Source organism: Leptothoe spongobia TAU-MAC 1115 (assembly GCF_018739885.1).
GTDB classification, from domain to species: domain Bacteria; phylum Cyanobacteriota; class Cyanobacteriia; order Phormidesmidales; family Phormidesmidaceae; genus Leptothoe; species Leptothoe spongobia.
On the sequence record NZ_JADOES010000003.1, the window covers coordinates 1 to 57,072 of the forward strand.

Sequence of the window (57,072 nt, forward strand, 5' to 3'; positions counted from 1 at the left end):
AGTTTATTCTGGACCATGCAACAGAAGCTACCTTTGCCTGATACTATTGATGGACTTTTGTCAATGCGTAACTCCTAATATCAACGAAATTTGGTTCCTGGTGCGGGTTAGCCCTCTTGAAAGGATGTAGATAGTGGACATGCAAATTCTATCTATTCAAATGAATCAGGCTATTTAGGAGGCATCATGAGCGTCACTGATCAAATTACAGCTCTAGCTCAAACAATCCCGTCAATTATTGAGCATATCCAAACTGAAGCTGCAACTAGATCGGCATTAGTAGATCCGTTTATCCGAGCACTTGGCTATAATCCCAGCAATCCTTTAGAAGTGGTACCTGAATTTGGTGCAAACCTAGACGTTCCAGGAGTACCAAAGGATAAGCGCGTTGATTATGCAATCCTGAGTGACGGTAAGCCAATTATTCTCATTGAATGCAAGCATCATGACGTCAAGCTGGAATCTGGCTTGTCCCAACTATTCAATTACTACACACCGACTGAAGCCCGCATCGGTCTGCTCACAAACGGCTTGGTCTACAAGTTCTACGCAGATCTTGAGAAGCCTGGGGTCATGGACAAGAAGCCATATATGGTTCTTGACCTGCGAAACTTGCAAGAACCTTTATTGAAAGAACTGGGAGCACTTAGCAAAGCTTCCATAAACATAGATTTAGTAATTGATTCAGCAGTTCAGCTCAAATATTCCAATGGCATTAAAGCACTACTCAGACAACAGCTAGATGAGCCCCATGATAAGTTCATTCACTTTTTCTTCAAGGAGCTGTGTCCAGACAATCAATTTGTGGGCAAGCTCAAAAAAGATTTTCAGGAATATGTGCCCAGCGCTCTAAATTCATTCATTCGGGAAGAAATCGATAAACGCCTTGATCAGGTGTCTAGCCGAAGTGCTGCAACCGTTCCGACAGACATAGATGACAGCCCAGAACCCGAAGAAGACTACGAGCCTAAGTCCCATACTGTAGAAATTGAGACTACCCCAGAAGAGCTAGAGGGATACTATCTTGTTAAAGCAATCCTCCATGAAACAGTTGAGCCCGACCGGGTTATTTATCGAGATAAAAAAAGTTTCTTCAATATCCTTCTAGACAATGCTAATAAACCCTTGTGTCGTCTGTATTTCAACGACTTAAATAGGATGCGAATCGGGCTTTTCGACGCGGATGGTAGCTACTCCTGCGAAGAAAAGATCAACATCGATAACATTGATGAGATCTACCAATATGCATCTCGCATTAAGGCAACGGTACAGCATTGGTCAGAAAATCAAGACTAAGTGGTGGTACTGCAATTGCAGGGGTTGCCGTTCTTTCAGTTGGAACTGTTGGAGTTGCTATGGCTGGTACTTATGGTGGCTATCGTTTAGCGAAAGCAATGATGAACGATAAGGACAACAATTGAGGTCATTAAATCTTGATGTCAGACGATAAAACACCTGAGATTTTAGAAGCTGGTGCGGCCTGTGGAGCTGGAGCAGTTGGAGGAGCAATTGCAGCTAACACCATTGGCGGTATGGGGCTTGCCATTGGTGGTGGAGCCGTAGCGATCGGTGCTGCTCCCGTTATTGCGTTAGGGGGTGTAGTGGGTTTGGCTGGTTGGGCTGTGGCTCACCTGTTCTCTGGTGGAAGCCAGCAATATGGAATGCCCGGATTATACAAAGCGATTAAAGATGCTACCCCTGAGCAATTAGCAGAGTTGGCAAAGCTGCTAAATTCTCCGTCCAGTCATCCTGAACATATCTGGCATCACATAGCGAACTTGAGAAGTCCTCATAGAGGATGGAAGCAAACCGTTACGGATGTAGCCGATCACATTGGCCTGGATTGGGGCCAGCTCTCAAACGGTCGTCAATGGGCCGATATTCCTACATTTGAGATAGAGAAGGCGGTCACTCATCACCTGTTTGGCGATAGCGCAACCATGCCATCGCATCACGTCAGTACACCGATTATTGATGGTCTGTCGCTCAAATGGCGTCAGTTGGCTCTAGCGGTTGTTGGGGTGTCCCTGATTCGCTAGCTGTAATCTTCTCGTCACTATCGCTTTATGAATGATCTCCTAAGGAAACACTTTGCAGCGATGCCTCTGGAGTAGTTGACGTGGGACAGTGGATTGATGAGTTAAAAATGTATTGCTGATTGGTTGGGTTGGAGTGATAAGGACAGGACATGAAAGCCGCTGAGGTGCTGCGACTAATCGTATTTGTACTGTGCCGCCTGAACTGTGTGATGGACTCGACGCAGTACGCGGTAGAACACAAAGAAAAGCTTGGCAATAAAGGGCTTAAAGAGGTGACTCTAGAGAAAGTAATGTCTAAGATCTCAGTGAGGGTAGATCGCACTGCCCTCATTACCAACGCTGTCACTGGCAAAAACGATATGCGTGGCATCAAACGCCCACAGTTCAATCAATTGGAGGCAGTTTGATGTACGTAGAAGAATTTAACTCCGGTCGATGGATTCAGCAGTATCAATACAAAAGTTTCGCTCCCACCTTAATCAACCAAGAATGGCAGTGGCGCGATCCGCAAGTTAACACATTGCTAGAGCAAGCCTCGCGCGCCCTTGCAGAATTGAGCGCTTTTTCCCAAATCGTACCAGATGTCGATTACTCATAACACTGTATCTGGTTGACAAAGGCTTACTCAACAAACCAGCTCTTTACTTGTCCGATTTCTTTGAGCGTCATAGAGGTGCGTATTACGATGCTTTAACTGTAGTTCGTAGTTCAAACGATCTGATGCACTGGGTCAAATTTTTCTTAACCGCTGTGGTAGAAACTGCAACCAAGGGGAAGCGAACCTTTATCGAGATCATGCAACTCCGCAATGAAGTCGAAAATACAATTTTGACCTTTGGGAAGCGTGCTGAAAACGCGAAGAAGCTACTGCTACACCTTTATCAGCGTCCAGTTATTAGCGTGAATGAAACGGCTGAGATGCTTGACCTGAGCCATCAAAGCGCCTCAATCCTGATCAGAAAACTAGAGGAGAATAATATTCTGAGCGAAACGACAGGCTATCAACGAAACCGCCTTTATGTTTTCTTGCGTTACTTCAACTTATTCATGGAATAGCCACGTTGCCTTACATGTAGAAAGCCATATGTAACTTTGAGTGCAATTAAAGTTACATATGGCTATTTTGAAGCACTGAAAATTGACTCCCTTACATATGGAAAGTGTATGTAAGTTTACGAGCCTTAAGTTTACATATGAGCAATGCCCAGTCATTTCAGTAACTAAGAAGGAACCTCGGGGGACTCAATGTCCCCTTTTTTATTGGATGGTTTAGAGGTTACTGAAGAATTTACGGATTCAGCATACATTTGCACTACTCGACAGGCGTCAAGTTGCGGGTCGGGGTTTAAGAGGTAGCAGTGCTCAATAAAAGGCATGAAGTTATAACGTTAGTCATACTTAGCTCAGACAATTCGTATCGATTGAAAGCGTTAAGCTACAGCACCAATGTGACGAGCAAATGTCCTAATGCATCAGGACGTTTGCTATAAAAGTGACAAGCAAGGTTAGGCACAAAATGCGGGGTGATCGATGATGCAGGTATCTGAAACCCAATTGAGCCATCCACAGATGAGCAATCAGTTTTTTAGCCACCAACCCTTTAGTCCGTTAGAGAATAGTCTATTTGTTGGACTAATTGGGCTATTCTTGCTGCCGATCTGGCTATTTAAGTACTTACCATTGCAAGATGGCCCCATTCACGTCCACACTGCCAATGTTTTACACGGGTTTTTAACAAGTACCCCATCCATTTTTCAAGACTATTACATTACCAATTTACAACTGGCCCCTAACTGGACCACCCAGATCATATTGACGGGGCTGATGTTTATCACCTCCCCCATCATCGCCGAAAAACTGCTGTTATCACTGTATGTGCTGCTGCTGCCGGTTGCCGTTCGTTATGCCCTTAATGGGGTTAGAGCTAACGCATTTGCCCCTGCTTTTCTGGCGTTTTTGTCATTCCCTTTTTGTTACAACTTGATGTTTCACATGGGGTTTTATAACTTTGCCTACAGTCTGGTTATCTTTTTGTTTGTTATCGGTTACTGGCTAAGGCATCGGCGTCATTTTCGTCTGGCGCAAATGGGGATATTACTACTCTTGATTTTAGGGCTTTATTTTACCCACCTGTTTTCGTTTATTGTATTTGGCATTGTCGTGGGCGTGCTTAATCTCTTTCAGGGTATACATATTTTACTGACACCCCGCCGAGATACCCTGATTCTCCTAAAGCAGCTGGTTGTAAAAACAACGTTACCTACCCTGGTCGCCCTGTTGCCTGCTGGCGTGATTTGTCTTCAGTTTCTCGGCCAAACCTCTGTGGGGTCTAGGGGGCCTAGATGGACGGCCTCAATGTTCGACAACCTGCGCTTGGGGAGTATACTCACCCTGAGTTCTCTGGTGTCTTACAACTGGCTTGAGCTGGTTTTTGCGATCGCAATCATTAGCCTGCTATTGGCCTTAGCTAGCTACCAGCTCCTGCAAAAATTCCCCCATTTTCACCTTAATGATAGGGATGGGTTACTAGTAGTCACCATTGTTTTGGTAGGGGTCTATCTGCTAGCCCCCAAAACCCTCTCTGGCAGCGTCACCATTAAAGATAGACTCCTGCTCTACCCAGTTTTAACCGGAATGCTGTGGCTAGCCGCAGGGAATTACCCAGGGTTTGTTCGTCAAGGGATGAAGTGGCTGCTAGTCGCCATATCCTCAGCGATGTTAATCCTTCAGACCCACACCTATGCCTATTTCAATGACTACTTAACCGAATATATCTCTACAGCCCCTTTGATTGAGCAAAACGCCACCCTACTAGCAATTAATTTCCCCACACCTAAAGACGCCTTGAGCAGGACAGCAGATGAGCCTGCCCTGTGGCGACCGCCAACGTTTGTGCGCCCCTGGCAAATTAATCTCTTTATCAATGCTTCTGGATATACAGCGGTAGAAAGACAAGCCGTATTAATCAACAACTATCAGGCCAATGAAGACTATTTCCCCGTCAATTTTCGACCTGAGCTGAATCCATTTGAAATTTTGGCAGCAGATGATTGGGAGCTGGGCCGTCAGACCTCTGTTGATATCCTAGGATATTCAGATATAACAGGTCGTCCCATCGATTATGTTTCGATTTGGCGCACCTCTGATTTGCCGCTTCAAGAAGAAGGGGCACAGGCAATTTTTCAGCAGCTTTTTAGCGCATACGATCTGATTTATACCTCGCCTCAGCGGGGATATGCCCAGCTCTATCGTCGTAAGGGTTTTCAGATATCTGCCCCATAGTGCTTTCTAGGCATAACTTTTTTGGGCGGCAGAGCCGCTGGGGATACTCCCAGCCGAAGTCTGGGAGCTAGGTGTCAAAAGAGGCCGAGCTGCTGGGGTGGTGCTTCAATCAATGACCAGGGTAGAGGCGGAACATTAATGCCAGCTTTTTCTAGCTGCTCTTGAAAATAACGGGCAATGGTAGGTGACTTTGCCTCTGTGGGACAGTGCACAAAAAAGTACACCGATACCCCCTGGGCTAACCATTCACCCACACGGTCTACCCAACCGGCTAAAAAATCACGATTGCGGTCCAGCTCAGGATGGCTAATATACCGTACCAGCACAAAGTTCGTTGTCGCCATTGGCAACAGAGGAACCCGAGGTTTCTTCCGTTCTGATCGCAATTGCGGATCCTCTGCCGGATTGCTCCAGATGAAAATGGGTCGCGTATCCAACAACACCCGCCCCACACCAAAGTTCGTCAACAGCGCATCCAATCGGTCTGCATAAGGAGGCTTAAACCAATCTAAATGGCGTACCTCTAACGCCAATGGACTTGACTCATGGGGCCAGCCTGCAACAAACTTTTCCAAGTCAGCAAACGACGCAGGACTGTATCGAGGGGGCAACTGAGCAAAAATCGGTCCTAGGCTTGGTCCCAGCCTCTGCATTAGTTTTAGAAAATCCAACGCCTGCGGCAACTGCGGCATCAGCGCCCCCTCATGGGTCACCATGCGCGGTAGTTTGGGACAAAAGCGAAATGTATCAGGGGTATTCTCAGACCAGCGCTGCACTATCTCCAGTGAGGGAATGGAATAAAAGGTGGTGTTGCCCTCCACGCAAGTCATGCGCTGACCATATAAACGCAAAAAATCGGTGGCACGACTGCCCTGCGGATAAAAATCTCCGAGCCATTCTTTATAGGCCCATACGGCACAGCCGATGCGAAACTCTGACAATTTTTTTATCCCCAAAGGCGTTTAATCCCAAATGGTGGGCCGTACCCACCCTACGAAGCGGTTTGGATTAAAAGAGGATCGAGCTGGCCCTTACTGTCAAGAGCATAGAGGTCATCACAACCACCCACATGACGATTATTGATAAAAATCTGAGGCACGCTACGCCGCTGATTTGATCGGGCTGCCATCGTGGCACGAGCAGCCTCATCGCCATCAATTTTATATTCCGTAAAATTAACTCCTTTCCACCACAGCAGCAGTTTGGCACGAATACAGTAGGGGCAAATCTGCCATGTGTAAATCTCTACATTCGCTTTGACTGAGTCAGGCTTACGACCTAGCAAACGGTTAAGAAATTGCATGGATATATGTAGGGTTTAGCGTAGGGGGTCAGTGCCGGGTTCACAGCACCCGTTCTTTCATGGTAATTCTTTTTTTACAGGACTTAGATCGCTATCAAGCTAAACAAAAAATTGATACAGAATAGATCAGTACTGGGATATGAACTTAAACACGACTTGGGCATGATCATCATCACAACCCAGATCCAATACCCCTGGCACAATTAGGTCATTAAGGAATAACGCTTACTGCGGCTCCCATTTCGATGGGAGCCCTTTTTGTATTTGTATCTTATGAACTTAAACACAACTCGGGCATGATCATCATCACAACCCAGATTCAATACCCCTGGCACAATTAGGTCATTAAGGAATAACGCTTACTGCGGCTCCCATTTCGGTGGGAGCCCTTTTTGTATATGCCGTTTATTTTGCCCAGCATTTTCCATCGAGCAGCACTTCAATATCCCCACTGATGGCATCAGTTCAGGACTTTTTTCTCCATACGTCAAATTCTTGACAAGCAGGTTGACCAATCTTCGATAGGCTAAGGGCTGCCCTGATTGGAATCAGCCTATGCTCAATAGCAGCCACAGTGTTGCGGCAGCGCTGGCCCAGCGCGATCCTCAAATCATCGCATCGCTCATGCCTAAGTGGGAGTGGGCGTACGATCATTATTTCCAAACTCGCACAGATGGTTGGCACCATGTGCCCAAGCAGGCGCTTTTTGTGGGGTCTCATAATGGCGGATTGGCCGCCCCCGACCTAGTCATGCTGATGGTGGACTGGTTTCGCCGATTTGGCTATGAACGCCCGATATACGGTCTGATGCATGCCAAAATCTGGCAGGTCAATACGGACTTAGCCAAGCTAGCAAGTCAGTGTGGTGCGGTGCCTGCTCAACCAAAGTTTGCGATCGCAGCTCTCCAGCGCGGAGCCAGCGTCCTCGTCTTTCCCGGTGGAGCCCAAGACGTCTTCCGTCCCTATCACCAGCGTCACAAAATCCAGCTGATGGAACGCACTGGCTTTATCAAATTGGCCCTCAGAGAGAATGTCCCCATTGTCCCTATCATCTCCCGAGGAGCCCACGAAAGCTTTATCGTCCTGGACAACTGTTACGAACACGCCAAATGGCTAAACCAACAAGGGTTACTACCTTGGTTTAAAGGCATCGATCCAGAAGTATTTCCCATCTATCTAGGTCTACCTTGGGGACTAGCCATTGGCCCCTTACCCCATATCCCATGGCCACAGAAAATTTATACACGGGTATGCGCTCCTATCAGGTTTGAACACATGGGCCGTGATGCAGCCAAGGATAATGCCTATGTAAAACAGTGCTACAAGCAGGTTGTTGATCAAATGCAAACAGCCCTCGATCAGCTGGTAGCCTCTACATAAGCCTAAAGAATCCAGTCCATACTACTCACAACTACTCGGCGGTAGCACCGACCCCGCATTAATTTTCGAGAAATCATTCAGCTCCAGGGTAGCACTGCTGTAGTAGCGTTCGCCCTCATCACCACGGGTACGACGCACCCGCAAAAATTTAGCAGGTCCCCAAGCCATAAAGTCTTCGGCCAGGTCGCGGGCCACTCCATTATCGGGGTAAGCTTGACCACTAACCGTGTTGCCACTAACGCGACCGATGACGCATATCGCCTCTCCATCGATATAGCTATAGGAGCCGATAATCTCATCCCCCGTCTTACGAAAGATAAACAGGACCCCACCGCGATTGAGCAATTCTTGATCCGAATAAACCCGATCAACAGCAGCAGGACCTGACACATAACGATAGTTACCATCAGCCAGCCCCGCAATCGTGTCATAGAACGTCGGCGTTGTAGAGCTCCCCGTCGAACCACGAGGACCATCATCCCCCAGTACCGGTAAGTCTGAACTAGGACTACGACTGCTGGGATTACCACTCAGGTCCGGTAGCTCTGCTGACGCCGCCGGACGCTGCGGAGAACGTTCCGAGCCAACGCGAGCAGGTTTAGGACGGGTCGATCCAGGCCTAGCTGCAACAGCCTCAGCCCGACAAATCAAGGTTGCATTAACTGGGGCAAATCCATCTGGGTCATTAAATCCCACCAGCCGCTGGTAATAATTGGGGCTATTGAGCAGTAGCTGACGCACAGCATCAATAGAGCGATTTGGAAAAACCAGCGATCGCTCCGTAGTTAATACAGCCTCCGCTGGTCCAGGTACCACAGCACCAAACTGCTCATACCCCACTTCGGTCGACCCATCGGTTTCTGTCAGAGTGATAAAGGTCCTCATCCCTAAAGGATTGGGAATCCCAGTACTTGGGTCATAGCTACAAACAATCGGAGGACTAGCCTGAGCCCATACAGGTTGCTTGACAGCATCTTTGCCTGTAATGATGACAGCGACTGCAGCCAATACGAACGGGAATACATGCTGATAGCGACCAACCATGGACAATAGCTCGTTATATAACAACTAATTAGATTAAACCCTGTTCACATCCAGAGATACTGCTTTTTTCAAAGGAAAACCCTAACTTACACGTAGATAGGATTGAGAGCTTAAAAGAATTCTATGGGTTAGAGGACTCCTACCAACCTTCAACAGACAATATGAGTGCATCAGGTGTGCAGCGTTCAATGTGCAGCGTTCAGTGTAGAAACCCTGGGAACCAGACCCGAAAATCTAGCGCTCACTGAGAAGTATGCCCCTGTTGTCTGAACGCTAGGCTGTCCAGCCATCACATTTTCTAAATCACTCCAGCCCCGGCCATCAACCATGAAGCTTGCTAACCGTTTTGAAGTACTGGCTATTTTAGATCAGGGTGGTTACGGAATTACCTACCGGGCAATCGATCATCACCAGCCCAGTAAGCCCGCTTGCGTGATTAAGGAACTCATTCATACAAGCCCCAAAATTCTAAAAAGGTTTCGGCAGGAAGCTAGCATCCTAGAGAAAATTGGGCTACACTCCCACATTCCTCAGTTACTGGCCTACTTCGATGAAGGCAACAAGTTTTACATTGCTCAGGAGCTGATTCATGGCCATGACCTGAGTCAAGAAATCAAAGCGGGCAAACCCCTGGATGAAGGCTATGTCATCAAATTACTTAAAGATGTTCTCAAGGTCCTCGCCTTTGTCCATCAGCACCGCATGATTCATCGCGATATTAAGCCTGCCAATCTGATCCGACAGACGAGTAACGGTGACATTTTTTTGATCGACTTTGGCGTAGTCAAGGAACTCAGCCATAGCCAGATAGATAGAAATGGTCAGATGACAGCCACAGTCAATGTCGGTACCGTTGGCTATATCGCCCCTGAACAAGCACGGGGCAAGCCTTGTTATGCCAGCGACTTATACTCCGTTGGCATGGTTGCGATCGCAGCACTGATGGATATGTCTCCACAGCGTTTAGCAAGTCAGCCCTTGCCCCAAAACATGAAGTGGTCCAGTGCGAATCTGAGTCCCCCTCTGGAAACATTTATCAAAAGACTGATCAATCCCAATCCCGACAAACGCTACCCAACTGCGACAGAAGCCTTCATCGCCCTTGAGCGCATCATCAATAGCATCCAAGTCGGACAAGACAGCTCCCTACCCACCCATGTCGCCGCCAAAGGCCCAAGGCCCGTCGACATAACCCGCACCAATACCCAAACTGCCACCCTGATCCCAACCAGCCTAATCTTGAAAGTGATCGGCTACATCACAGTCGCTTTAATGATGCTGGGGTTTGGCGTCAAGGGCTATCAATGGACAGCCCGTGCGCTCAGTGATCGCTGGGATGCCGTCAAAGCTGCCACTGCCCCCCAAGGCTATCAAGCTGCCAAATCAAGAGAATTAGTAGGCCTATTAGACGACGGTAGTATCCAAGCTAGGCCTGAAACTGTAGACGCCTTTTGGGATATGGTTGCCGCCGCCAAAAACGAAGGGGTCGAGTTATTACCCCTGGCAGGATACATTTCTCTAGCCGATCAACGGAGAGATCTCACGGGAGAAACCGATGTCAATATCCAACAATGGTTAAAACGAAGTGATTATCACACAGGCTATGCTATTGCCATCGGTGACAAAAATGCTGACGAGAGTACCGACTGGGATCCAAGCTTTGCGCAAACAGATGGCTATCGATGGCTCAGGCGATATGCCAAAAATCACGGTTTTGAGCTGTCATACCCCCAAGGCAATCCTGCTGGAAATCAGGAACCCTGGCATTGGCGCTATAGCGAAGGGATAAGAAATTAAGGACGCTGTATCAAGGAGATAGGAGTCTATCTCCTCAGTAGGATCTAACCTTAAGAGTATTGCTTTTAGGCCAGCAACACTCTTAGGGCATAATGCTCAACATTAAAAGCTTCTCATAAAACAAGATTCAACATATAGTTTGTTGCGGGTATAGTTTGTTACAGCGGCAAAACGATTAGACTACAAAGCCCTTTCCAGACTTACGTTACACGCAGAGATAAAACACAAAGATCGCATAAAGATTACGTGGCTAAAGCGCTTTAAATTATGACATCTCGCTTTAATAAAGAAGAATCAAGCATCTAAATGAGAGCTACATTACCAAAGGTTTATATACGCCTTAGCTGCTCTATATAATTTCATATACTTCAAAGGTTATGAGAGACTTTTCTCGACGACAAAGTTATTGGAACACTAATATCACGACTATTCAATTATTATTGACAGTTTGGGCAACAGTATCCTTAGTCTGCAGCATTCTGATTGTAGACCTGCTGAATCAGATTCAGTTTTTTGGTCTTCCCCTAGGGTTTTGGATAGCTCAGCAAGGGTCAATCCTCACATTTGTGGGATTAACTTTTTTATATGCCTCTGAAATGGATACCCTCGATCAGCGCTATCGCTCCCGTCAAGGTGAGTCAGAGCCCAAAGCTGTTTCTAAACAGGAAATAGGAGAATAGCAATATGCCAACTGAGGTTTGGACCGGACTATTTGTTGGCGCTTCAATCCTAATGTATCTCTACATTGGATGGAGTTCTCGTGTTTCCGACAGTAAAGGTTTTTTTGTAGCTGGTCAGGGGATATCTGCCATCGCTAACGGGGCTGCTACTGCAGCAGACTGGATGTCAGCGGCATCATTTCTTTCCATGGCGGGTTTGATCTCGTTTCTAGGCTATGATGGCTCGATCTATTTAATTGGTTGGACCGGAGGATATGTTCTCCTCGCGTTGTTTCTAGTCCCATATTTACGCAAGTTCGGCAAGTATACAGTGCCCGACTTTATTGGTGAGCGCTACTATTCCAATTGGGCAAGACTAGTGGCTGTAGTCGCAGCTATTTTTATATCTCTCACCTACATTGCTGGCCAGATGAGAGGGGTGGGCATTGTTTTTAGCCGATTTTTACAAGTCGATGTCAATACTGGTGTGATTATTGGCATGATTATTGTGGGCTTTTTTGCTGTCTTGGGAGGGATGAAGGGCATCACCTGGACACAAGTGGTTCAATATTACGTGCTGATCATGGCTTACCTGATTCCGGCTATTGCCATGGCCATGCTGCTCACTGGTAATCCAATTCCCCAATTCGCCATGACCTTTGGCGATATCAGTACTAAGTTGAATCAAATTCAGGTGGATTTAGGATTTGCAGAGTATACCCAAGCCTTTGCGAACAAATCCATGCTAGATGTTCTAGCTATTACCACTGCACTCATGGTGGGCACAGCAGGGCTACCCCACGTTATCGTACGATTTTATACAGTGAAGGATGTGCGTTCAGCAAGGTTCTCAGCGGGTTGGGCGCTGTTATTTATCGCGTTGCTTTACACCACCGCTCCAGCCCTGTCGATGTTTGCTCGTTACAATCTGGTGAATACACTGCACAATGCAACGATCGAAGAAGTACAACAACTTAACTGGGTACAGAAGTGGGAGAAGACTGGCCTGCTAGCCTTTGAAGATAAAAATCAGGATAATCGCCTACAGCTAACTCCCGACGAAACGAGTAATGAAATTAGTATTGATAGTGACATTATCGTACTCTCCACTCCAGAAATTGCAAACTTAGATCCTTGGGTGGTGGCATTAGTGGCAGCTGGGGGAATAGCGGCGGCTTTATCAACGGCATCGGGCCTACTACTGGTCATTTCCAGCTCAATCGCCCATGATGTCTATTACCGGATCATCGATCCAGGTGCCTCTGAACGTAAACGAGTGTTTGTGGGTCGGGTGATGATTGCCTTTGCCCTGGCGATCTCCAGCTACTTTGGCATGAACCCACCAGGATTTGTCGGTCAGGTGGTGGCCTTTGCATTTGGTTTGGCTGCAGCCAGCTTTTTCCCGATAATTATGTTGGGCATTTTTGATCAGCGCACCAATCGTGAAGGTGCCATTTCAGGCATGCTCGTCGGTCTAGTTTTCACATCTTTCTATATCATTGGCGTGAAATTCTTTGACATGCCTACCTGGTGCTTCGACATTTCAGCTGAAGGTATCGGCACTTTGGGCATGATATTAAACTTTGTGGTCACCCTAGTAGTATCGAGGGTAACGCCACCCCCACCGCCTGAAATCCAAGAATTGGTAGAGGATTTAAGAGTCCCTGAAGACATTGTTACTGAGGAGCCTAACTTGGCTGCTTAATGCATGTTTCTCAGCTTAAAAGTGGTTCCCAAAGAATCTTTTGGGAACCACTTTTTCATGCAAGCAAGGACAATGAACAGATAACTTTACCCACATCAGTAGGCCGCCAGATACAAGGATTATGCATGGGATTGTCAAGACTTTCCTTGACAATCCTACTTTTTTATATCTAGCCATAGAAAGGTGTCCGTCAACAGGGTTTGTTGGCCAACAATATGAAAAATCGCGTCATAACTCACAGACAACTCGAAAGCCAAAGGAATTACTACGGCCTGTTTGGCTATTTTTATCGCGGGCTGCAGAACGACAGTAAGGGATGTCGTTAAACCATGATCCACCACGCATCACCTTAGAGGATTGAGAGTTGCCAGAGGTCCAGCGGTTAGCATCCGTGGGGGCACCTTTATAACTGTCGTGATAATCGTCAGAACACCACTCATAAACATTGCCATGCATGTTATATAGGCCAAAGGCATTCGGCCAAAAGCTATCAGCAGCCACCGGTGTATTACGATAGTTCTCCTCAAAGTTTTCAGTAAAAGAGAAATCCGCAAAGAAATTGGCAATTTCTGTTGTTAGGGTCTCTCCAAAACAAAAAGAGGTTGTTGTTCCAGCCCGACAGGCATACTCCCACTCAGCTTCACTGGGCAGTCGATAGGTGCGGCTTGTGCTCTCACTCAGCTGCTGACAAAAAGCATCAGCCTCTTGCCAGGAGATCTGCTCGACCGGAAGATCGGCCCCATCTTGTCCCTCATCATCCGTAAAGTAAGACGGATTATTGCCCGTAACTACCTCGTACTGTTGCTGGGTAATCACAAAGGCTCCCATATAAAAACTTGGGACCTGAATCGTACGCTGAGGTCCCTCTTTTGCCTCACGCTGGGGTTCAGTCGATGGAGAGCCCATGAGAAACTCCCCAGCTGGAATCTTTACCATGCGTAAGGGCAATGCTTTACGTAACTGAGATCGCAACAATGGCTCATCAAAATAGGCAATTTTGACCGAGGGTTCAGCCAGGATCTGCCCCTCAGTATCTACTTGCACAGTTTTCAAAGTTCGATTTTTGAGGGGTTCGCCAGTGGGGGCAATTAGCTGACTGGAGGCACTCTTACATCCGGTAGTCACCATAGCGGTAGCTGTAGACACTCCTAAAAACTTAAGGGCTTTGCGCCGCGAGCATTGATAAGTTAGGCTCTGGCTGGTCAAGAGAGCCTGCTGCGAACGGACACGATCGTTGACCAGATAATTCGCACCCACAGTGCCTAGCTTTTTGATGACCCGATAACGACTGCCTACCATAAATTCCTTAATTAAGGACACCCTCGTCAGTTATCCTATACCAGGTAATTTGCCACGATTCTTGCAAAGACTACATGCGCAGTCAGAAAAAATTCAAAACCCAATGTATTTGTAAAGTTTTACAAATACATTGATAGCCAAGCTCATCCTTGGAACTGTTTAGCGTAGAAGCTGGCATAGCGCCCCGCTTGCTGCAGAAGCTCACCATGGGTGCCGGATTCGATGATGCGCCCTTTTTCCATGACCAGGATGAGATCGCAACTCCGCACCGTCGCCAATCGATGGGCAATGACAAACACTGTCCGTCCTTGCATCAGTCGATCGAGGGCTTCCTGCACTAGCGCTTCTGACTCCGCATCCAGAGCAGAAGTTGCCTCATCCAAGATCAAAATTTTGGGATCAAAGAGAACGGCTCGTGCGATCGCAATTCGCTGCCGCTGTCCCCCCGATAAATTTACCCCCCGCTCTCCCACCCAAGTGTGGTAGCCCTGGGAAAACTGGCTAATAAATCCATGGGCGTTAGCAACCCGTGCTGCCGCCGCCACCGCTGACATATCCAGGTCCTTTTGACCAAAGGCAATATTCTCGGCAATCGTGCCTGAAAACAAGATATTCTCCTGGGGCACAATGCCAATCTGACGCCGCAGGCTTTGCAATGTCACATGACGAATATTCACGCCATCAATCAGAATCTCTCCGGTGGCCACCTCATAAAAACGAGGTAACAGATTAACTAATGTGGTTTTACCCGCTCCGGAGAGCCCCACTAACGCAATTGTCTGCCCTGGCTGGGCTGTTAGACTAACTTGCTGTAGGACAGGTTGATCAACCTCATAGGCAAAACTCACATCCCGATAGTCTACCCGTCCAGTCACCACCGGCATCAGTTTCGCATCGGTGGCATCCTGCACCAAGGGTTTAATCTGCAAAAGCTCCAGCACTCGATCAACCGAGGCTTCCCCCTGCTTAAACTCATTAAAGTTTTGAATCACATGGTTGACCGGGTCAATCAGCAGTAATGCATTAATCACATAGGTGCCAAAGCCCTCCCGCTCCAGGTTGCCAAGACTAATCTGCCAGGTACCCACCAGTAGCAAAACCACAATCATGCCTGCATAGAGAAAGCCCACCACAGGAAATTGCACTGCCTGCAGCCAGGCCACCGAGTAGCGCGCATCCCGATTATTGGCTGACGCCTGGGAAAAGCGATCAACCTCATAGTCTTCTGCGGCAAAGGCTTGCACTAGACGAATGCCGCTGAAAACCTCCGCCACTTGGGAGGAAAGATCAGCCACCTTATCCTGGCTACGACGAGCGGCGGAGAGCATCTTCTCACCAAACCAACCAGACAACACGGCTAACAGCGGAATTAAAATCAGCGCCGTTGCCGTCAGCTGCCAGTTGAGATAGATCATGTAGCCAAACACAACCACCAGCTGTAGCGCCGAGGGTACAAAGTCGTGGAATAGCTTATAGACCACTTCCCCAATCCGATCCACATCTTCGGTGAGGCGATAGGCCAGATCACCAGTTTTCGTCTGCTCAAAATAGGACAGGCTCAGGGTTTGGAGATGGCCGTAGACACGAGTGCGCAGTTGGTGAGCAACTCGGAAGGCGGCCTTGGCCATCAGCGAGTCTTGACCATACTGGGCAACTTTTTGGATCAGTAATCCGATTAGGGTAATGGCAGCAACTTTACCAAAGGCGGTAACCTGCCCCTGGACCAGGCTGGAAATGGCCAGACCACCGAGCTTGGCAAGAATCGGCCAATAAATAGTGAAGACCAGGGTGCAGACAAAGGCGGGAATCAGTATTGCCTGCTGACGATGAATATAGGGCAGCAGCTGCCAATAATTGGGGCGATTATCCAAGGTGAAGTGATCTGATCGGCGTTGCATGGAATTACGCTACCAGGTTTTCCTCCCCTGCTTCCGATACCCTACGTTCATGGTTAAATGTGGACGCAAAGCACCACCTGCGTAGTACTATGCCCACCGTTATCGTTGCCACTGGAAATCCTGGAAAATTGAAGGAAATGCAAGTCTATCTGACGCCTCTGGGTTGGGATCTACAGCTAAAACCCGAGGAAATTGATGTGGATGAGACGGGAACGACATTTATAGAGAATGCACGGCTGAAAGCAAGGGAAGTTGCGATCGCAACCAACCAATGGGCGATCGCCGACGATTCTGGCCTCCAAATCGATGCTCTAGATGGTGCACCAGGCCTCTACTCGGCCCGCTATGGCACAGATGACCAAGACCGCATTAACCGTGTGCTGCGAGAACTCAAGGACACCCAAGATCGCAGTGCCCAGTTTGTCTGTGCCCTGGCCCTGGCCCGTCCCGATGGCACCATCGCCCTCGAAACCGAAGGCATCTGCCCTGGAAAAATCCTCATTGCACCTCAGGGGCATAACGGCTTTGGCTATGATCCCATTTTTTACGTCCCCAGCCAGGGCAAAACCTTTGCCGAAATGAGCGACACCCAGAAAGAAACCCATAGCCATCGGGGTATCGCCTTTGCCCAAATCATGAAGGAACTAAACCATCTAGAGTTGGCCTAGACAAGGCTGCCATAAAAAAACTGCCCCATCATAGAGGCAGCTTAAATGAGTAATTCGATAACTTTTCTGTACAAATCAGGCTTTATTCGCCGTTGCCAAACATTTCTTGAACCTGACCTAATGCAGCTTGAAAGATGTTGAAGCCAGCCCAGCCCGCAGCTAGGGCAATGGGAGCAAGCACAGCTACAACCCGGAAATCAATGTCCATTACCGAACCTCCTGCGGAGAAAAACGTTTTAATAAATACTTAGACATAATATTCTCATAAACCATGTCGAAGTTGAAACCAATAGTTGCCTCTACAGCAAAATTTCAATTCTGGATCAGGATTCATAATCAATTTTTACCATTTACACTATGACCAAACGTCCTGTCGCAGCCGTTACCGGAGCTTCTAGCGGTATTGGTACTGCCATTGCCACTCGCCTGGCTGCAGATGGCTATGACCTAGCCTTATGTGCTCGTCGCCAGCAGCGTCTAACGGATTTGGCGAGCAAGCTATCCCAGGAATACGACATTGAAGTATTGACCCACACTGTTGATCTAAGAGATGAGGCCAAGATTTTAGAGTGGTTTAGCGCGATCGCAACTCGCTTCAAGGGCCTCGATGTCCTCGTCAATAATGCCGGTCTTGGCTATAAAGAATCCCTCACCAGTGGGACAACCGACAAGTGGCGAGAAACCCTGGATGTCAACGTAATTGCCCTTTGCATCTGCACCCGCGAAGCGATCAAACTCATGCGCGACTTCGGTAAAGATCAAGGCCATGTCGTCCACATCAGCTCCATGTCAGGGCATCGGGTCCCCGGCAGCGGTATGTATTCTGCCTCGAAATTTGCGGTCCGGGCCTTAACAGAAGGCCTACGTCAAGAATTACGAGCCGCTAACAGCGCCATTCGCATCTCAGCCATTAGCCCTGGTTTCGTTGAAACGGAGTTCGCTGAAAAGTACTCCGGTAGTCTTGAACAGGCCCATCAAGTCTACAGCCAATTTCCCATCCTGCAGCCCCAAGACATTGCTAATGCCATTGGCTACGTTCTGAGTCAGCCAGACTATGTGCAGGTCCATGACATTCTGGTACGTCCCACTCAGCAAAGCAGTTGATGCCTCATTAAGCCTGTTCCATCCAGGCAATACAGGTTTGTAACTCCTGGACCATGGCAGTACTGTGCAATCGTCGACCATGACCAGGCAGTACCCACTCAAAGGAGTAATCTGCAAGGCGTTTCATCGACTTAATCTGTTCGGTCCAGGAATACCAGCAGAAACGTCGAAACCCATAGAGATGGCCCAGATCAACTGACCAGGCTAGATGATCACCGGTAAACAGAAACTGGTTCTGATAGAGCAGGACGGTATGGCCTTTGCTATGGCCTGGGACTGGAATGATGGTGATGTCAGGTGCTAATTGCTCAGGCTGTTGACCCTGCAGTTGAATTTCGACGGATTGGGTTTCGGCGGTGATGTCGTCAGCGTGGAGGATACGCTCACAGCCAAAATGCTCCTGGAACTTGGCATGGTCAGCGACATCATCCCGATGGGTGAGATACAAATATTTCACCCCACCCATGGCCTCCAACTGCTTGACTAAGGGGGGCGTAAACCGAGGCGAATCAATCAGCACATTACCCTCAGGTCGTCGGATCAAGTAGGTGGTAGCTGCATAGGATTTTTCTGAATGATACCCACAGTGATAAACATTCTCCGCCACAGGCTCCGGCAGCTGAGCCTGAGCCTGTTTGATATCTTGAGGAGATGCAACCGTACCAATGGAGGCCGTGGGGCAAGACAGCAGTGCTTTGAGTGCCTGAATTCTCTCTTCTGATGTTGCTGGTTGGGTATGGACAGCTGACATGCCCCCCTCTCGACCAAATACATTCGGAGCCATCCAGCGACAGGTATCACAGTCAATACAGGTATGATCAACAAAAATATCACCCTCTACATTCTCTGGGCGACGGGCTGTAAGCTGAGCCATAATGCAACCCCACGTGCTTTATCTCTAGTCTAGTCAAAGTCAACAAGAATAATGTTGTGGGCTGACTTACAACCACTAGAAAAAACAAAATCCTAGCCCTGCAACTGCCGTTGTAAATCATCGACGGGATTAATCACCAAACCAGTCACGTCACCCTGGAAAGCATCACTAGAGTGGGCCGCTGTCTTAGATAGAAACAAAATCTCAGCACTGTGGACCGGTAATGGTCTACCGGCTTGAGCCGTGAGCCAAACCAATGGCGGTGCTGGTAGTTTATGCCCGCCACTATCGTTAAACTGAATCCCAGCTAACACCGTTAAAACAGCCGTCATATCCTTTACCAGTCCCGTTTTTGCACTCCACAGCTGAGTAGCTAAACCATTTTGCTGACCATAGTGATAGAGCGAAGCTGCTGCAATCACAGCCCGCTCAAAGCTATCAATATCCCAGGCTGTTGATGTGTCCAATGCAATAATCAAGCTTTGGTGACTAGTCAGGACCTCCAGCTCTCGCACCCGCAACTCCCCATAGCGAGCACTAGTCCGCCAATGGATTAAACGAGTGGGATCACCCCAACGATAGGGACGTAGCGCCCGAGTCAGCCCTTCGGTACCGCTGGCATTGATGGCAGCCTTTTGTAATTGCCTTTGCCCGGTTTCATCGCCCAGGGTATCTATCACCGGACAGCGTTCCAGGGGCAAAATTTGCGGATAAACAATGGCTTTTGCTTTGGCCGGGTATAGCCGACTGCACCAAAATAGGCCCAGGGGTGCGGCGGTGCGTAAACGCACCTCTGGCCAAGTGTAGATACCGCGCTGCTGGGTAGCAATTTCGTAACGCCAGGTGTGTTGGGATTTTGCAGCTAGGGTTGCGATCGCACATGTCTGCGGTCCCTTTAACCCAGCAGGTACCAAATCTTGCACTTGCAGTAAACTCTTCGTTTGCGCCGTCGTATTCTCCAAGCTCACCACCATTGACAGCCCCTCTCCTGCCGACACCGGGCGTGGTACTTGCCGCACAATAGCTAATCCTCGCAACGCTCGCTGCGGCAAAATTGACGATACTGACAGCAGAGCAATGGCAACACCACTGATCACATACAGCCAACCAGCCATGGTATTTGTAGCCGCTCCCAAGAAACAAAGGGTAAGTCCCAGCAGCACCCAACCACTATAGGCAGGGGTAACCCAATTGCTTTCTAACCAATTGGCAATACGTTTGTTCACCGATGCATCCCAAATGACATTTTTGAAGCCCATCCAGACTCCTTTCTAGCATATGCAGACAAGTCACTGAGAGGGACAGACGGCATTCACCACAACAGCATAGCCACCGACTCATACTACAATTCAGGCTACAAAAAGTAGCATCAAACTCTAAAACAGTTGGGTCACAGTTTCATCTGCAACCTTGGCAGCAACAAAATCTTTACTTATCACCACTGATAGCAAATCCGAATTCATTAAGCCCGATCAAAATAGACAATCTTGTAGGGGCACTCCCTTGTGGATGTCCTGCTAGACCAGACGCTATCAGCCAAGATTGCGTATGATTCGCTTCAGAGAGCTTGGAGGCCAAGTAATCCGTACACCCTGGACGTGAATTTAGCGTAAGGCCTCTACCGCTGTGGCAGGTCCCAGAATAGAAATATATGAGTCCACAAAACAGCGCTGGGCTGCTTCCTGGGCTGCTTCGATGGTAACTGCAGCAACATTAGCTTGGAAAATATGGTCAAACTCGGTACCTAGGCCTAAAATCTCATACCAGCCTAGCAACTGAGCAATCTGCCCATTAGTCTGTTTGCCAAGAGCATATTGTCCCAGCATTTTGTTCTTGGCGACTTGTAGCTCATGGGCCGTAAGGGGGACCTCACACAGACGACGTAGCTCACTTTGTAGACCATCTAAAGCGACAGATGTATTTTCTGGAGCGGTACCAATATAAGAAACAAACTGTGATGGGCCTAGTCGTGTGGGATAAAAGGCTGACACATCATAGGCCAAGCCTTGTTTCTCCCGCAGTTCTACAAAAAGACGACTGGATAGGCCATTGCCCAGGTGGGTGCTCAGTAGTTTGAGGGCTGCAAAATCTGCATGGGTGACTGAAACAGCTAGATATCCAAGAATCACAAATGCCTGATTCGTTTCCTGCGGGGTCACAATACGATAGGCATGGGAATCGACCGCTGGCAGTCTAGGAGCCGGGGCTGGATACTCAGGGGCAGCCCAATCACCCAACAGCCTTTCTACTAGGTCAATAGCCCGCTCTGGATCAATACGCCCGACAATAATCACCACCATGTTGTCGGGGCGAAAATGTTGACGATGGGCTTCCAGGAGTTCATCGCGTTGCATGGCCATGACGGTTTCCTCAGTGCCCATACTGGAAAAACCATAGGGATGGTGGCCATACATGCCCTCACGAAAATATTTGTAGGCCACACTAAAGGGCTGCTCCTGCATTGACCGCAGCCCTTGAATGGTTAACTTACGCTCTAATTCAATTTCATTTTCGGGAAAGCTAGGCTCTCGAAGAATTTCGGTAGCGAGGGTGAAAATGTTCTCAAAGTCAGCGGAGACGGTTTTCACGCTGACTAAACTGTAGTCCGAGGCACTGTCTGCACCTAAACTAGCACCGACATACTCTACCGCTTCAGCGATGTCCAAAGAACTTCGGTGGGCGGTCCCCCTAGTCAGAAGCGATGTGAGCAGACTGAAGATACCTACATTGTGTGGGTTTTCATGAATTTGGCCAACGGGTAAAAAGACTCGTGCTGAGACGATATCAGCGACTGGATTTTCGATGGCGATAACTTTGAGGCCGTTGCCCAGATGGGTCGTAATGGAGTTTTGCTTCGGGGCAGTGGATACAGTCACAGGTGTCGTGTTTGAGAGTTAGTAGTGAAGTCTGTCAGGAAGGGTGGGAAATGGTTGATGCCTTAAGCAGGGGTTAGAGCCAGGGTACCGCAATGATCGGGCGATAGGTATTGCTTGGCGAGAGGCATAAGCTGCTCAATCGTGTAGGACTCGATGTAGCCTGGATAGGCCAAGGACAGCTCAGGTGTGGCCAGGGTTCCATAGTACCCATACAGTCCGGCAAGCTGGCCTGGGGTTTCCATAGAAAAGGCATAATCATTGCATAATACCCGCTGGGCTCGCTCTAACTCTGGCGTTGTAATCGGTATGGTAGCTAGGGAAGCGATGCGATCGCAAATCACCTGCCCCACCTCCTTAATATGATCGGGTGCCAACCAGGACGATAAAACAAACAAACTACAGTCCTGCTGCACCGAAAAGCTGCTAGCAATCTCATCTACCCACTGGCGATCTTCGCGTAGCTCTCGCACCAATCGTGACATCCGCCCTTCCGCCAAAACCGTCGCCAATATATCTAAGCCGCAGGCTGTTTTGAGGTCATCTATACCAGGCCCCAACCAGGCCATGACTAACCGTCCATGCTCTAAACGTGGCAATGCCAAAGTATGTTGAGGATTAGTCAATAAGCGAGGATGTGCAATGGACCCCATGGTAGGGCACGATTCGCGGTGAGGAAATGTACGAAATGTCGTCTGCACCAGCTCTAGCACCCGATCGAGAGAGACGCCACCCGTGATCACCACTTGCATATTGTCAGGCTGGTAATGGGTGCGATGAAACTGTCTCATCTCCTCAGGGGAGCGTTCTTGCAAAATCTCAGGCGCTCCTAATACCGAGCGACTGTAGGGATGATCCCCATAAACCATTTCCGATAATGTCTGAAAACCGATCCAGTCCGGATCATCCCAAGATTGATGAATCTCTTCAATCACCACATGGCGTTCTCGGACAAACTCATCGGCTGGAATAGCTGCATGGAGTAGGAGGTCAGCGAGGTAGGGCAGGGCATGGGCTAAATCATCCGCCGCCACCGTCATATAAAAGTGAGCATAATCATGGCTGGTGGCAGCATTAGTCAGGCCACCGCGACTTTCAATAGCAGCATCAAACATGCCAGGGAGGATTTGCTCAGTCCCCTTGAACACCATGTGCTCCAAAAAGTGAGCCATGCCCGTCCATGTTTCGGGCTCATAGCGTGCCCCTGCTTTAATCCAAACGTCTACCACCACCACCGGTGTCGTTGCAATCTCCTGATGAATAACTGTTAGCCCACTGTCTAACCGGACAACGTTGGCAGGAAATGGGCGCTTAAACCTACCGCCATCAGAGCTATTGGAAGCAGAAACGTCAGAGACTGAACTCAAGTTGATCGATACCTAATATGGGGGATATAGGGAAAGTCTAATCGTAACGCCCTAAGTTGTTTTCGTGAATACATAAATTGAATGACACAATTAACTCGTAATAAATAGTAAAAAGAGAAAAAATAGCATATTTATTTTATCCGGAGCACCGGATTCGGAGTTGAAACCTGCAGCCCAGGAGCGTGGATTAGAAAATCACAGGCTCAGAGATTGGCCGAAATCATGCCTCAAAAACAATGGCTCAGCCACCGTAGTAGCTAAGCCATTACTTGAAAAGTAACCATAGGATAAAAAGTCGCTACAAAAGCGCCGAACGATTACCAGAGTCAGCAAAGCTTACAGGACCAAAAAGAATCCTGGCTTGCAACTCGTCAACAATTTATTTCAACATTTGCTCTCGTCCGCTGACAAAGCGTTGAATAACGGCGAAAACACAATAGACCATTAGTAGATAACTAATAGCAAGTAGCAATATCAGCAAGGGGGTAAAGGGGTGAGTCATGAACGTAGCCGGGGTGAGAGGAGCAGCAAGGACGATCTGATCTGCATGAGAAAAGCAGACAGCAGGAAGTGGCAGCACATGGCTGGCTCAAAGTTAACTAGATGCTCAATAATCAAAAAGCCTTGATACTAGAATTACCTAGTGCCATAGGTGTTGCAGTATCGCTCGTCACTCCATACGCACTTTAATACGCACATGCACCGATAAATTCTCTAACCAGTCGTCCGCTCGAGACCTTACTATGCTGAGCCAGCTTTAAACTGAGTCAGCTAGTTACCATACTCTGTAGACATCGGCTTGCCGCCGGGATTAGCTACCCGAGGCAATTGCAACACATTGGCGAATAACCCTAGTAAGACTAGTTGTCATTACTGACGCTAGAACAAAACTACTAGAAAGCTAACAAGCACCAATCATTAATCTTATTTATGAAATTTTCCAATTCCTATCACTAGATTAACATAAGCATTTGTTATTCACATAGACCTAATTAAAAAAATGAAATAGAAATATCTAATCAATACTGGCCAGATTATGCTCTTTGTGAATCCCTCAGCCCCAAAGGCTAAAAAGCGCTTATAACAATGGTGTTTCGACATATTCCAAATGGATTTACGACACCAACTGAGCCGTTAGCTTAGAATGAATATGGATTACTTAAAATTTCGTAATCAAGCTGTCTGAGCATTTTCTCCCATGACTTCAACAACATCGCTGTTTGCCCCCGTCGAAGCAGATCTGAAACTGCTGACGGATAACCTAAAGCAGCTGGTCGGTGCTCGACATCCTATCCTCTACGCTGCTGCAGAGCATCTCTTTGGAGCAGGGGGGAAGCGTATTCGACCTGCTATTGTGCTGCTGCTATCACGGGCTACGGTGATGGGGTCCGACATTCCAGCGCGCCATTTGCGACTGGCTGAAATCACTGAGATGATTCATACCGCTAGTCTGGTTCATGATGATGTGGTAGATGAGTCCTCCTTACGCCGGGGAGTGCCTACGGTCCACAGCAGTTTTAATAACCGCATTGCGGTACTGGCTGGAGATTTTCTATTTGCCCAGTCGTCTTGGCATCTGGCCAATCTGGATAATCTAACGGTGGTCAAGTTGCTCTCCCGCGTGATTATGGATTTGGCGGAAGGGGAAATTCAGCAGGGATTAAATCGATTTGATACGACACTGTCCATAGATGCTTATTTAATGAAGAGCTATTACAAGACAGCGTCACTGATTGCCAATAGCGCTAAGTCCGTTGGTGTATTGAGTCAAGTGTCTGACTCTTTGGCCGAGTCGTTTTATCAATATGGTCGTAATCTGGGTCTAGCTTTCCAGATTGTGGATGACATTTTGGATTTTACCGGGTCTGAAGATGTGCTGGGTAAACCGGCTGGCTCTGATCTACTCAGTGGTAACCTCACAGCACCAGTGCTGTATGCCATGGAGGAAACCCCATACCTGACAACATTGATTGAGCGGGAGTTTGCTCAAAATGGAGACTTTGAGGAAGCCATGGCATTGGTCAGAGCAAGTCGAGGGATCAAACGGTCTCGCGATCTGGCCGCTCAACATGTTGAGCGGGCAGTGGAGAATTTAGCTGGTTTGACTCAGTCTGAACCCAAACGGGCCTTGGAAGCATTATCAGGCTACGTTTTGAGTCGTCTGTACTAGCAGAGGTTGAGCATCGTCCATTATCTAGGACCTAGGTTTCTCCCTGATAAATTCTTGCTGAGGTTTTACGTGCTCTATACTTTCGGCTGAGAGCTTGTGATGAGCTTTCATGTTTTTTGCTGGAATGATGATCGGAGGCGTGGATGAATAGTCCGGTGAGTCCAGTGGTGTGTCTGGGAGAGATCCTGGTTGACAGTTTTTGGACTGGAGACCAGGGAAAGAAAATGTCATTGCCAGGGGGTGCCCCTGCGAATGTGGCTTGTGGCCTGGCGAAGTTAGGAACTACAGCTGAGTTTATTGGGGCTGTTGGGATTGATTCTTGGGGGCAGGCACTGGCGCGATTGTTAACAGATCTGCAGGTAGGATCACGCGGGCTGCAGCAGCATCCGACGGCTCCAACCCGCGAGGTGTATGTCCTGAGCGATGAAACTGGAGAGCGATCATTTGCTGGCTTCTCATTACCTGATCCAACCGGATTTGCAGATGCCCATCTGATTTGCGATCGCATCGATCCCTACCTTTTCACCGGAGTAAAATATCTAGTCCTTGGCACCTTGGGGCTAGCTTATCCTGAAACCCGAGAGTCCATGCTACAAGCGGTGGAATGGGTTCAACAACAGAATGGTCGAGTCGTGCTGGATGTTAACTGGCGACCTATGTTTTGGGAAAATCCGGCGCAGGCGATGGGATTGGTACATGATTTACTCAAACATGCATCCTTTCTGAAGCTGTCAGATACTGAAGCTCAATGGTTGTTAGATTCGACAGATCCCGTCGCCATCGCCGCCCAACGCCCCTATTTAGAAGGGGTTATGGTGACAGCAGGAGCAGCGGGCTGTCGTTATTATCTGGGTGGTTATAGTGGTCATGTACCTGGCTTTGATGTAGATGTTGAGGATACGACCGGTGCCGGGGATGCCTTTGTTGCTGGTTTTCTACATCAGCTATGTACAAGGGGACGCAGCTGTTTATTGGATGCTGACTGTACCCATGAGATGGTCCGCTATGCCAGCGCGGTTGCAGCACTGACAACGACTAGAGCGGGTGCGATCGCAGGGCAACCCACCCCACGAGAAGTAGACGCCTTCCTATTTTTGAGAAAATGATGCTTTTGAAAATTAATGGCTAAAGAAATTGAGCGCAAATTCTTGCTGAGAAACGATGCGTGGCGTTCCCTGGCTGAAGGACGCTATTACTGTCAGGGCTACATTCCCACCCAGGGAAAACAAACTGTACGGGCACGCATTATTGACCAACAGGGCTATCTCACCCTAAAGGGGCCAACCCAGGGCATCAGTCGTTCTGAGTTTGAATATGAAATCCCGTTGGTAGATGCCCAGATGATATTGACGGAACTATGCCAGCAACCTCTGATTGAGAAGCACCGCTATCGGATTCCTTTAGGGAAAGTAGTCTGGGAAGTGGATGAGTTTTTAGGCCAAAATCAAGGATTGACGTTGGCTGAGGTAGAACTTACCCATGAGTTACAGACAGTAGAGCTACCCCACTGGATTGGCAAAGAAGTAACGGGGGATCCTCGATATTACAATTCCAATTTGGTACGGCATCCGTTTAAGGATTGGGTTTAATAGGAGCCTTTAAAGATTCTCTCCGATAGAGAGGGATGGAGACGGTTTTCTCCAGGCATATAAGTAGCGGGAGGCCTGTTGTTATGGCCATTAACTGAGGCCTTACTAGGATCGCTAAAGGGCGGGACAAAGGCATGGCGCTCAGAATCGTAGGCAAGGATACTGCCGTCGTTGATGTGGTAGATCCAGCCGTGGAGCGATAGATTACCGCTGTGGAGCATAGAGCGAACGGCAGGGTAGGTGCGTAGATTTTCGATTTGAGTTAATACATTTTCCGCCACCAGCATATCCAGCTTCTCAGTTTTATCTAAGTCACTGTAATGGTCTTCCACAAGCTGACGGGTCGCTTCTGTATGGATGAGCCAGTTATAGACCAGGGGCATTTTGGTTTCAAGCTGACCAATCTGCAGCAGACCCTTCATCGCACCACAGCTAGAGTGGCCGCAAACAATAATGTGGTCTACGTCCAAAGACTTAACGGCATATTCAATCGTGGCCCCTTCACCACCGTTGGTGGCACCAAAGGGGGGGACAATATTGCCCGCATTGCGAATGACAAATAACTCCCCTAGCTCGGCCTGGGTAATCAGTTCTGGCTGGACCCGTGAGTCAGAGCAGGTAATGAACAGGGCATTGGGACTCTGGCCCTTGGCCAGGGTTGCCATTAGCTTCTTATGTTCAGGAACATAGTCTTCCTGAAACTGGCGCAGGCCCCGCATTAACTTTTTCATCGTCCCTAGTCCTCAGTACTCCCAGCGGGTGGCCACCATGATCACCCTTTAATTCTTATCCCATATCTTTAGAGTGCTGCGTGCAAAGTTTTACTTATCAGTGTGATTAGAAAGTGCTTGAGAAAGGTTGGGGCAGGAGCAATGCTTGAGTTCTAGAAATAGCTCTCTCAGTAGAATTTTTATGCTGAGATCTGAGCAATTTTGATAATCATCGCTATGATCCGTAAGGCTTATTGTTGCGATCGCTAAACTCTATGACTGATTTGCCTGCGATTAAGGCGATATATACCGATGGTGCTTGCTCGGGTAATCCTGGTCCGGGTGGCTGGGGCACGGTAATTTATTTTGCCAATGGTGGTGTGCATGAGCTAGGAGGCCATGCAGCGGGAACAACGAATAATCGAATGGAGATGCAGGCTGCGATCGCAGCGCTCCAATTTCTCCAACAGCATGACTACGACACCTCCATCGAACTGAATACCGATAGCAAATATCTGATCCAGGGCATTACCCAATGGATGCGGGGTTGGAAGCGCAAGGGTTGGAAAACAGCCGCAGGTAAAGCCGTATTAAACAAAGATCTATGGCTTACCCTGGATGATCTCACTCAAAGCCTGAAGTCGGATCAAGATGTAGAAATTGACTGGAACTACGTCAAAGGCCATGCAGGCAATGTGGGCAATGAGCGATGTGATGAAATTGCCCGTGCCTTTTCCCATCAACGTGCCATTGGTCTTAAAAAAGCAGTGGATAACAAAGCTACCGTCACCTCAAAGTCATCCTCGGCTGAAACAGTTAAGCCCAAGGAAGTGGCGAAGCCCAAGCCGATGACCACAGCTAATCCCAAAAAAGCAATTTCCGTATCTAACCCAGATCCCACCCCTAGCGATATGTCTGAAACTCGAATCACCCGCGTCAGCAATACCCTAAAACTATTGCAAGTTGCTGATGAACTGGCTAAGCAAGGGTATTTAATTACTACATCAGAATTAGTCGTCCTAACTGGAGTGTCCGCTAGTGAACTTGCCAAGCGAGGAGACGACTGGACCTGGCGCAACTGGACAGTCTCCTGTGTTAGCAGCGAGTCCGATCAGGAGAAATTCTGGCAGTTGGAGAGAATAGAAGGCTAAAGAGCTGAAAAAATAATTTCAAGGATGGCGATAGCCCTACCCCTGACCTTGCCGTAACTCTCACTAAGCCTGAATCACCAATGATTGAACGATACCCTACTTTCAGGGGGTTTGGGGGAGTTAGGCCCCCACGAATAGGAGGGGTTCGGGGAGGAAAGCCCTGAGCAATCCCTATCGCAATTGATCAATGCTCAAACGATATCTCTTGGGAGGTTGGCAATTAGCAAAACCGGCTGAGTGGGGTCCATTCGAGTTCCCTTTCCGGAAATAGACAAGTTATCTCGATTATGCATATTGGGGTTTCCCATGACTAGGGCGGTTCCGCCCGCCTTAGAACCCAACGGAAAAATATCAGTGATATCCCTAGAAACCTGTGGGGGTGATCGGTAGCTTACCTTGAGCTGAATCGAAAGGTATGCCATCAAAAAAGGGGGCTCCCCAAACGAGGACCCCCCTTTTCAAACTAAGCCTTATAACTTAGTAGCCGTAGCTCAAACGATTAGCCATTGATTGCAGGAGCAGCCAAAGCAACAGGAGTTTCAGCACCAGCAGCTAGGTCAAGAGGGAAGTTGTGAGCGTTACGCTCGTGCATGACTTCCATACCCAGGTTGGCGCGGTTGATCACGTCAGCCCAAGTACTAACTACACGACCTTGAGAATCCAAAATGGACTGGTTAAAGTTAAACCCGTTCAAGTTGAATGCCATGGTACTAATGCCCAGTGCAGTGAACCAAATGCAAACTACCGGCCAAGCGCCTAAGAAGAAGTGCAAGGAACGGCTGTTGTTAAAGGATGCGTACTGGAAGATTAGACGACCGAAGTAGCCATGAGCAGCAACGATGTTGTAAGTCTCTTCTTCCTGGCCAAACTTGTAACCATAGTTCTGAGATTCAACTTCAGTGGTCTCACGAACCAAGGAAGACGTCACCAAAGAACCGTGCATAGCGGAGAACAAGGAACCACCAAATACACCAGCCACACCAAGCATGTGGAAGGGGTGCATCAGGATGTTGTGCTCAGCCTGGAAGACAAGCATGAAGTTGAAGGTACCGGAAATACCCAGAGGCATACCATCAGAGAAAGAACCCTGACCGATGGGGTAAATCAAGAATACTGCAGTTGCAGACGCCAAAGGAGCGGAGTAAGCAACACAGATCCAAGGACGCATACCCAAGCGGTAGCTCAATTCCCACTGACGACCCATGTAGCAGAAGCAGCCAATGAGGAAGTGGAAAATGACCAGCTGGTAAGGACCACCGTTATACAACCACTCATCCAAGGAAGCAGCTTCCCAGATAGGGTAGAAGTGTAGACCGATAGCGTTAGAAGAAGGAATTACTGCACCGGAGATAATGTTGTTGCCTAGAAGCAAAGAACCAGCAACAGGCTCACGGATACCGTCAATGTCGACGGGAGGAGCAGCGATGAATGCGATGACAAAGCAAGCTGTAGCAGCCAGCAGTGTAGGGATCATTAGAACACCAAACCAACCAACATAAATGCGGTTGTCAGTGCTAGTGATCCAATTACAAAACTGATCCCACGTGCTCGCCCGATCACGGGATTGCAAAGTAGAAGTCATAGTGATGAATGAATGTTATATAAACGTGAGTCGATTCTGTGAAGGTAAGCAACTAAGAAAAACCCAGTTGCTCCAATAAAATAAGAACCGGCTCGTTTATAAGATTAGTAAATATGCTTATTGGTTTGTAGGGGTAGGATACGAAACTTGCCACATCGACACACTTCTATACAAAGAGTGAGCGAGCACTCACCAAGTTAGCCCGGAGGCCAAGTGAGTGAACGTCCCCCCAGTAGGTGGATGTGGAGATGAAAGACAGTTTGACCTCCATCTTGGTCAGTATTGATTACGACACGATAGCCATTAGATAAGCCTTCTTTTTCAGCTATTTCCTTAACAGTTAGCAACATATGACCGAGCAGTTGCTTATCGTCAGACGTAGCTGCGGCAAGTTTTGGAATAGGTTTTTTAGGAATCACCAGGATATGAGTCGGTGCTTGAGGCGTAATATCGCGAAATGCTAAGCACAGGTCATCTTCATAGACGATATCTGCAGGGATTTCCTTGCGGATGATTTTGCCAAAAATGGTGTCTTCACTCATAGCGCTTTGATGGTGACAGCGCTTTGAATTTTAATGGTTAGCTGCGAATGCGGAGGCTAAGAATTTCTTTGAACTTGCAACTAATTTCCTACGGGGGGGTGAGGAAACTGCACTTGGGTATATAGCCAGTCAGCGATGAGTTTGGGGCAGTTTTTCTTGGACCAGCGTACGGCGATGTAATGGAAGGCTGGTTTTGTAAGTCGGGCAATCCATTTCATCAACCGATTCAGGCGACGGGGTTTGACTCGGTAGTTGATGAGGTTATTGGAGCCAATGTCATAAAGGCGATCCAACACTAGCTGTAGGGTGGCCTCTTCGCGTTTAAACATGTTTTCTAGTAGGAGTTCCACGTCCTTCATATGTTCATCAGCGAGCTGCTTTTCGCGAATGGTGATAGCGACTTTAGAGGAGTTGGAAGTCGTTAGCATGATTTTTAGGGTGGTTTATATATAGATGATGTTGGAGTCGCGGATGGAATATCTATTTATATAAGAGGCTCGTTGCGAGCTTTTATCCCTAATAAGCAGATACCATACTTCACAGCGTAGGATTGTGATCTTTATCCTACTGCTGATGACGCGTAGAACGCATCAGGGTGATGGGCACCCTACATAAACATGTAGGAGTCCACCATGCTGGCAAGAATCTGGAGTGCATCGTTAGTAGGCATTGATGCTCTAAAAGTCGGTGTGGAGGTCGACCTATCGGGTGGTTTACCCGGTGTTGTCGTAGTAGGTTTGCCCGACACCGCTGTACAAGAATCACGGGAGCGGGTGAAAGCGGCCCTGAAAAATGCCGGATTTCCGTTTCCTATGCGTAAGGTGGTGGTCAACCTGACACCGGCAGATGTACGCAAAGAAGGCCCGATTTACGACTTACCCATTGCCATTGGCATCTTGGCAGCAGCAGATCTGGTTAGCCAGGAAAATTTAGATCGTTATCTACTATTGGGTGAATTATCTCTAGACGGCACCCTGCGGCCTGTGGCGGGCGTCATGGCCATGGCAGCGGCCGCACCTCAGCTAGGCATTAATGGCCTGATTGTGCCCGAGGATAATGCTCAAGAAGCAGCGGTTGTCCCTGACCTGGAAGTCTATGGGTTTAAGACCATTGCCGATGTAGTGGAGTTTTTGAATAACCCGAGCGATCGCACCCCCCTCACCATTAACGGCTGTGAAGCCTTAGCCCAGGCCCAGCCTCACGCAGTCGACTTACGCGACGTCAAAGGACAAGCCCAAGCTCGACGGGCACTCGAAATAGCAGCCGCAGGCGGCCATAACCTTATTTTATCTTGAGCTAAATCGAGGGATGCCTTTGTAAAAGAAGCTTTTCACTTTATAGACATGTCTATAAAGTAAGCTATGCTAAGGTCTGGCTGGGAGGTGTTTATATGAGTGTCAGCAATCCTGAAAATGAAAATTTAGTGCCAGACCCTGAGAATGTGCGCTTGTTCCCTGGATCTGACTCTGCCCGCGAAGCAAGAGTAACTCAACGTTTAGAGCCAGGAAAAATTGGGCGTGTTAGTTATCAGGCGACGTTCTGGCCCGCTAAGCTTTTTGACGGCAACGCGGCTGTTGAAAAAGGTGCAATTGTTCAGGTTGTTGGACGCGACAACGGTCTTACCCTTTTGGTGCAGCCTATAGAAGAGCCAAAGACTGATAGTTTTCCTTTGGTTTATCCTGACGGGAGAGTATCTACAGTAAAAATTACTAATAAAAAAGCTCAGAGCGACTCACAAGCAACTGAGTTGGCTTTGAGTATTGAAGCAGATGAAACAGTATTGGTTGATGAAATTGCCGCTGAACTAGCAATTCTTTGCAAAGCTTTGAACGCTTATCATATCGCTTGTGGCGGCAATGGTCTTGAAATTGACGATTGGGAAACCCTGGTTGCAGTTCGTGAGTTAGCGGAGGTCTAACCATGAACGATGAGCGCTATCGCATCAGAATGCGTCAACTGCCTGGTAGTCCTCCAGATTTACTAGACAAGCTCAGGGAATCCATAGAAGAGCTTTTTGATTGTGGCCTTGCCGGTGCTACGAATTATGTTCAAGGCAGAGGGGAGCAGGAATCAGCCAAAGCAGCTGAAATCAAGGCCAAGGCGCTTGCTCAGCTAGGATCTCTACAACTGGAACGGCAGAAGCTGATTGATGAAAGAGATAAGGCTATTGCTGAGCATCAAGCTTCTATGTATGAACTGAGAACCCAAAGGCTTAAAGATGTCGTTGACAGTCTGGTTCGGCTGAAGGAAATGGGAGCTGAAGTCAAGCTTGAGGTGGTTGCTCAGGTTCTGATGCAGGCTGCTAGTGAGTAGGAGACGGCAAAGCATTTGCCAGAGGATGGGGTTGAGGGATGAATCAGATTCATTTTAATTTATCGCCATTTGGCTCATCCTTTTCCTTGTCAAATTCATATTCTTTCTTTAGCCCGCCAATCAGCAAAACCAAGCCCACACCACCCAGTATTTCGTCTGCAATGCCATCTTCGAGATGAGGCCCCCCTGCGAGGACGCCATTCAGCAGAATGCTTCCTATTAGCGCATACATCATGCTGACAATTCTGCTAACCTGCCTATCTGTCATGATTGGTCCCAAGTCTTTTAGATATTTTTAGCAGAGCAAAAGCAAATACAACTTGAGCTTAGGCTTATTTTACACATTAGAAACTCAATTCCAGCCCTCGCTCCCCCATTCAAGAAAACCACTCTAGCCCTTCACAGTAAAGACGAAAGCCAATCCCAACCCTACCCCCGCCACTTCCTCCATACACCCCCCACCTCACCCGCTCAGCAACCGTCCAGGGCTAGGTAATCACAGCAATACGAGCGTCACCCATTGCCGTCATTTGCGGGGTCGTTTGTATGGCTTTGGTTTGGTCATAGCGGCATCTTGTATGTGTGGGTATAGGGTGCCCGGACATGGGGTTGAGGATATAAAGTATCATAAGGCTTCTGTCTTTATTTGTAGGTAGTCCTTACTAATGTCTTCGGAAAAGATATCAATAAAAAATAGACTCAGGATCTCATCCACACCAACTCTAATCAAAAAAGCCAAGCGTGCAGCAAAACGGCAAAATATGCCGCTCAGCAAAAGTAGCATAATCATACTTAAGAACTTTTTGGAAGGTAAAATTGATTTAGAAAAACTAAATGAGCTTAATGATGGAGGTACTTCAACCGACCTAATAGAAAAGATGATTGTTGTACCTTTAGTGGCTGGAAATGCAAGGATTTGGAGCGGGAAAAAACAGAAAAGACAAAAAACAGTTAAAAAAAGGGCTGGATATACTATAGAGAACTTTATTGTATATACATGTAGTCTTCAAAGAGCTGTATCCAATGGTGAATCTAAGTTAGGCCGAAAGATTGTCGTAGCTGCCTTAAAAGCAACGTTTTGCAAGGCATGGCCTATTTGCATTGTCAATTAGATAACTTGTCTACAGGATTTCCTGAAGCCATTTAGATCAGTGTATTCAGGAAATCAGTAGCTATTTTAAGCTCAAGCAAATAGGCTGCAAACTCAACTAGTTTCCTTAAGATTTAAATTAAATTCAGGTACTTCATGTGCTTTTACGTCAAGCACATGAAGTAATTTAATGTCTTTATCTTTTTGTTTGTATGTAAATATAATTCTGTATTGCTTCGAATCTTCATTAATTCTCAGCGGATTTCTCAACTGAAAATAACCATTTTCGTCAGTTTTTCCTTCACCAATTGCATCATCAGGACTAACACTATCTATCTCTTGCAATTTCATTTTTGAAAGCCTTAGAGGCATTCCATCAACTTGAACTCTCCCCCAAATACTTTTTGCTAAATGACCATTTATCTCATGATATGCTCTTGCATATTTATCATAATGGCCATTCTTTCCAAACAATAAGAGGTATTCAAGTTGAGCTTGATCTACCAGCATATACATGGCAACAGCAGAGATTAAAAGAGTCAGCAGAGTAGGCAATTCAGTTCCACCCAAAAGAGGCGTCTGCTGTTGAAAAAGATTCAAAAAAATCTCACCAACCCCTGAACCTGTGGGGGTCTGAAGAATATCTTTTATGCTAATAAATATGTAAGAAAGCAAGAAAATGACTTGCAAAAAGCTATAAATAAAAAAGTAGAAAGATAGGGATGTATAAAATTTGATATATGCCCCTGATAAATAAATAAGATTTTGCATATCGGGCTTGAGATAATAGTCTAACCTATCAAAATCCCAATTATCTTCACACCAAAATCTCTCTTTATGAAGAGTCTCCCAGTTTCTTTTAGTTACTGGATAAGTTAAAGGGAAAATAATTTTTTTGGAAGAGTTAAAAGCAATTTTCGTGATGGCAGGCGAAATTATTAAGCCCGCTAATGCAGCTAATACAAGTGCTGCTGAAAATTGAAAAGATGGGAATACATACGGGACAAAAAGACAAACGGAGATCAAAGGAGGCAAAAATGACTCTAAAACCTCTTTGAAACTAAATGATAAAGGTGGAGAAGAAGTAAAAGACATATATTTAATGTCGGGCCTTAATTCTAGGATCTTATTAGCGTTCTGAAGAATTTATTTTGCTCTAAAAGTTCAGACTTTCTATTCAGAACTGATCTTGGTATACACTCACGAGGTTTACATGTACTCCCTTCAACAGCCGATATATAAAGTTGCCAACCATCTTTAATATCCTCAACTTTCATCAATTTCTTTCTAGACTTTTTACCCTTTGAAAGGGCACCAGCGACTATTGCAGCAGCAGCCCAGTAAACTTCTTCCCTAGACCTAAATTTATTTTGCTTAATAACGGGCATTAACTCTCTCACGATGAAATCTTGAGCACTTGGGTAAAACTCGTAACCCAAAGCTCGGGCCTCGGCAAGAACTTCTGAGGTAGCTTGTTTTGCTTCCTTACGAATAGGTTGAGTAGAGGCCCGTCCAGTGAACCTTGGCAGTGCAGCAGTGTCATTAGACTGGATAAGAGAAGAAGATGGCACGGTTTTAATTTTGAAAAATATGAACTTAAAACCAAACCATAATACAGTAATCACGATTAACTACATCTTGAATACCCCTTTTTCCTTATATTCTGAACTTTTTAAGCCAAGACACTTAAAAGTACAGAAATGTAGCATAAGCGAAATATGTTGACCGTATGTACAAGAGCCACATACCCATAGAAGATCATAACTCCCCATTTTTGTCAACCGTAATCTACCTAATATTTTATTACGAAATAGCTTTTTTAGAATTTTTCTTTACCCTATGATTACTTTTTTTAAAAAACATTAAATCCATATCTAAGGCTTACTTATGTGATTTTAGCTACATAAGCTATCTTTCTGTATCCTTTCTTTAGCAATATTTGTTCTGTATAGACATATCTACAAAGTGCCGTCAGAAACATCACCTGTCTGGGGCAAGCGTTTTTCACCTGACTCAATCTTGATCTGAAGCCCCTCACCACCGAAACGCATGTCAATGGCTCCGGCGTAATCCAGGGAAATCGCGGCCAACGTGATGGCAGTGGTGGAAAGTATTACGGTCAGAAGAATGCTTTTCATGGAGTCATCTGTGCAGTGGTTAGATGATTCCAGAATATTTAGCAATTACATTGACGGGTATACCGCTAAATGTACCAATCCTATTTTGCAGTGCCTCGGGCGTCCTCGCCCCAGAGCAGCAACTAGCTCTACTCGACTGGCATCCGCTTCTACTGGCCAGTGCCCTGAGTGTGAGGTGCCGATAAGTCAGTTAGCGAAGGGGCTTTAGGGGCGTGGGTGAGGTGCATCCTCCAACTAACTCAACCGTATGTAAATATAAAGGTGCAACAGCAATGGAATTAACAGAAATACTACCTTAATGCTGCAATGAAATGAAGCAAAGAGAGCCTTATTCAATCTTTTATGTCATTTTGTTGGCTTGGTGGTTTAAAAGTATTGTTGTTCCACTAATTACCGTTGGAATAACGATTTTCTTTAAAGCCAATAGCAAACCAAATGTAAAATTCAAAATTGATTTAGATGATTGGTTTATCTGCTTTGATTTGTGTGTTTCAGCTATATTTATATTTATAATAGGCATGGTTGATTTAGTAACCCAAATGGTAAGTGATCCTACATTTGGAGTGTTATCAACCTTAAAGGAGGTGAGCGCTGAAGAAGGGCAAGTTAACTTAGACTTGCAAAGTAAGATTACTTCTTTAGAAAAATTATCTACTCAGCAAAACGAACTTATTGCTAATAAATTCGGCGTGTCCTGGGCAATGTTTTTAGTGGTGTTACTGTTAATATTTTTTGTGTCTACTTTTATTCGAGGAAATGGGTGGTGCGAGGATGGAAAACTTAAGTTAATAAATGGGATTATAATTCCAAATATAATTGGTTTTTTTGTATTAGTTATTGTTGCAACCTGGATAACATTTTAATAAAGTCATGTCTAGAAAAGCAGGCCTGATAGTGCCAATGGTGATATGTCTAGGCGTTTTAACCATACTATTAGCGTATTCCACTTCATTAGATCTACAGATAATTGATAAGAAGTTTCAGATAAAACTAGAAGCTGGCCTTCCTGTAGACGGAGATCCGGGGGGGGCCGGTAGGTGATAGAAAGAAAGTTTATTCTATTAATATAGAGGTGGACCGCCGGGGGATTGGACCCCGTAGTCGAGGGTAGGAATCCCAACTGCAAATGCCCTAGCAAGGTACCAACATTTTAGCTATATTCCAAAAGGCAGCCCTCTCAGTGCCAGCTAAGAGGGCTAATCTAACCGACTAGGTTAGAGGTTTAACGGCATACGGGAACCTTGAAGCAGACGGTTTTGGTGATCCATTTCCAGCTGCTTCTACCCGTACGCACTTTATATCGGTACGTTTTGCACCGTCGAACATATGAAATGCGCATATGTTCCTCCTATTAAGTGACTATTTCAGGACTGCCTGCTCGACCTTGCAAGCAGCATCTTGATCAATTTCCTCCTTTGCTAAACGACAAGCCTGTATGCCTTTAAGCCAGCTAATCAGAAACGAAAGCTTAAGCTAAACTTGAAGGCAGCATGGAGCGCCAGGGATTCGGACCCTGCAGCATCACGATTTAGGAGATCCGGCTGGTGACCACACGCGCCCCTAACGAATAAAGCGCAGGTGCGATGTGCCTGCGCTTTGAGCTTTCTAGAGGGCTAAGCGTTCAGAATGTTTCTGGAAAAATCAGCGACCTTTTGAGCTACGAAAAGACACTCAGATGCACATCCATTGTTGCCATCGGCTTCAACTTTGTTGATACGTTTACCACTCAGATCCTCCGTAAAAGCAGTTTGGTTAAGCTCACCAATTGCAAGATGGTCACGTAGGTTATCGTTTTTGCGCAAGCCCTTGTTAGCTTTTAGCTGTTTGGCTGTGCCTCCAAACAAGCCTAGGTAGGTTTTGTTCGTGCAAATAGCGTAACCACGCCCCCGTACATTTCGAGCTTTCAATACACCCGTAAAGCGTTTGCGCGTCAACTTACCTCTAACTCTGGCCTCAAGCCATTCCAGATCCTCCTGACTATCATTTCTATCTGCAATTTCAGCAGCTAGTTTGACGTCGCCATCAAGGTACCGGAGAACTAAGTTCGCAGCACCTTCACGGTACTTTTTGCCCATTACACCAGGCAGTAATCCGAGAATGAAAGCCCAACCTTCCTTATCAGTGACAGGTGTTTCTCGTTGGCCACGACCGGAAAATTTGAAGTCCTGACATTTTGTCAGAACCTCGGAATACTCTTTGCAAAGACGTTTCCAAACGTTATATGGGTCTTTTTGACCTCCGACTACAGTAATTAAGTCATAGACACTACAATGGCCTTCAGGTGTACGACGAATAGCTGCATTGCCAAGCTCAGGAATAATGGTCGTTAGTGACTGTGATTTCGACATTTCAGGTTCCTCCTTTCATTTCTGAGACATTTCAATCAATTTTTGGTAAGACTCAAACCAGCTTTGCTTGACCTCCTGAGGCCAGCTAGGGTCAAATTCCGGCAATCGAGCCACTAACATCTCAGTAGCGGATTGACGTTGCTTTTCGGGTAGCTGATTAGCTTTTGAATCTGAAGTCATTACCGTTTCTGGAGTAGAGGATTCGTTTGACTGATTGGTTGAAATGTTGTGCTCACGGGCTAATTCAACAATTTCGTCACTTGATACACCTGGCACTAATGAATAATGGAATTCAAGAATTCCGTCTTCACTTCTCTTGCGCTCACGCTTCAATAGGCCAAAGCTAGTGAGCTTAGTGAATCGACCATGTTGCGTTTGAGGAGCATCGCCAGACAATTCAGCAGCCTGGCGCATGGATAATTCACCATGCGCCACAAAGATCAATAGAAGCTGTACATAGTCTTGAAGGGCGTATGGTCGTAGTTTTGAAATAGCAGAGCGGACAGAAACACGTCCTTCGTGTTTTTTCTTCGCTTCAAGAGGCGAAGCAGGGGGTGTGACTTCTGTTAGCCCTCCAAGAGGCTTAATAGGTAATGCCTCTTGGGCTTGAAGCTCTTGCAAGCAAAGTTGCAGATCCTCTTCAGTTAATCGACCTGTCGAAGAATAAAGACGAGATGCAGGCATTTTAGGATTAGGAAGAGGTTTTTCTTCGTAATCGAGATAGCCATCTGCAACGAGCCACTTTAATCGTCTTGTGACTACAGACAAAGTTAGACTAGTGGCTATTTGTACAGCTTTGCGCCCTACTCTTTTAGGAGAGCGTTGAACATAAAGCGCCACTTCTAATGCATGTGCATCGTAGCGCTTTGGTATTCCTAATTGAGCGAGAATTGACTCGCTACGATCTGCATCGTTCATAGCTAAGATCCGCTCCAGCTTTAGTACCTGAGATTCCCTAGAATCAAAGGCTTGACGTTTTTCAAGAGCGTCGTTTAAAATGCATATACTGGCATTATCAGGCCACATTAAAACCTCCTCGCCATCTGGCGTGGTCAATACCGTCGAAAAACGCTCTGAGCCTCAGAAACTTGAGCGTTTTTTGACGTTTAAAATTTTACACGATCTATTCCTAGATCTGCAAGATCTAAAATTGGTAGCGCTACATCTAGAAAACGCAACTAGGGAATGGAGTCAAAATAACTCTACATCTAGTGTTTAGTTGGCAGCGGATGTCTTTTTATGATTTCACTGAACGAGATCCATTCTTCTTTCGTGTCTAATATCATGAGACCTTGCTCAGTTTGCTGCGAAGCAATTGCAATCCCCTCACTGTAAGCCCAACTCCACCATTGATTAAATTCACCCATGTCTTGATTGCCTTTAATAGCTTCATTGGGCCGCCAGCAATCGGTAATCGCTTTATATAGAAACCCTCCAGGGTTATGTATTGCTCCGGTTTTTTGGGCTTGTTTCAGTGCCTGTGTAGCAGTTTCTAAGATTCCACTGGGTGTAGAAGCTATCAGCTTGATAAGGGTAGAGTTGAGCTTGACACCTAAGGCTTTCAGTTCATTAGAAGTGTCCAAATTTTCTTCACCTAAATGAGTGTTAGTCTTGAGCTTCTGGGTATAACGTTCAAGCTCCAAGATCTTGGAGCTTAGTTCTCGGTTTTTTAGTACGTAGCTACCAAACACCTCGTTTTGCCTACGTAAATCAATATTTTCAGCCTCCAATCGCTTTATGCGAGCCTTGAGCGTCACTGTCAGTTTCCGCAAAGAAGCCTCGCTAGCCGATACAGCCCTTGGCGTTTTGCCTTTAACGCTGCTTTGGTCGCGCAATTGGCTAATGCGCTCCTTGACATCAGGCTCCTTATATAGCCAAGCTTTGCTAACAGATGCCGCCTCAGCAACTGCATTGAAGGTAATTGCTTTCTTCTCTTTGACTAACTTTCGAATAGCTTTATCGACCTTCTCAAAGGTTTCCTGACGCTTCTTTTCGGCATTACGTCTTAGCCCATCAGCATTACGCTTTACTTTCATCTTGCCGTGCCTCCAAGCTATCAATCATTGCAATTAAATTTGCTTCGACCCGTTCATTCATCTCGATTTGACGAGTCCACCCGTTGGCTTGAGCCTTCTCCAAGATCCTTTTCGTCTGCTGTAGCTCTTCCCGGTGGATATCCAGATACTCAGCCGTCGTCCGAAAATGGGTGCAAGTCAGGCAGGCATTAGCGTGTGGACATCCCTTTGAGATGGTAGGCAAGGCGCAAGAGCCGTTAGGCAATGCCTGGGCTTGCAGGTTCTTTTTAAACCATTGCAGATCAACATCATCAGCCTCGATATCATTCGCTTCAACGACCTGACCTGCAACGTTCACGACTCTGCCGTGGAAGGCTGCAACCTCTTTTTTCATCGTTGCATCATGGATATGGGCGTAGACCGTGGTCATATCAGCTGACTCATGACCTAGGTACCGTTGCACGATGTGCTGAGGTACACCGTTGTTAATCATTCGGGTACCGACCGTGTGTCTAAACTGATGAGTCTGAAACCGCCATAGTTTGCCGTTCTCGTTGGTGATGTTGTGCTCCTGGGCCAGACGGTTCAGATAGGCCGGGATGGTCTTGTAGGACATCGTTCGGGGCACTGGCTTAAACCTCGGTCGTTTGGCTCCTCCATTGGCACAGAAAAGGAACTCAAAGCTTTCTGGCAGGTTTTCTCGAATAAAGCGTTGCTGCTCCTGAATGATGCGTACAACCTCCCGTGAGATAGGAATGGTAATTTCTTTGCGCATCTTGTACTGGTAGTAGCGAAGGAACCAGTCACCCGCTTTATCCTGCAGCAAGCAATCAAGCTTCAATGTCAGAAGCTCAGAGATCCGCATCCCACATTCTTGAAGTACCAAAATCATTCGCATAATGGGCTCGGCTAGCTCGTCGATATGCTCATTGAGCTGACGCATTACCTCTTCAGGAATATAGCAGGGAATGCTTTTAGGCTTTTTAGGGAAGTAAGCGTAGGGTGCGTTTTTCAACGCACCGCCTTCATGAATGCTTATTAGGTGGTTCTTATGCAAAGTAGTGCTGGGCACTCTACACCTAAATGTAGGAGGCCACCATGCTGGCAAAAATCTAGAGTGCATCGTCGGTTATTTATGGATCGCAGTTATTACTCATCCCCACCAGACAACTGCCAAGGCTCAATCCCAGCATCCCTAAGCTGTTGCCGTAGCCGCTCGTTTTCCTCACGGAGTAGGTCAGGCTCTGCATAAGCATCACCTAAGGATTCCAAAGTAGACTGTAGGGCCGCGTTCTGATCTTTTAGAAGCTGGTTATAGTCTTCTTCAGTACGCTGGACACAAAAGGCAGAATCAAATCGTCTAGCAAGAGTTTCATTGGTTAGGGCAATGACCAAAGATAAGGCCTGTTTATTGCCCTTGCTGCATTCATAAACCCAGTAGGCTGATACCACTTCTAATGGCAAGGCATTAAACCGCGTACTACCCCGCTTCCCTTGGATGCCCTCAGCTTCAATAGTGTCGGGCGTATAATCCTTACCTAGCAGGGCTTTAGACCCCTTTGCACCTAAAAAGCGTCGGGCGTTAATTTCAGGCTTACCGATGATTTCGGCTGCTTGGGTCTGGCTCATGCGATAGGTACCGTCTGGCAGCATAAACCCATCTACGGTTAGTTTCCCTATCTGGATCGAGGAGCGGGTGGCTTTGGCTGATTCACTCATGATTTAGCTACCTTCCATCTTGCGCGTCCATTTTTATCCTCTACTGGTTCCCTTGTCAGAAAACATCAGCCTCACGCTCAATCTTTAAAGTACTGAAACATATTTTATAGATCGTATGTACTCTTATCTTAGCTTTTGGGGAACTCTACATAAATATGTAGGAGTCCACAATGCTGGCAAGAATCTGGAGTGCATCGTTAGTTGGCATTGATGCTCTAAAAGTCGGTGTGGAGGTGGACCTGTCGGGTGGTTTGCCCGGTGTTGTCGTGGTAGGTTTGCCCGATACCGCTGTACAAGAATCACGGGAGCGGGTGAAAGCAGCGCTGAAAAATGCCGGATTTCCGTTTCCTATGCGTAAGGTGGTGGTCAACCTGACACCGGCAGATGTACGCAAAGAAGGCCCGATTTACGACTTACCCATTGCCATTGGCATCTTGGCAGCAGCAGATCTGGTTAGCCAGGAAAATTTAGATCGTTATCTACTATTGGGTGAATTATCTCTAGACGGCACCCTGCGGCCTGTGGCGGGCGTCATGGCCATGGCAGCGGCCGCACCTCAGCTAGGCATTAATGGCCTGATTGTGCCCGAGGATAATGCTCAAGAAGCAGCGGTTGTCCCTGACCTGGAAGTCTATGGGTTTAAGACCATTGCCGATGTAGTGGAGTTTTTGAATAACCCGAGCGATCGCACCCCCCTCACCATTAACGGCTGTGAAGCCTTAGCCCAGGCCCAGCCTCACGCAGTCGACTTACGCGACGTCAAAGGACAAGCCCAAGCTCGACGGGCACTCGAAATAGCAGCCGCAGGCGGCCATAACCTTATTTTCGTGGGGCCACCAGGCAGTGGCAAAACGATGCTGGCCCGACGACTCTCCACCATTTTGCCCCCCCTCAACTTTCAAGAAGCCCTGGAGGTGACCCAAATCCACTCGGTGGCAGGCCTCCTAAAAGAGAAAGGCTCATTAGTAACAGAACGCCCCTTTCGTAGTCCCCATCATTCGGCATCAGGGCCGTCACTCGTGGGTGGAGGCACATTTCCCAAGCCAGGAGAAATCTCTTTAGCCCATCGTGGCATTCTCTTTTTAGATGAATTAACAGAATTCAATCGTAAAGTCTTAGAGTTTTTACGACAACCTCTAGAAGATGGCTATGTCAGTATTGCGAGGACAAGACAATCGGTCGAATTTCCCGCGCAGTTTACCCTGGTAGCCAGTACAAATCCCTGTCCCTGCGGATTCTTTGGCGATACTGTTCAACCCTGTACCTGCACACCCCGCAGTCGTGAACAATATTGGGCAAAGTTGTCGGGACCGCTGATGGATCGAATTGACCTGCAAGTTGTCGTCAGTCGACTAAAGCCAGAAGAGATTACGGCCCATAATCCTGGAGAACCTTCGGAGCCAGTACGACAGCGGGTAGAGCTGGCACGTCAGCGAGCCCAAGCCAGGTTTGTTAATGAGCCCAAACTACAATGCAATGCAGACTTAGAAAGTCGCCATTTGCGCCAATGGTGTCAGCTGGATGAGGCCTCGCGCACCTTAATAGAAACAGCGGTGAGAAAATTAGGATTATCAGCTCGGGCAACTGACCGTATTCTCAAGGTCGCGCGTACCATTGCTGATCTAGCTGCTGTGGACAACTTACAAACGGCCCACATTGCCGAGGCAATCCAGTATCGTACGATTGACCGCATGCAATAAATAATGATAATGCGATGGAACTTGTTGATACCCTTCATCGACAAGTTCTACTAAATCACGACCAAGCAAGTTATTCTGATGTGGCTGACCTCAAATGTCTTTTATACAGGACATTTAGAATAATAAAATCTCGTAATCAGATTGGGAGTTTAGGGGAATATATGGCCATTGATACGGCAAAAATTCAATCAGCCTTGCATAGCTTTGTCAGCGGTACAAGTGAAATTGAAGGTGCTGCCTTGGTTACGCCGGATGGGTTGCCATTGGTAACGGTGTTACCCAGCCATATGGATGAAGAGCGAGTATCAGCCATGTCTGCAGCCTTGCTTTCTTTGGGTGAACGCATTGGTAGCGAACTGATGCGAGGGGGTATTAGCCAGATTGCGATTGATGGGGACGATGGCTATTGCCTGTTAAGCAGCTGTAGTGAAGAAGCCATTTTCTTAGTGTTGGCAACTCGCATGGTCAAAAAAGGGATTTTGAACCTGGAAGTCAGACGGATTGTGGCTGAGGTTCAACTACTGTTGAGCTAGTCATACCAAAGCCGAATTCCTCAACCCCAATTCAAAATGGATAATTCTGTAGGGGTATCCCCTTGTGGGTGCCCTTCGATATGAGACGCTAGGCGCATTGCCCCTCATAAACAACAAAATCAACGGTCAAATCTAACGCCTGTTCCCTGAACAATTCAGGGTGAGATAAACCTTGTCCACGTCCAGAACTGACGTTTTGCCGTGGGAGAAACTACAGGTTTCAACTTGGACGTGGTTTATGCTGTTAAAATAGCGCAACGTTATGCCGTATCGTCGCTATCGTGCAGCATGTCCGTCAATGGTTATCTATCAGATTTTTCACTGCCAGAAGTTTTTCAACTTTTGCAGGATGGTAAAAAGACGGGACTCCTTTCCATTCAGGGGCTAGCATCTCCTGCTCAAATGCAGCCCAAATATTATTTCATCTGGCTTCACCGTGGACGTATTGTCACCGTGACCAATCGATTAGATAGCCGTGGTCTAGCTGCCCTAATTGGCAAGCGACGCTATTTAAACGTGGCCATGATTGAGCGTTTAATTCGGCGTTGTCCGCCCGATGAACCCTTAGGCCGGTTTCTACGGACCCAAGGCGTACTGACTACAAAACAACTACAGATTTTGTTTGCATCTCAGGTCATTCGCCAGATTTGTGACTTGTTTCAAGTTCCTGACGGCTACTTTGTCTTTGATCCTGAAGCTCCCATACCCAAAGTGGAAATGACCGGTTTGAGTGTGGTTGCTACCGAAGTAATTTTGCCAGGATTGAGGATTTTGAAGGATTGGGACGCTTTTAAAGATAAATTCCCCCATCCCAAATCAGCCTTGGTAAGTTTGATTCGGGGTCAACCCCATATCCGGATTAACCAGTCAGAGTGGAGTGTCTGGCGACTGATGGACGAAAAAATTACCCTGAGTCAGATTGCGAGACATCTGAGTTTACCCATCGAAGAGGTGCAGCGGATTGCGTTTCGTCTAATCTTTGTGGGTCTGGCGGAGGAGGTTCCCAGAATGTTATCGGAACCCCCTGTAGATCTGCCAGAATCCCTGTTTTCAGCTGATGCCACTGAGGCCGAAAAGCTGAGTCCTAGCTTTTTTCGTAATTTAATTAGCTTTTTGCGTCAGGTACCTAAATCATCATGATCGACATGTCAGGGGTAAACGATGTTATGCTAAGGACTGACTCGGATCTATGCGATCACAACGCCCAAATCTTGTCAGGACCGGAAGGTAGCAGCAATACGGGATGCTTGCGATAGGCGTAGTCTCCGGGTCTCCTCTGTTTTTGACAGGATTTTCCACTCGATCAGGTACGGCTATCCGACAGTCAGACCCGCTACACACTGTCGTATTCCACTGCTAAAACGGAAAGTATGAGGTGAATGTTCGCCCAATGGGGTGAACATTCACCCGATATCGTTAGAGGAGCATAGACTGTGGCAGACTTTGGCCAGTTAGTGCAAAAAGCATTTTATCTAGGTGTGGGCTTAGCTTCCTATGCCTCTGAAAAAGCGGGTGATGGATTTAGCGATTTGCGGCAGCAGGCCCAAAAGCTAGTGGATGAGTTGGTAGAGCGTGGTGAAATTACCGCCGATGAAGCTCAAAAGATAGTGAATGATATGGTAGATCGTGCTCAGAGTGCTAGTGCGACTCCGACGGATTCATCTACCCAGCCGACTGACACGGCTCCCCGCAAAATAGAAATTATTGAAGATACCGAGCCTGACGATCGGGCTGCAACTGACGCCCTGCGCAAGGAGATTGAAGACCTTCAGGCTGAGCTACAGCGATTGAAGGATGAAGAGGGCGAATAGATGGATATGGATGACTGGTTCAAGCAACTCCAGGAAGAGCTGCAAACGGCGGTTCATGACACCCTAGAGCAGACTGAGCAGATTCTCGATGGGCTCGCGGAGCAGGCGGTAGAAGCCATTAGCCCCGTTTTGGATGTAGCGGATGAGATTGCTGATGAACTAGCGGAACAGGTCGTAGAGAATATTTCCCCACCCTTTGCCCAGGCATTAGACGATTTAGAAGCTCAGGTAGACCCATGGGTGGGTTCGGTGGTGACGTGGTGTGAGCAAACCATGGCTCCGGTGCATCAGACCCTGACCCCCTGGCTACAGAACCATCCGAAATGTGCTGGCTGTTCTTATTACCATGGTGAGAGCTATGGGGGTGAGATGTTAGTGTGTGCCTTACATCCCACCGGCCCTGAGGAGTATGACTCATGCCCAGACTGGGATAGCGTTTGGCCCAAACCTGAGGATTAGTTTTGAACAAATATTGTGTGGGGACGTTCCATGGAACGTCCCCACACAATATTTATTTTTCAAGTAGTGGGTAAAAATGGCCGACGGGGCCTTGACCGTTACCGATGCGGAGTGAATAGCTAAGTGCTTTGGTCACATAGTCCTTAGCGTGCTTCGCAGCGTCCAGGGGACTATGCCCCAGGGACAGATTGGCAGCGATCGCAGCAGAAAGCGTACATCCAGTCCCGTGGGTATCTGTGGTATCAATGCAACGAGTGGTGAGCTGAGTGAGTGTGGTGCCGTCATACCAGACGTCAACGCCTCGGAGTTCGCCATCAAACCCACCTCCTTTAATCATCACTGCATTAGCCCCCAGACCCTGGATAGTCTGGGCAGCAGCTTTCATGTCGTCTAGGGTACTAATGGACTGGCCACTCAGGATTTGAGCTTCGTAGCGGTTGGGAGTGAGGACAGTGGCTAGGGGGATGAGGTGCTGACGAAGTGCTGCGATCGCATCGTCAGCAATCAACTGCGCACCTGTCCGCGACACCATAACGGGATCAATCACACAATCCACGGATTCTAGACCCTGCAAATAACCCGCCACTGCCTCAATGATCGACTGATTAAGCAACATGCCCGTTTTTAGAGCCTGAATGCCAATATCGCTGACCACGGCCTCAATTTGAGCAATCACCGATTCAGGAGCCAGGGCATCCACCCGAGAGACCCCCTGGGTATTTTGTGCAGTGATACAGGTGAGCGCACTGGTCCCATGTACCGCATGGAATGAAAACGTCCGCAAATCGGCCTGGATACCCGCACCGCCACCACTATCAGAACCAGCAATGGTCAAAGCCACTGGTGGATTATGAACCATAAGAAGCCAATCCCTACCGTGATTGACGTCGCCGCTGCAGGAAATCTGGAATATCCAGATCAGGAGAAACGCTGGGTCGATTAGTCGGCGACGGCGGTGGTGGTGGCGGCAGATCAGATGGAGTGGAACCAATCGATGATGGACGTTTTAGCGGCGCAATCCGTGATGGGGCTGTCGCTGCAGCACTACTACCGCCAAATTCAGACATTGCATTAAATCCGGTCGCAATGACCGTAATCCGGACCTCTCCCTGCATCCGCTCGTCAATCACAGCACCAAAGATAATGTTGGCGTTGGGATCAACCGCTTCGTAAATAATCTCTGCAGCCGCATTCACCTCATGCAAGGTCAAATCATTGCCACCTGTGATATTAAGAACTGCTCCTGAAGCACCGTCAATCGAGGTCTCTAGCAATGGAGAGGAGATGGCAGCAATGGCCGCCTCACGGGCACGGGACTTACCAGAACCAACACCAATCCCCATCAGAGCAGAGCCAGCGTCAGCCATCACGGCCCGCACATCCGCAAAGTCAACGTTGACTAAACCAGAAATAGTAATGATGTCTGAAATACCTTGGACCCCTTGGCGCAAAATATCATCGGCAAAGCGAAACGCCTCTTGCACCGGAGTTTGCTCTGAAATCACCGACAACAGTTTGTCGTTAGGAATGATAATCAGCGTATCGACACATTCCTGCAAGGCCATGATCCCTTCTTCAGCCTGGGATGTACGACGACGGCCCTCAAAGGTAAAAGGACGAGTGACAACACCAATAGTGAGTGCACCAGCTTCTTTGGCAGCTTCAGCGACGACGGGGGCAGCGCCAGTGCCGGTACCACCACCCATACCAGCCGTAATAAAAACGAGATCGGCCCCTTCTATAGCCGTGGAAATTTCATCCCGTGATTCTTCTGCAGCCTTTTGACCAATGGCAGGATTACCACCGGCACCCAATCCACGGGTTAGCTTTTGACCCAGCTGTAGCGGATGGGAGTCATTGACCTTGGTCAGGGCCTGGGCATCCGTGTTGAGTGCCCAAAACTCAATACCGGCTACTCCACTATCAATCATGCGGTTCACTGCATTACAGCCACCGCCACCGACGCCAACAACCTTGATCCTCGCCATACTCCCCGGCACAATGTCATTTCCCATAGCCGCATTGCCTAATGCAGTTTCATTACGATGATTATTATTCATATCAGACATGTTGAGACCCAAGCCCGAATTTCCGTGAGAATTTTGTGATTTAGACATAGGGCGAGTGTATACGAGGTATCAGCAAGCGATTGACCCAATCAGTCACAGAACACACGCAACTGCCGCAAAAGGTAAGGACTAACTATATAGCAATTACAATCTCGACAGGGTAAATCTCTATGACTGACGGAGTGAGCCAGCAGTCCAATGATGCAGAGAAAGCTTGAAATACGCTTCCAGAGGAGTCTACAGAGATACTTGAAGATTAGTTTCAAACACGCTGACGCATATTCTAGTCAACTATACGGGAAGCTGCTTAAAAAACCAATAAAACTTACCGATTAATTCAAGAATTGGATCGGTTAAGAATACCTGTTCAAAATAAGCATACACATCATCTGTATTCAGCCCCCAAGAGCACCCTGATCACCATCAACTAAGTATCAATATCTAAGGGCGCAGATTACTGCTGCAGAATGCATGTAGCGATCTGAGGATGACCTTTAGATCTGTGTTTCCTTAGGGAGATGGAGTCGTTGTTGCTTGCAATATTTCTAAAGTGGGATTATCGGGATTGCGCAGGTCAATGAAGGCGATTTCTTCGATATCCATCTTGGCATTCAAATTTCGCATTCGATCAAGGGCGGCGAGCTGATTAGAGAAGTTTTGTCCATAGGAACCGATGTGCACGGTGCCCAGTTCTGTATGCAGGATCAGGTTGGTAGGATCCCGCCAGTCTATTTTGGGGATAGCGACGGGTGTTTTTTGTAATGCCTGATAGATATCTGGCCAATCTTTTTGATAAGCGGGCCGCATGCCCTGGACCCGTAGTTTCGGTTCTTGGGAGCCTAGCTTGGTAAAGCTGTTGTAAGGCATCCAGTAGCCGTTAGCATCCAGTAATCCGATTTGAGCAAAGCTTTGGGGCTCATCATCTAAGGATTTGATAGCGATATCGGTATTGGGTAGTGCGATCGCAACCGGTGTGCGCTCCTGAATCCGAATATTCAGCCCCGGTGGCAACAGTCGTCGCCGCACGATGGCATCGGCAATGGGTCCCTTAGCAATCAGGGTATTTTCCAAATCCAGCGGATGGAGCCTCAAAAGAGACTGGGGATAGTCGATAGCCAGGAGCTCATGGATCTCCTCAGCAGGCAGGAGACGATGACCACTGATCGTGATTTGCTCAGCAGACTGCAACTGCCAACGGCTGGATGTCGCCACGCTCAAACAGCCCACGGTGAGTCCAATCATTGCCCCTTGTCGCCAGAGCTGCTGCCAGAAAAGCTTATTACGCCTACTCTTAAGATTTTTACGACGCGCTGTCAGATTTTCTTTGGAGAACTCGGTAATGTCTGGCATGGCGAGTGGGTGCGGGTTTAATGGTGTCAGAGTGCCAGGGGGGATTCTGTATCAGTTAAGTGGAAGTGTCTATTTAAGCATCCAGACTTCCCGATGGAGGCAGTATTCTGACACTTCTTTGGAAAAAAGGGAACTCAAACTTTGTCCACGTTCAGCCCTGGGGCGTTGCAGTAGCAGAAACTATAGGCTTCAACGGGGACGTGGCTGATCCGGAAAACTTCACTAACCTTCTACTGATGCCGGGTCAACGCTTTCTAGCGTTTTCACCAAAAAAATATGCCACTGTTTTGCCATGTCGGTATCTGTAAATGGAATGTGTGGCTGATCGCCATCTTCTAAATTGAGTTGGATAACGGCTTCGCTTTTCTTAGCGATACCTTTAACGCCTGAGGTAAAGGTATCGTCTCCTTTAAGCAATAGATCAATGCTCCGAATACTACCGAGCTGAGCCGTTTTTAGATTAATCACGCCCTGGCGCGTCGGTAATCCCCAGGTGAGTGTACGGCCCGATTGCCCTAAAGCTGCGTAGATATCGTACTTGGCTCGTTCAAACTGATTGGCCCACTCCTTATAGGTTTCGACCTTTTGGTACTCATTCCAGCCAGCCCATGTAATCCAAACAAAGAAGATCAGTAGAGGGAGCCAAAGTAAGCCGTGCACCATAGGTATTGCCGTTGCTGAACAGGGATCGATTTGTGGGCGCTGTAACCCATCTAGATTCTAAATGAGGACCCATACCGAGGTTCAGTAATTCCTGAGTATTTATGATCGAATTGTAAAGTCTTGCAACGAGGTTGTCGTTGAGAATACAGCTTGATGAAAGATGATTACAAGGTTTGTACTTAGTTTGCGTTTGCGCTAAGTCAGATCTCAAGCTTTCAAATCCATACTATTTCTGAGAGGAGACGGTAAATTGTTTTACTTACCTTCTTTATTGGCGGTGACCCCTAGTACAGTTGAGTGGAGCCCTAAGGTTGCACTCGTCATGATTATTTGTAATATTCTTGCGATCGCGCTCGGCAACTACGGCATCAAGCATAAGAATGTAGGCCTTAGTTTACCCTCCCCCGAGTTTTTCGGTGGTATGGGACATGGAGCAATGTTAGCGTGCACCAGTCTTGGTCATGTGATCGGAATCGGTGCCATCATCGGCTTGGCCTCCATCGGTGTTCTCTAGCGCCAGCTAAAACCACAATCTATCAATTTTTGAGTTATCTGGCTCCGCTAGCTAGATAACTCGTTTTTAAGTGTTCTTAAAAAGATTTCACTCAAAAACTTTGCATTGTCATTAGAAGCTGGAGGCTTTAGGCTCCAGCTTTTTTATTTTGACATCGCATGGCGGCGGCTCAATATCATGTCCTCTAGACCTGGGAGATGATGGCAACATCTAATACGAAATCCTGACTAGTAGCGCCCGATATCGAGGGCACCCACAAGGGGATGCCCCTACGGAATTGTCCATTTTGAATCGGGGTTAAGGAATTCGGATTTGGTACAACACTTTTGGCAGAGCGGTCATGCTTACAATCCAAACAAGCTCCATATGTCTTGTTAGCCAATAACCGCTTGTAGCCGTTTGCGAAATTCTCCTTTAGGATGACCACCTTTGACCTCGCCTAAAACCTTAAAGTCCCCTTCTGGTTCTTCACAGACAAGATACGTGGGCCAACCCATGTCTGCCTTGTCAGGGTATTGAGAAAGTAGCACCTGGCGATATTTTCGATAGGTGACCGTGTCCTGCATTTTGATATCCACAAATGTCAGACCCAGTTCATCCGCCACCTTTGCATCGTAAAAGGACATTTTGTGGCAGATACCGCAGTCTTCCGAGGAGAACTTTAGAACAGCTTTAGGCATAACGGATTCCTATGGGACAAAACGTAGGGGGTAGTGCTTAAGAATTCAAAACTCAAACCTTTTCATTAATTCTAAAACCTTCCTGCTCCTTGCTCTCGCATAAACCGACCCAACACTGGCAAGACTGGACAAGGTTCCCCCTCCTGCAGATTATCGGGATTGCTCCAGGCAAAAGGAGCTTGTTTGGCGGCACTCATCCATAGCAGGCGTTTGGCACGGGTCATAGCAACGTAGAGCAGGCGAAATTCTTCAGCTTTTTTGAGGTCGTTGGCACGGTGCCAGGCATTAGAGATATCAGGGATGACCGTGTTGCCGTGAACATAGGCACGAATTTGGGCACGAGCGACGTCAGGAAGCGAAGCAGGGCCGAGAAATTCGGTTTGCGGTGGAATCCAGGATTCGCCAGGTATGAGTTTGGCGTGGAGAAAGGGAAGAAAGACAACATCCCAATCCAACCCTTTAGCTTTATGCATCGTGATGATGGTGAGCTGCCCTGGTCTTGTGTACTGGGCTTCGGCATCTTCTGCCTCAATGGCATCAAAGCGTTCAGCGCTGACGATTTCTTGGAGTGCGCCGATCATGGTGCTGAGGGTACTATCTTCTGAAGTCTGCTGGGCGATACGGGCGGCTAGCTTGTCAGCAGTGGCTAGTTCGCTTTGGTTATAGCTGAGGGTGGTACCCAGAAAGGGAATCAGGTGATAAGGAGGGAGGTTGAATCTAGCTCTGAGTAGACTATTGCAGTAATGACGAGCACTCAGGGCGGATTCAGTCGTGAGGGGTGGATCGAGGGGGCCGGGATAGAGAAACTGTTCGGGATTGGTAGCAAGGGGGTTGAGGTCCTGCGTGGGGATGCGCTGGCGATCGACAAGGACCCTCAATGCACTTTTGAGATAGTCGGGGGAATGGGGACGTTCAATAAACTGCAGGAGTCGCAGCATTTCCAGAGGCACTTGGGTATTGCGATCGCGACTGCCCACATCATAAATTTTCAGCCCAGTGGTCTCGGCAAAATCAAACCCCAACCGGTCAGGAGCTTCTAAAATTTCTCTAAGAAATCGACCCTGACGGTTTTCCCTGACTAGGACCGCCAGGGTAGGTGGTTGGAGACGTTCACCCGATGGAGCGTTGTCTTGCGCTTGCTTCCATTCATCCATCAGGTCTCTTACCCGCTGACCAATATGTTTTACAGAAGCCGTAATGTCAGCGGGTTTGATCAGCTCTACCCCTTGCCCCAAGGGAGCTGGATTCGCATTGGGTTGTGGATCATTAGGCGGGACCGGCAAAATGGCCTGGGCACGAAACGGAGGTTCTTGACTCGGGAATTGCTGGTTGACCCATTGCAGCAGGTAATTGGCCGCATCCATAATTTTCTGGCTGCTGCGTCCGGCTTGAGCAATTGTGGCCAGATGATGGGGACGGTTGGCATCACAGAACTGATTAAAAAAGACCGGATCGGCAGGGGTAAACGTGGAGTTGATAGCCTGGTTGGGGTCGCCAACACGCACAAGATTCTCTCCCCTAACCCCTGCTGCCATCAGGGGTGACTCCTCCTCACCATCAGGATGGGACAGAGGAGATGCAGCCAGTTTCTCCAATAACCGCGTCTGTAACGGCGATGAATCCTGTGCCTCATCCTCAAACACAGCAAAAATCTGGGTTTGCCAACGACGACAGATATCTGGATCGTCTAAGGCCTTCAGCGCCGCCAAGATCATGTCATCGTAATCAATCAGCCCTCGCTGGCTGAGCAATAGGCGGTACTGCTCATAGAGTCCAGCCGCGACCTCCAATAGCTGATAAATATTGGGTGGACCCTGTTGACCAATACCGCTCAGATCTGTCGGTCGCAGGCCAGAGCTTTTGGCTTCGTGGATAGCAGTATAAGCCAGGGCCGGGAGGACTTCGGTCCGCAGCACCGACTGTCGCCGTAGCCGCTCAGTTTCTTCTCCGTCAAAGCTCTGACCTTCGACCAGACGGTGATATAGCTCTGGCTGATCATGAATCCAGGCTTCGACGGCTGTACGGATCAGGCGGTTGCCTTGGTTTGGGGAGACGAGGGTGGTGGTATCGAGGTTGATGCCAGAGACTTCAGGATTATGGGTGGCGATATTGAGAGCCAGTCCATGGAGGGTTTGGACCAGGAAGCTATTGTAGGGGAGCTTCAGATCTTTGAGATGTTGGCGGACTTTGACTTTCAGGTTAGCAGCTGCTGAACGAGTAAAGGTAACAAGGACGAGCTGTTTGCGAGCGTGGAGTTGGAAGTTGGCAATTGCGATCGCAGCCCCAGCCGCCATGCCCGTAGATTTCCCTGATCCTGGCACAGCAGATACCGCCAGTGGCCCACCACGCCAATCAGCCAGACGACGTTGGCCAGGGCGCAGACTATCGCGCAATGTCTGCAATTGTGCAGTGCGATCAGGTATGGTCATTAATGCAGTTCAGAACCCTCCAGCCCATAGGTTACTGCACTCTTTAGAGTAAATACCGCTGAATCCATATTACTGTTGCAGATTCAGACCAAGATTCCGCAACAGCTGACCTTTCCCCCTCTACAATTATGCCTAGACACCCTTAGGCGCTGACCATGATGAATCTTTCCCAACGTATGATTGCTATCTTAGGCAGCGTTATGTTTGGCATGGGGTTACTATTTACCGCCATTAGTTTGATTCCCAATCGCGAGGTTTCTGGCGTAGCAGCGATACTAATGGGTGGCGGTGTGGGGCTGATTACGATGGCATCTAGGGAGTAGACCAATGAATGGAAAACAGTTAAAACCTCGCCAGCCCACGGGGCAGAAGTCGCCCATGCAGAAGTCGCCGGTTAAAACTCAATACACTGACAATAGACGCTATGCCATTGGCAAAGGGATTGGTCTATGTTTTGTCGCGTTTATGCTGATTTTTTTTGCCAGTAATAATTCTGGACGGTTAATCGGCTCCTCAGAACCGATCATAGATTCTCATCCAGGGCAATTTGCCACCTATTTTTTCGCAGGTTTTGCCGGCATTTGCGGTCTAGACCTGATTCGCCGAAGTTAATCAAAAATAGATGTTGGAGAGACGTTCCATGGAACGTCTGTACATCCAGAATTTGGAAATTAATTGATTTTGATTCCTTAGAGTTTAATGACTTCAAAATGATCGATGTCTCGGTGGGGGAAAGGATGGACGCCCACCTGGGTGACGATTAGGTCTCCCCTGTGGTCTTCTATTGCCATTGTTGCCACCGCCTGCAAGCTGCCTTTGAAAACTCTCATCGGGAGTTCCTTGGACACAGCGAGGAATAAAGGGAAACATTTCGGTAATGTAATAGTGATAAATCCCGTCTGGATGTTCAGGAGTGACACCAAAGCGGCCGTTACATTCGTCCAGGTCACCGAGACCAGCTATGTATTCAAAGTCTTGGACAAAGGTGCCATCATAGGGACCGCCAGGACCGTTGGGGCGCTGCCCCGTTTTGAGTCGATAGCTGCTTTGTAACTTGATGAGGCGACTAGTGGAGGAGTTGGCGTCCCTATAGCCGTATTGACCATAGATGGGAAAGCCATCAGCGGCGTATCCAACGAGGGTCATGGATGTGCCCTGGAGGAGTCCTATGGGGAGACCGTGATAGTGGTAGGAGCCAGTGGGCTGGACGTGGGCATTGTGCTGATCAAGGCCGAGATTGATATTGCCGGAGAGGGCGTCATAGTTCCAGCCAGAGCTGCGATCGCGGTTCCAATATTCAGCAGTGCCTGGCTCAAAAGGAACACCGTTGAGGGCGATGCCAAAAACAGGTCTGATGGGAGTGCTGTTGCCGGATAGCTGGGGTGTCAGGGTAACTCGGAAGAGATGATTTTGGGCGGAGATAGTATTGGGGTTACCTTGGTTGGGGAAGGTGCCTGGGGTGTGGTCTGGGATACCGTTGGCGTAGATGTAGCGATAGCCGTCGCGTTCTTCGAATCTGACTTGGTTGATTAGGTTGGTCTGACTGAGGCGGATGGTATCTGGTTGGGAGGGCTCCAGGACCATGGTTTGGAGGAGGGCCTGGGTGAAGTTGGGAATGGTGCTGGTGTGGTGTAGTGTGGTACCAAGCGTAGGTGATGGGTGCTCGTGCTCCGTTGAGTGGCTAATGTTATGAGCCAGGGTGCTATCTGCTATGCATCCTAGTAAAGCTAGGGAACATGCCAACTGCCAACCTAAGGTTACTGTTTTCATGGAGCCACTCTCTTGATCTGTTGAGGTCTACTGGCTTCAATATTCCCGTCAGGATTCAAGACCATACTCTGATGATGCAGACTATGGTCTGACAGCGTTGGTTCTTAGAGTCGAGTTTAGGAGTCTTGGTATGGTTAGAATGTGTTGTCTCGTAGGAGGATGCGATCGCGCCACTTTTGAGCCTTGGGACTATCCAAATCCATCAGCACATCGCAGATACTATTCGCCACCTTTGTATACTCAGAACGATTTTTCACGGCTGCATCCAGAGCGATCAAGATATCAGTGGGACTATACTCCTTGATAACAGTCTTGAACATCGTTGTTAGGCTTTGCTGAGTTGTTATGGACATTGGTTAAATCTCCCAATTTTCCTTTTTATAGTCTGCCCTACGGTTGAGGCGTTTTCTCTGCTGCTATTTTCAGGACACTTAA

The 57,072-nt window shown here is 47.7% G+C and carries 59 protein-coding genes, 1 other RNA gene and 1 pseudogene; 30 read left to right on the plus strand and 31 right to left on the minus strand.

The genetic code is table 11. The features are described 5' to 3' along the window. The first annotated feature begins 186 nt into the window (after positions 1-186). The 6 genes from IXB50_RS01495 (at position 187) to IXB50_RS01520 (ending at position 5,321) form a co-directional block, all read left to right on the plus strand. Positions 187-1,296: a type I restriction endonuclease gene (locus tag IXB50_RS01495; RefSeq protein ID WP_215607171.1), complete on the plus strand. Its 1,110-nt coding sequence runs from the start codon at positions 187-189 to the stop codon at positions 1,294-1,296. A gap of 140 nt (positions 1,297-1,436) precedes the next feature. Next, on the plus strand, positions 1,437-2,039 hold the full coding sequence (locus IXB50_RS01500) for a hypothetical protein (protein ID WP_215607172.1): 603 nt from the start codon (positions 1,437-1,439) through the stop codon (positions 2,037-2,039). Positions 2,040-2,188: 149 nt separating this feature from the next. Continuing rightward, entirely contained in the window at positions 2,189-2,446 is a 258-nt protein-coding gene (locus tag IXB50_RS01505; protein ID WP_215607173.1) for a hypothetical protein, read from the plus strand. Beyond that, positions 2,446-2,637, plus strand: a complete 192-nt coding sequence (locus IXB50_RS01510) for a hypothetical protein (RefSeq protein WP_215607174.1) — start codon at positions 2,446-2,448, stop codon at positions 2,635-2,637. The genes IXB50_RS01505 and IXB50_RS01510 overlap by 1 nt, the downstream gene beginning before the upstream one ends. A gap of 47 nt (positions 2,638-2,684) precedes the next feature. Further along, on the plus strand, positions 2,685-3,095 hold the full coding sequence (locus IXB50_RS01515) for a Fic family protein (protein ID WP_215607175.1): 411 nt from the start codon (positions 2,685-2,687) through the stop codon (positions 3,093-3,095). 474 nt (positions 3,096-3,569) lie between these two features. Beyond that, positions 3,570-5,321: a hypothetical protein gene (locus tag IXB50_RS01520; protein WP_215607176.1), complete on the plus strand. Its 1,752-nt coding sequence runs from the start codon at positions 3,570-3,572 to the stop codon at positions 5,319-5,321. Between the two features lie 74 nt (positions 5,322-5,395). Here the strand turns inward: IXB50_RS01520 and IXB50_RS01525 are convergent, their stop codons facing one another. Then, the gene (locus IXB50_RS01525) at positions 5,396-6,262 is read right to left on the minus strand and encodes a DUF72 domain-containing protein (protein ID WP_215607177.1); all 867 of its coding nucleotides are present in this window, start codon (positions 6,260-6,262) and stop codon (positions 5,396-5,398) included. Between the two features lie 50 nt (positions 6,263-6,312). After that, on the minus strand, positions 6,313-6,624 hold the full coding sequence (gene grxC / locus IXB50_RS01530; RefSeq protein WP_215607178.1) for a glutaredoxin 3: 312 nt from the start codon (positions 6,622-6,624) through the stop codon (positions 6,313-6,315). A gap of 555 nt (positions 6,625-7,179) precedes the next feature. Here grxC and IXB50_RS01535 point away from each other — a divergent pair. After that, positions 7,180-8,004, plus strand: a complete 825-nt coding sequence (locus IXB50_RS01535) for a lysophospholipid acyltransferase family protein (RefSeq protein ID WP_215607179.1) — start codon at positions 7,180-7,182, stop codon at positions 8,002-8,004. A 21-nt stretch (positions 8,005-8,025) separates the two neighbouring features. On the opposite strand, the gene IXB50_RS01540 is transcribed toward IXB50_RS01535, so the two are convergent. Beyond that, entirely contained in the window at positions 8,026-9,048 is a 1,023-nt protein-coding gene (locus IXB50_RS01540) for a hypothetical protein (protein WP_215607180.1), read from the minus strand. 327 nt (positions 9,049-9,375) lie between these two features. Between IXB50_RS01540 and IXB50_RS01545 the strand changes: the two genes are divergently transcribed. The 3 genes from IXB50_RS01545 to IXB50_RS01555 all read left to right on the plus strand — a co-directional run bounded on the left by IXB50_RS01545 (position 9,376) and on the right by IXB50_RS01555 (position 13,209). Continuing rightward, positions 9,376-10,845, plus strand: a complete 1,470-nt coding sequence (locus IXB50_RS01545) for a protein kinase domain-containing protein (protein ID WP_215607181.1) — start codon at positions 9,376-9,378, stop codon at positions 10,843-10,845. Positions 10,846-11,222: 377 nt separating this feature from the next. Beyond that, positions 11,223-11,525 (plus strand): DUF4212 domain-containing protein, encoded by a 303-nt coding sequence (locus tag IXB50_RS01550; RefSeq protein WP_215607182.1) that lies wholly within the window; start codon positions 11,223-11,225, stop codon positions 11,523-11,525. Between the two features lie 4 nt (positions 11,526-11,529). Further along, the gene (locus IXB50_RS01555) at positions 11,530-13,209 is read left to right on the plus strand and encodes a sodium:solute symporter family protein (protein ID WP_215607183.1); all 1,680 of its coding nucleotides are present in this window, start codon (positions 11,530-11,532) and stop codon (positions 13,207-13,209) included. Positions 13,210-13,437: 228 nt separating this feature from the next. On the opposite strand, the gene IXB50_RS01560 is transcribed toward IXB50_RS01555, so the two are convergent. Together IXB50_RS01560 and IXB50_RS01565 are read right to left on the minus strand one after the other, a co-directional pair. After that, entirely contained in the window at positions 13,438-14,508 is a 1,071-nt protein-coding gene (locus IXB50_RS01560; protein ID WP_215607184.1) for a formylglycine-generating enzyme family protein, read from the minus strand. A gap of 143 nt (positions 14,509-14,651) precedes the next feature. Then, on the minus strand, positions 14,652-16,406 hold the full coding sequence (locus tag IXB50_RS01565; RefSeq protein ID WP_215607185.1) for an ABC transporter ATP-binding protein: 1,755 nt from the start codon (positions 16,404-16,406) through the stop codon (positions 14,652-14,654). Positions 16,407-16,495: 89 nt separating this feature from the next. Here IXB50_RS01565 and rdgB point away from each other — a divergent pair, with 89 nt between their 5' ends. Then, positions 16,496-17,074, plus strand: a complete 579-nt coding sequence (gene rdgB, locus IXB50_RS01570) for an RdgB/HAM1 family non-canonical purine NTP pyrophosphatase (RefSeq protein WP_215607186.1) — start codon at positions 16,496-16,498, stop codon at positions 17,072-17,074. A gap of 82 nt (positions 17,075-17,156) precedes the next feature. Here rdgB and IXB50_RS01575 read toward each other — a convergent pair whose 3' ends face one another. Then, positions 17,157-17,282 carry a photosystem II protein Y gene (locus IXB50_RS01575; RefSeq protein WP_215607187.1) on the minus strand — a complete coding sequence of 42 codons (126 nt, stop codon included), beginning with the start codon at positions 17,280-17,282 and terminating at the stop codon, positions 17,157-17,159. Positions 17,283-17,431: 149 nt separating this feature from the next. Between IXB50_RS01575 and IXB50_RS01580 the strand changes: the two genes are divergently transcribed. Beyond that, complete coding sequence (locus IXB50_RS01580) at positions 17,432-18,178, plus strand: SDR family NAD(P)-dependent oxidoreductase (protein WP_215607188.1); 747 nt, start codon at positions 17,432-17,434, stop codon at positions 18,176-18,178. Positions 18,179-18,185: 7 nt separating this feature from the next. Here IXB50_RS01580 and IXB50_RS01585 read toward each other — a convergent pair whose 3' ends face one another. From IXB50_RS01585 to IXB50_RS01600, 4 genes are all read right to left on the minus strand, one after another. Continuing rightward, a complete protein-coding gene (locus IXB50_RS01585) occupies positions 18,186-19,052 on the minus strand; it encodes an MBL fold metallo-hydrolase (RefSeq protein WP_215607189.1) in 867 nt (288 codons plus the stop codon). A 92-nt stretch (positions 19,053-19,144) separates the two neighbouring features. Beyond that, on the minus strand, positions 19,145-20,266 hold the full coding sequence (locus IXB50_RS01590; RefSeq protein ID WP_407658781.1) for a DUF58 domain-containing protein: 1,122 nt from the start codon (positions 20,264-20,266) through the stop codon (positions 19,145-19,147). A 390-nt stretch (positions 20,267-20,656) separates the two neighbouring features. After that, the gene (locus IXB50_RS01595; protein WP_215607191.1) at positions 20,657-21,928 is read right to left on the minus strand and encodes a M16 family metallopeptidase; all 1,272 of its coding nucleotides are present in this window, start codon (positions 21,926-21,928) and stop codon (positions 20,657-20,659) included. 62 nt (positions 21,929-21,990) lie between these two features. Beyond that, positions 21,991-23,292, minus strand: coding sequence for a M16 family metallopeptidase (locus tag IXB50_RS01600; protein WP_215607192.1), 1,302 nt, complete (start codon positions 23,290-23,292; stop codon positions 21,991-21,993). A gap of 1,198 nt (positions 23,293-24,490) precedes the next feature. On the opposite strand from IXB50_RS01600, the gene sds reads away from it, so the two are divergent. The 3 genes from sds to IXB50_RS01615 all read left to right on the plus strand — a co-directional run bounded on the left by sds (position 24,491) and on the right by IXB50_RS01615 (position 27,051). Next, a complete protein-coding gene (gene sds / locus IXB50_RS01605; RefSeq protein ID WP_215607193.1) occupies positions 24,491-25,462 on the plus strand; it encodes a solanesyl diphosphate synthase in 972 nt (323 codons plus the stop codon). A gap of 143 nt (positions 25,463-25,605) precedes the next feature. After that, a complete protein-coding gene (locus tag IXB50_RS01610; RefSeq protein ID WP_215607194.1) occupies positions 25,606-26,568 on the plus strand; it encodes a carbohydrate kinase family protein in 963 nt (320 codons plus the stop codon). A gap of 15 nt (positions 26,569-26,583) precedes the next feature. Next, positions 26,584-27,051, plus strand: a complete 468-nt coding sequence (locus tag IXB50_RS01615; RefSeq protein WP_215607195.1) for a CYTH domain-containing protein — start codon at positions 26,584-26,586, stop codon at positions 27,049-27,051. On the opposite strand, the gene IXB50_RS01620 is transcribed toward IXB50_RS01615, so the two are convergent. Next, on the minus strand, positions 27,048-27,782 hold the full coding sequence (locus IXB50_RS01620; RefSeq protein WP_215607196.1) for a carbonic anhydrase: 735 nt from the start codon (positions 27,780-27,782) through the stop codon (positions 27,048-27,050). The genes IXB50_RS01615 and IXB50_RS01620 overlap by 4 nt on opposite strands. A gap of 254 nt (positions 27,783-28,036) precedes the next feature. Here IXB50_RS01620 and rnhA point away from each other — a divergent pair, with 254 nt between their 5' ends. Continuing rightward, the gene (gene rnhA / locus IXB50_RS01625) at positions 28,037-28,912 is read left to right on the plus strand and encodes a ribonuclease HI (protein WP_215607197.1); all 876 of its coding nucleotides are present in this window, start codon (positions 28,037-28,039) and stop codon (positions 28,910-28,912) included. A gap of 499 nt (positions 28,913-29,411) precedes the next feature. Here rnhA and psbA read toward each other — a convergent pair whose 3' ends face one another. The 3 genes from psbA to IXB50_RS01640 form a co-directional block, all read right to left on the minus strand. Beyond that, a complete protein-coding gene (gene psbA / locus IXB50_RS01630) occupies positions 29,412-30,494 on the minus strand; it encodes a photosystem II q(b) protein (RefSeq protein WP_215607198.1) in 1,083 nt (360 codons plus the stop codon). A gap of 197 nt (positions 30,495-30,691) precedes the next feature. Next, a complete protein-coding gene (locus tag IXB50_RS01635; RefSeq protein ID WP_215607199.1) occupies positions 30,692-31,036 on the minus strand; it encodes a histidine triad nucleotide-binding protein in 345 nt (114 codons plus the stop codon). 80 nt (positions 31,037-31,116) lie between these two features. Beyond that, positions 31,117-31,464, minus strand: coding sequence for a hypothetical protein (locus IXB50_RS01640; protein WP_215607200.1), 348 nt, complete (start codon positions 31,462-31,464; stop codon positions 31,117-31,119). Positions 31,465-31,668: 204 nt separating this feature from the next. On the opposite strand from IXB50_RS01640, the pseudogene IXB50_RS01645 reads away from it, so the two are divergent. From IXB50_RS01645 to IXB50_RS01655, 3 genes and pseudogenes are all read left to right on the plus strand, one after another. Then, a pseudogene (locus IXB50_RS01645) lies at positions 31,669-32,322 on the plus strand (magnesium chelatase domain-containing protein); the annotation flags it as partial. A 104-nt stretch (positions 32,323-32,426) separates the two neighbouring features. Then, a complete protein-coding gene (locus tag IXB50_RS01650) occupies positions 32,427-32,954 on the plus strand; it encodes an NfeD family protein (protein WP_215607201.1) in 528 nt (175 codons plus the stop codon). A gap of 2 nt (positions 32,955-32,956) precedes the next feature. Further along, positions 32,957-33,349, plus strand: coding sequence for a hypothetical protein (locus IXB50_RS01655; RefSeq protein WP_215607202.1), 393 nt, complete (start codon positions 32,957-32,959; stop codon positions 33,347-33,349). A gap of 49 nt (positions 33,350-33,398) precedes the next feature. On the opposite strand, the gene IXB50_RS01660 is transcribed toward IXB50_RS01655, so the two are convergent. After that, positions 33,399-33,584, minus strand: coding sequence for a hypothetical protein (locus IXB50_RS01660; protein WP_215607203.1), 186 nt, complete (start codon positions 33,582-33,584; stop codon positions 33,399-33,401). A 430-nt stretch (positions 33,585-34,014) separates the two neighbouring features. Between IXB50_RS01660 and IXB50_RS01665 the strand changes: the two genes are divergently transcribed. Continuing rightward, the gene (locus IXB50_RS01665; RefSeq protein WP_215607204.1) at positions 34,015-34,461 is read left to right on the plus strand and encodes a hypothetical protein; all 447 of its coding nucleotides are present in this window, start codon (positions 34,015-34,017) and stop codon (positions 34,459-34,461) included. Between the two features lie 92 nt (positions 34,462-34,553). Here IXB50_RS01665 and IXB50_RS01670 read toward each other — a convergent pair whose 3' ends face one another. The 3 genes from IXB50_RS01670 to IXB50_RS01680 all read right to left on the minus strand — a co-directional run bounded on the left by IXB50_RS01670 (position 34,554) and on the right by IXB50_RS01680 (position 36,577). Then, positions 34,554-35,534: a transthyretin-like family protein gene (locus tag IXB50_RS01670; RefSeq protein ID WP_215607205.1), complete on the minus strand. Its 981-nt coding sequence runs from the start codon at positions 35,532-35,534 to the stop codon at positions 34,554-34,556. A 23-nt stretch (positions 35,535-35,557) separates the two neighbouring features. Further along, positions 35,558-36,064 (minus strand): hypothetical protein, encoded by a 507-nt coding sequence (locus IXB50_RS01675; protein ID WP_215607206.1) that lies wholly within the window; start codon positions 36,062-36,064, stop codon positions 35,558-35,560. Positions 36,065-36,397: 333 nt separating this feature from the next. Beyond that, complete coding sequence (locus IXB50_RS01680) at positions 36,398-36,577, minus strand: hypothetical protein (protein ID WP_215607207.1); 180 nt, start codon at positions 36,575-36,577, stop codon at positions 36,398-36,400. A gap of 311 nt (positions 36,578-36,888) precedes the next feature. On the opposite strand from IXB50_RS01680, the gene IXB50_RS01685 reads away from it, so the two are divergent. Further along, complete coding sequence (locus IXB50_RS01685; protein WP_215607208.1) at positions 36,889-37,440, plus strand: hypothetical protein; 552 nt, start codon at positions 36,889-36,891, stop codon at positions 37,438-37,440. A gap of 750 nt (positions 37,441-38,190) precedes the next feature. On the opposite strand, the gene IXB50_RS01690 is transcribed toward IXB50_RS01685, so the two are convergent. The 5 genes from IXB50_RS01690 to IXB50_RS01710 all read right to left on the minus strand — a co-directional run bounded on the left by IXB50_RS01690 (position 38,191) and on the right by IXB50_RS01710 (position 42,659). Next, complete coding sequence (locus IXB50_RS01690) at positions 38,191-38,925, minus strand: hypothetical protein (RefSeq protein ID WP_215607209.1); 735 nt, start codon at positions 38,923-38,925, stop codon at positions 38,191-38,193. A gap of 15 nt (positions 38,926-38,940) precedes the next feature. Beyond that, the gene (locus IXB50_RS01695; protein ID WP_215607210.1) at positions 38,941-39,981 is read right to left on the minus strand and encodes a hypothetical protein; all 1,041 of its coding nucleotides are present in this window, start codon (positions 39,979-39,981) and stop codon (positions 38,941-38,943) included. 152 nt (positions 39,982-40,133) lie between these two features. Beyond that, positions 40,134-40,961: a DUF6262 family protein gene (locus IXB50_RS01700; RefSeq protein ID WP_215607211.1), complete on the minus strand. Its 828-nt coding sequence runs from the start codon at positions 40,959-40,961 to the stop codon at positions 40,134-40,136. Further along, positions 40,945-41,955 carry a tyrosine-type recombinase/integrase gene (locus IXB50_RS01705; RefSeq protein WP_246564036.1) on the minus strand — a complete coding sequence of 337 codons (1,011 nt, stop codon included), beginning with the start codon at positions 41,953-41,955 and terminating at the stop codon, positions 40,945-40,947. Before IXB50_RS01705 ends, IXB50_RS01700 begins: the two co-directional genes overlap by 17 nt. Positions 41,956-42,089: 134 nt before the next feature. Next, entirely contained in the window at positions 42,090-42,659 is a 570-nt protein-coding gene (locus tag IXB50_RS01710) for a hypothetical protein (protein ID WP_215607213.1), read from the minus strand. 170 nt (positions 42,660-42,829) lie between these two features. On the opposite strand from IXB50_RS01710, the gene IXB50_RS01715 reads away from it, so the two are divergent. The 6 genes from IXB50_RS01715 to IXB50_RS01740 all read left to right on the plus strand — a co-directional run bounded on the left by IXB50_RS01715 (position 42,830) and on the right by IXB50_RS01740 (position 47,162). Continuing rightward, positions 42,830-44,359: a YifB family Mg chelatase-like AAA ATPase gene (locus tag IXB50_RS01715; RefSeq protein ID WP_215607214.1), complete on the plus strand. Its 1,530-nt coding sequence runs from the start codon at positions 42,830-42,832 to the stop codon at positions 44,357-44,359. Positions 44,360-44,520: 161 nt separating this feature from the next. After that, the gene (locus IXB50_RS01720; protein WP_215607215.1) at positions 44,521-44,892 is read left to right on the plus strand and encodes a roadblock/LC7 domain-containing protein; all 372 of its coding nucleotides are present in this window, start codon (positions 44,521-44,523) and stop codon (positions 44,890-44,892) included. A gap of 288 nt (positions 44,893-45,180) precedes the next feature. After that, positions 45,181-46,032 (plus strand): DUF4388 domain-containing protein, encoded by an 852-nt coding sequence (locus tag IXB50_RS01725; protein WP_215607216.1) that lies wholly within the window; start codon positions 45,181-45,183, stop codon positions 46,030-46,032. A 38-nt stretch (positions 46,033-46,070) separates the two neighbouring features. Beyond that, positions 46,071-46,167, plus strand: an RNA gene (ffs, locus tag IXB50_RS01730) — signal recognition particle sRNA small type. 158 nt (positions 46,168-46,325) lie between these two features. Continuing rightward, positions 46,326-46,703: a phasin family protein gene (locus tag IXB50_RS01735; RefSeq protein ID WP_215607217.1), complete on the plus strand. Its 378-nt coding sequence runs from the start codon at positions 46,326-46,328 to the stop codon at positions 46,701-46,703. After that, positions 46,704-47,162, plus strand: a complete 459-nt coding sequence (locus tag IXB50_RS01740; RefSeq protein WP_215607218.1) for a hypothetical protein — start codon at positions 46,704-46,706, stop codon at positions 47,160-47,162. A gap of 52 nt (positions 47,163-47,214) precedes the next feature. On the opposite strand, the gene thiD is transcribed toward IXB50_RS01740, so the two are convergent. From thiD to IXB50_RS01760, 4 genes are all read right to left on the minus strand, one after another. After that, positions 47,215-48,021, minus strand: coding sequence for a bifunctional hydroxymethylpyrimidine kinase/phosphomethylpyrimidine kinase (gene thiD / locus IXB50_RS01745; RefSeq protein ID WP_215607219.1), 807 nt, complete (start codon positions 48,019-48,021; stop codon positions 47,215-47,217). Between the two features lie 13 nt (positions 48,022-48,034). Continuing rightward, on the minus strand, positions 48,035-49,222 hold the full coding sequence (ftsZ, locus tag IXB50_RS01750; RefSeq protein WP_215607417.1) for a cell division protein FtsZ: 1,188 nt from the start codon (positions 49,220-49,222) through the stop codon (positions 48,035-48,037). A 519-nt stretch (positions 49,223-49,741) separates the two neighbouring features. Next, positions 49,742-50,581 carry a cell division protein FtsQ/DivIB gene (locus IXB50_RS01755; protein ID WP_215607220.1) on the minus strand — a complete coding sequence of 280 codons (840 nt, stop codon included), beginning with the start codon at positions 50,579-50,581 and terminating at the stop codon, positions 49,742-49,744. 222 nt (positions 50,582-50,803) lie between these two features. Continuing rightward, the gene (locus tag IXB50_RS01760; RefSeq protein WP_215607221.1) at positions 50,804-51,244 is read right to left on the minus strand and encodes a hypothetical protein; all 441 of its coding nucleotides are present in this window, start codon (positions 51,242-51,244) and stop codon (positions 50,804-50,806) included. Positions 51,245-51,521: 277 nt separating this feature from the next. On the opposite strand from IXB50_RS01760, the gene psaK reads away from it, so the two are divergent. Beyond that, positions 51,522-51,758, plus strand: a complete 237-nt coding sequence (gene psaK, locus IXB50_RS01765; protein WP_326520701.1) for a photosystem I reaction center subunit PsaK — start codon at positions 51,522-51,524, stop codon at positions 51,756-51,758. 374 nt (positions 51,759-52,132) lie between these two features. Here psaK and IXB50_RS01770 read toward each other — a convergent pair whose 3' ends face one another. After that, on the minus strand, positions 52,133-52,438 hold the full coding sequence (locus tag IXB50_RS01770) for a thioredoxin family protein (RefSeq protein ID WP_215607223.1): 306 nt from the start codon (positions 52,436-52,438) through the stop codon (positions 52,133-52,135). A 71-nt stretch (positions 52,439-52,509) separates the two neighbouring features. Beyond that, positions 52,510-54,867: an ATP-dependent helicase gene (locus IXB50_RS01775; RefSeq protein ID WP_215607224.1), complete on the minus strand. Its 2,358-nt coding sequence runs from the start codon at positions 54,865-54,867 to the stop codon at positions 52,510-52,512. 155 nt (positions 54,868-55,022) lie between these two features. On the opposite strand from IXB50_RS01775, the gene IXB50_RS01780 reads away from it, so the two are divergent. Both IXB50_RS01780 and IXB50_RS01785 read left to right on the plus strand, forming a co-directional pair. Further along, positions 55,023-55,190, plus strand: a complete 168-nt coding sequence (locus tag IXB50_RS01780; RefSeq protein ID WP_215607225.1) for a hypothetical protein — start codon at positions 55,023-55,025, stop codon at positions 55,188-55,190. 4 nt (positions 55,191-55,194) lie between these two features. After that, complete coding sequence (locus IXB50_RS01785; RefSeq protein ID WP_215607226.1) at positions 55,195-55,479, plus strand: hypothetical protein; 285 nt, start codon at positions 55,195-55,197, stop codon at positions 55,477-55,479. Positions 55,480-55,572: 93 nt separating this feature from the next. Here IXB50_RS01785 and IXB50_RS01790 read toward each other — a convergent pair whose 3' ends face one another. Then, a complete protein-coding gene (locus IXB50_RS01790) occupies positions 55,573-56,637 on the minus strand; it encodes a YHYH protein (RefSeq protein ID WP_246564037.1) in 1,065 nt (354 codons plus the stop codon). A gap of 134 nt (positions 56,638-56,771) precedes the next feature. Continuing rightward, positions 56,772-56,990: a hypothetical protein gene (locus IXB50_RS01795; RefSeq protein ID WP_215607227.1), complete on the minus strand. Its 219-nt coding sequence runs from the start codon at positions 56,988-56,990 to the stop codon at positions 56,772-56,774. Positions 56,991-57,072: the final 82 nt, after the last annotated feature.

Bases quoted from the DNA above. Each gene is read 5' to 3' on its own strand.
- IXB50_RS01495 (WP_215607171.1), top strand. From the start codon at position 187: ATGAGCGTCACTGATCAAATTACAGCTCTAGCTCAAACAATCCCGTCA.
- IXB50_RS01500 (WP_215607172.1), top strand. From the start codon at position 1,437: ATGTCAGACGATAAAACACCTGAGATTTTAGAAGCTGGTGCGGCCTGT.
- IXB50_RS01505 (WP_215607173.1), top strand. From the start codon at position 2,189: ATGAAAGCCGCTGAGGTGCTGCGACTAATCGTATTTGTACTGTGCCGC.
- IXB50_RS01510 (WP_215607174.1), top strand. From the start codon at position 2,446: ATGTACGTAGAAGAATTTAACTCCGGTCGATGGATTCAGCAGTATCAA.
- IXB50_RS01520 (WP_215607176.1), top strand. From the start codon at position 3,570: ATGATGCAGGTATCTGAAACCCAATTGAGCCATCCACAGATGAGCAAT.
- grxC (WP_215607178.1), bottom strand. From the start codon at position 6,624: ATGCAATTTCTTAACCGTTTGCTAGGTCGTAAGCCTGACTCAGTCAAA.
- IXB50_RS01535 (WP_215607179.1), top strand. From the start codon at position 7,180: ATGCTCAATAGCAGCCACAGTGTTGCGGCAGCGCTGGCCCAGCGCGAT.
- IXB50_RS01540 (WP_215607180.1), bottom strand. From the start codon at position 9,048: ATGGTTGGTCGCTATCAGCATGTATTCCCGTTCGTATTGGCTGCAGTC.
- IXB50_RS01545 (WP_215607181.1), top strand. From the start codon at position 9,376: ATGAAGCTTGCTAACCGTTTTGAAGTACTGGCTATTTTAGATCAGGGT.
- IXB50_RS01550 (WP_215607182.1), top strand. From the start codon at position 11,223: ATGAGAGACTTTTCTCGACGACAAAGTTATTGGAACACTAATATCACG.
- IXB50_RS01555 (WP_215607183.1), top strand. From the start codon at position 11,530: ATGCCAACTGAGGTTTGGACCGGACTATTTGTTGGCGCTTCAATCCTA.
- IXB50_RS01560 (WP_215607184.1), bottom strand. From the start codon at position 14,508: ATGGTAGGCAGTCGTTATCGGGTCATCAAAAAGCTAGGCACTGTGGGT.
- IXB50_RS01565 (WP_215607185.1), bottom strand. From the start codon at position 16,406: ATGCAACGCCGATCAGATCACTTCACCTTGGATAATCGCCCCAATTAT.
- rdgB (WP_215607186.1), top strand. From the start codon at position 16,496: ATGCCCACCGTTATCGTTGCCACTGGAAATCCTGGAAAATTGAAGGAA.
- IXB50_RS01575 (WP_215607187.1), bottom strand. From the start codon at position 17,282: ATGGACATTGATTTCCGGGTTGTAGCTGTGCTTGCTCCCATTGCCCTA.
- IXB50_RS01580 (WP_215607188.1), top strand. From the start codon at position 17,432: ATGACCAAACGTCCTGTCGCAGCCGTTACCGGAGCTTCTAGCGGTATT.
- IXB50_RS01585 (WP_215607189.1), bottom strand. From the start codon at position 19,052: ATGGCTCAGCTTACAGCCCGTCGCCCAGAGAATGTAGAGGGTGATATT.
- sds (WP_215607193.1), top strand. From the start codon at position 24,491: ATGACTTCAACAACATCGCTGTTTGCCCCCGTCGAAGCAGATCTGAAA.
- IXB50_RS01610 (WP_215607194.1), top strand. From the start codon at position 25,606: ATGAATAGTCCGGTGAGTCCAGTGGTGTGTCTGGGAGAGATCCTGGTT.
- IXB50_RS01615 (WP_215607195.1), top strand. From the start codon at position 26,584: ATGGCTAAAGAAATTGAGCGCAAATTCTTGCTGAGAAACGATGCGTGG.
- IXB50_RS01620 (WP_215607196.1), bottom strand. From the start codon at position 27,782: ATGAAAAAGTTAATGCGGGGCCTGCGCCAGTTTCAGGAAGACTATGTT.
- rnhA (WP_215607197.1), top strand. From the start codon at position 28,037: ATGACTGATTTGCCTGCGATTAAGGCGATATATACCGATGGTGCTTGC.
- psbA (WP_215607198.1), bottom strand. From the start codon at position 30,494: ATGACTTCTACTTTGCAATCCCGTGATCGGGCGAGCACGTGGGATCAG.
- IXB50_RS01635 (WP_215607199.1), bottom strand. From the start codon at position 31,036: ATGAGTGAAGACACCATTTTTGGCAAAATCATCCGCAAGGAAATCCCT.
- IXB50_RS01640 (WP_215607200.1), bottom strand. From the start codon at position 31,464: ATGCTAACGACTTCCAACTCCTCTAAAGTCGCTATCACCATTCGCGAA.
- IXB50_RS01650 (WP_215607201.1), top strand. From the start codon at position 32,427: ATGAGTGTCAGCAATCCTGAAAATGAAAATTTAGTGCCAGACCCTGAG.
- IXB50_RS01655 (WP_215607202.1), top strand. From the start codon at position 32,957: ATGAACGATGAGCGCTATCGCATCAGAATGCGTCAACTGCCTGGTAGT.
- IXB50_RS01660 (WP_215607203.1), bottom strand. From the start codon at position 33,584: ATGATGTATGCGCTAATAGGAAGCATTCTGCTGAATGGCGTCCTCGCA.
- IXB50_RS01665 (WP_215607204.1), top strand. From the start codon at position 34,015: ATGTCTTCGGAAAAGATATCAATAAAAAATAGACTCAGGATCTCATCC.
- IXB50_RS01670 (WP_215607205.1), bottom strand. From the start codon at position 35,534: ATGTCTTTTACTTCTTCTCCACCTTTATCATTTAGTTTCAAAGAGGTT.
- IXB50_RS01680 (WP_215607207.1), bottom strand. From the start codon at position 36,577: ATGAAAAGCATTCTTCTGACCGTAATACTTTCCACCACTGCCATCACG.
- IXB50_RS01685 (WP_215607208.1), top strand. From the start codon at position 36,889: ATGAAGCAAAGAGAGCCTTATTCAATCTTTTATGTCATTTTGTTGGCT.
- IXB50_RS01690 (WP_215607209.1), bottom strand. From the start codon at position 38,925: ATGTCGAAATCACAGTCACTAACGACCATTATTCCTGAGCTTGGCAAT.
- IXB50_RS01700 (WP_215607211.1), bottom strand. From the start codon at position 40,961: ATGAAAGTAAAGCGTAATGCTGATGGGCTAAGACGTAATGCCGAAAAG.
- IXB50_RS01710 (WP_215607213.1), bottom strand. From the start codon at position 42,659: ATGAGTGAATCAGCCAAAGCCACCCGCTCCTCGATCCAGATAGGGAAA.
- IXB50_RS01715 (WP_215607214.1), top strand. From the start codon at position 42,830: ATGCTGGCAAGAATCTGGAGTGCATCGTTAGTTGGCATTGATGCTCTA.
- IXB50_RS01720 (WP_215607215.1), top strand. From the start codon at position 44,521: ATGGCCATTGATACGGCAAAAATTCAATCAGCCTTGCATAGCTTTGTC.
- IXB50_RS01725 (WP_215607216.1), top strand. From the start codon at position 45,181: ATGTCCGTCAATGGTTATCTATCAGATTTTTCACTGCCAGAAGTTTTT.
- IXB50_RS01740 (WP_215607218.1), top strand. From the start codon at position 46,704: ATGGATATGGATGACTGGTTCAAGCAACTCCAGGAAGAGCTGCAAACG.
- thiD (WP_215607219.1), bottom strand. From the start codon at position 48,021: ATGGTTCATAATCCACCAGTGGCTTTGACCATTGCTGGTTCTGATAGT.
- ftsZ (WP_215607417.1), bottom strand. From the start codon at position 49,222: ATGAATAATAATCATCGTAATGAAACTGCATTAGGCAATGCGGCTATG.
- IXB50_RS01755 (WP_215607220.1), bottom strand. From the start codon at position 50,581: ATGCCAGACATTACCGAGTTCTCCAAAGAAAATCTGACAGCGCGTCGT.
- IXB50_RS01760 (WP_215607221.1), bottom strand. From the start codon at position 51,244: ATGGTGCACGGCTTACTTTGGCTCCCTCTACTGATCTTCTTTGTTTGG.
- IXB50_RS01770 (WP_215607223.1), bottom strand. From the start codon at position 52,438: ATGCCTAAAGCTGTTCTAAAGTTCTCCTCGGAAGACTGCGGTATCTGC.
- IXB50_RS01775 (WP_215607224.1), bottom strand. From the start codon at position 54,867: ATGACCATACCTGATCGCACTGCACAATTGCAGACATTGCGCGATAGT.
- IXB50_RS01780 (WP_215607225.1), top strand. From the start codon at position 55,023: ATGATGAATCTTTCCCAACGTATGATTGCTATCTTAGGCAGCGTTATG.
- IXB50_RS01785 (WP_215607226.1), top strand. From the start codon at position 55,195: ATGAATGGAAAACAGTTAAAACCTCGCCAGCCCACGGGGCAGAAGTCG.
- IXB50_RS01790 (WP_246564037.1), bottom strand. From the start codon at position 56,637: ATGAAAACAGTAACCTTAGGTTGGCAGTTGGCATGTTCCCTAGCTTTA.
- IXB50_RS01795 (WP_215607227.1), bottom strand. From the start codon at position 56,990: ATGTCCATAACAACTCAGCAAAGCCTAACAACGATGTTCAAGACTGTT.